The sequence below is a fragment of the Primorskyibacter aestuariivivens genome, from assembly GCF_028023675.1.
Taxonomy (GTDB): domain Bacteria; phylum Pseudomonadota; class Alphaproteobacteria; order Rhodobacterales; family Rhodobacteraceae; genus Marinovum; species Marinovum aestuariivivens.
Window position 1 is genome coordinate 1 of sequence record NZ_JAQIOZ010000002.1, and the last position, 55114, is coordinate 55114.

Annotated in this window: 58 protein-coding genes (1 of these 58 cut by a window edge); 26 read left to right on the top strand and 32 right to left on the bottom strand. The window is 61.9% G+C overall.

The genetic code is table 11. The annotated features are described in order from the left end of the window. Nucleotides 1-312 precede the first annotated feature (312 nt). Together PGB28_RS01690 and PGB28_RS01695 are read left to right on the top strand one after the other, a co-directional pair. Nucleotides 313-1605 carry an O-acetylhomoserine aminocarboxypropyltransferase/cysteine synthase family protein gene (locus PGB28_RS01690; RefSeq protein WP_271419745.1) on the top strand — a complete coding sequence of 431 codons (1293 nt, stop codon included), beginning with the start codon at nt 313-315 and terminating at the stop codon, nt 1603-1605. A 112-nt stretch (nt 1606-1717) separates the two neighbouring features. After that, entirely contained in the window at nt 1718-2203 is a 486-nt protein-coding gene (locus PGB28_RS01695; RefSeq protein WP_271419746.1) for a SixA phosphatase family protein, read from the top strand. Between the two features lie 3 nt (nt 2204-2206). Here PGB28_RS01695 and PGB28_RS01700 read toward each other — a convergent pair whose 3' ends face one another. After that, complete coding sequence (locus PGB28_RS01700) at nt 2207-2911, bottom strand: SIMPL domain-containing protein (protein ID WP_271419747.1); 705 nt, start codon at nt 2909-2911, stop codon at nt 2207-2209. 181 nt (nt 2912-3092) lie between these two features. On the opposite strand from PGB28_RS01700, the gene PGB28_RS01705 reads away from it, so the two are divergent. Further along, the gene (locus PGB28_RS01705; RefSeq protein WP_271419748.1) at nt 3093-6185 is read left to right on the top strand and encodes a hypothetical protein; all 3093 of its coding nucleotides are present in this window, start codon (nt 3093-3095) and stop codon (nt 6183-6185) included. Between the two features lie 114 nt (nt 6186-6299). On the opposite strand, the gene hppD is transcribed toward PGB28_RS01705, so the two are convergent. Next, the gene (gene hppD / locus PGB28_RS01710; RefSeq protein WP_271419749.1) at nt 6300-7394 is read right to left on the bottom strand and encodes a 4-hydroxyphenylpyruvate dioxygenase; all 1095 of its coding nucleotides are present in this window, start codon (nt 7392-7394) and stop codon (nt 6300-6302) included. 140 nt (nt 7395-7534) lie between these two features. On the opposite strand from hppD, the gene PGB28_RS01715 reads away from it, so the two are divergent. Beyond that, a complete protein-coding gene (locus tag PGB28_RS01715; protein WP_271419750.1) occupies nt 7535-7990 on the top strand; it encodes an Lrp/AsnC family transcriptional regulator in 456 nt (151 codons plus the stop codon). A gap of 16 nt (nt 7991-8006) precedes the next feature. Here PGB28_RS01715 and PGB28_RS01720 read toward each other — a convergent pair whose 3' ends face one another. Continuing rightward, on the bottom strand, nt 8007-8558 hold the full coding sequence (locus PGB28_RS01720; RefSeq protein WP_271419751.1) for a hypothetical protein: 552 nt from the start codon (nt 8556-8558) through the stop codon (nt 8007-8009). Between the two features lie 249 nt (nt 8559-8807). On the opposite strand from PGB28_RS01720, the gene PGB28_RS01725 reads away from it, so the two are divergent. After that, nucleotides 8808-10685, top strand: a complete 1878-nt coding sequence (locus tag PGB28_RS01725) for a cation:proton antiporter domain-containing protein (RefSeq protein ID WP_271419752.1) — start codon at nt 8808-8810, stop codon at nt 10683-10685. A gap of 111 nt (nt 10686-10796) precedes the next feature. On the opposite strand, the gene PGB28_RS01730 is transcribed toward PGB28_RS01725, so the two are convergent. The 5 genes from PGB28_RS01730 to PGB28_RS01750 all read right to left on the bottom strand — a co-directional run bounded on the left by PGB28_RS01730 (nt 10797) and on the right by PGB28_RS01750 (nt 15850). Continuing rightward, nucleotides 10797-11306, bottom strand: coding sequence for a CarD family transcriptional regulator (locus PGB28_RS01730; RefSeq protein WP_271419753.1), 510 nt, complete (start codon nt 11304-11306; stop codon nt 10797-10799). A gap of 288 nt (nt 11307-11594) precedes the next feature. After that, complete coding sequence (gene fdxA / locus PGB28_RS01735) at nt 11595-11933, bottom strand: ferredoxin FdxA (RefSeq protein ID WP_271419754.1); 339 nt, start codon at nt 11931-11933, stop codon at nt 11595-11597. A 49-nt stretch (nt 11934-11982) separates the two neighbouring features. Next, complete coding sequence (locus PGB28_RS01740; RefSeq protein ID WP_271419755.1) at nt 11983-12366, bottom strand: RNA-binding S4 domain-containing protein; 384 nt, start codon at nt 12364-12366, stop codon at nt 11983-11985. Nucleotides 12367-12370: 4 nt separating this feature from the next. Next, nucleotides 12371-15244 (bottom strand): helicase-related protein, encoded by a 2874-nt coding sequence (locus PGB28_RS01745; RefSeq protein WP_271419756.1) that lies wholly within the window; start codon nt 15242-15244, stop codon nt 12371-12373. 45 nt (nt 15245-15289) lie between these two features. Then, nucleotides 15290-15850, bottom strand: a complete 561-nt coding sequence (locus PGB28_RS01750) for a tetratricopeptide repeat protein (RefSeq protein ID WP_271419757.1) — start codon at nt 15848-15850, stop codon at nt 15290-15292. A 65-nt stretch (nt 15851-15915) separates the two neighbouring features. Between PGB28_RS01750 and PGB28_RS01755 the strand changes: the two genes are divergently transcribed. From PGB28_RS01755 to PGB28_RS01775, 5 genes are all read left to right on the top strand, one after another. After that, a complete protein-coding gene (locus PGB28_RS01755; RefSeq protein ID WP_271419758.1) occupies nt 15916-16206 on the top strand; it encodes an SCP2 sterol-binding domain-containing protein in 291 nt (96 codons plus the stop codon). Further along, nucleotides 16206-17183, top strand: coding sequence for an alpha/beta fold hydrolase (locus PGB28_RS01760; RefSeq protein WP_271419759.1), 978 nt, complete (start codon nt 16206-16208; stop codon nt 17181-17183). Before PGB28_RS01755 ends, PGB28_RS01760 begins: the two co-directional genes overlap by 1 nt. A 46-nt stretch (nt 17184-17229) precedes the next feature. Beyond that, a complete protein-coding gene (locus tag PGB28_RS01765; protein ID WP_271419760.1) occupies nt 17230-18240 on the top strand; it encodes a ligase-associated DNA damage response exonuclease in 1011 nt (336 codons plus the stop codon). Then, a complete protein-coding gene (locus tag PGB28_RS01770) occupies nt 18237-19826 on the top strand; it encodes an ATP-dependent DNA ligase (protein ID WP_271419761.1) in 1590 nt (529 codons plus the stop codon). Before PGB28_RS01765 ends, PGB28_RS01770 begins: the two co-directional genes overlap by 4 nt. A 144-nt stretch (nt 19827-19970) precedes the next feature. Further along, complete coding sequence (locus PGB28_RS01775) at nt 19971-21791, top strand: M3 family oligoendopeptidase (protein ID WP_271419762.1); 1821 nt, start codon at nt 19971-19973, stop codon at nt 21789-21791. Nucleotides 21792-21874: 83 nt separating this feature from the next. Here the strand turns inward: PGB28_RS01775 and PGB28_RS01780 are convergent, their stop codons facing one another. Further along, entirely contained in the window at nt 21875-22312 is a 438-nt protein-coding gene (locus PGB28_RS01780; RefSeq protein WP_271419763.1) for an EF-hand domain-containing protein, read from the bottom strand. Between the two features lie 221 nt (nt 22313-22533). Here PGB28_RS01780 and PGB28_RS01785 point away from each other — a divergent pair, with 221 nt between their 5' ends. Beyond that, nucleotides 22534-22890 carry a YigZ family protein gene (locus PGB28_RS01785; RefSeq protein ID WP_271419764.1) on the top strand — a complete coding sequence of 119 codons (357 nt, stop codon included), beginning with the start codon at nt 22534-22536 and terminating at the stop codon, nt 22888-22890. Here PGB28_RS01785 and PGB28_RS01790 read toward each other — a convergent pair. Beyond that, on the bottom strand, nt 22883-23152 hold the full coding sequence (locus tag PGB28_RS01790) for a DksA/TraR family C4-type zinc finger protein (RefSeq protein ID WP_271419765.1): 270 nt from the start codon (nt 23150-23152) through the stop codon (nt 22883-22885). The genes PGB28_RS01785 and PGB28_RS01790 overlap by 8 nt on opposite strands. A gap of 110 nt (nt 23153-23262) precedes the next feature. Between PGB28_RS01790 and PGB28_RS01795 the strand changes: the two genes are divergently transcribed. Next, nucleotides 23263-23775, top strand: a complete 513-nt coding sequence (locus PGB28_RS01795; RefSeq protein ID WP_271419766.1) for a glutathione peroxidase — start codon at nt 23263-23265, stop codon at nt 23773-23775. Nucleotides 23776-23784: 9 nt separating this feature from the next. Here the strand turns inward: PGB28_RS01795 and PGB28_RS01800 are convergent, their stop codons facing one another. The 6 genes from PGB28_RS01800 to xseA form a co-directional block, all read right to left on the bottom strand. Further along, nucleotides 23785-24495 (bottom strand): alpha/beta fold hydrolase, encoded by a 711-nt coding sequence (locus PGB28_RS01800; protein WP_271419767.1) that lies wholly within the window; start codon nt 24493-24495, stop codon nt 23785-23787. Between the two features lie 207 nt (nt 24496-24702). Further along, nucleotides 24703-25743, bottom strand: coding sequence for a transporter substrate-binding domain-containing protein (locus PGB28_RS01805; RefSeq protein ID WP_271419768.1), 1041 nt, complete (start codon nt 25741-25743; stop codon nt 24703-24705). Between the two features lies 1 nt (nt 25744). After that, the gene (locus tag PGB28_RS01810) at nt 25745-26833 is read right to left on the bottom strand and encodes a LysM peptidoglycan-binding domain-containing protein (RefSeq protein WP_271419769.1); all 1089 of its coding nucleotides are present in this window, start codon (nt 26831-26833) and stop codon (nt 25745-25747) included. A gap of 158 nt (nt 26834-26991) precedes the next feature. Continuing rightward, nucleotides 26992-27606: a hypothetical protein gene (locus PGB28_RS01815; protein ID WP_271419825.1), complete on the bottom strand. Its 615-nt coding sequence runs from the start codon at nt 27604-27606 to the stop codon at nt 26992-26994. Nucleotides 27607-27663: 57 nt separating this feature from the next. After that, the gene (locus PGB28_RS01820) at nt 27664-28095 is read right to left on the bottom strand and encodes a VOC family protein (protein WP_271419770.1); all 432 of its coding nucleotides are present in this window, start codon (nt 28093-28095) and stop codon (nt 27664-27666) included. A 69-nt stretch (nt 28096-28164) separates the two neighbouring features. Beyond that, nucleotides 28165-29703, bottom strand: a complete 1539-nt coding sequence (xseA, locus tag PGB28_RS01825) for an exodeoxyribonuclease VII large subunit (protein ID WP_271419771.1) — start codon at nt 29701-29703, stop codon at nt 28165-28167. 70 nt (nt 29704-29773) lie between these two features. On the opposite strand from xseA, the gene purD reads away from it, so the two are divergent. After that, nucleotides 29774-31036 (top strand): phosphoribosylamine--glycine ligase, encoded by a 1263-nt coding sequence (purD, locus tag PGB28_RS01830; protein ID WP_271419772.1) that lies wholly within the window; start codon nt 29774-29776, stop codon nt 31034-31036. A gap of 56 nt (nt 31037-31092) precedes the next feature. Here the strand turns inward: purD and PGB28_RS01835 are convergent, their stop codons facing one another. Together PGB28_RS01835 and PGB28_RS01840 are read right to left on the bottom strand one after the other, a co-directional pair. Then, complete coding sequence (locus PGB28_RS01835) at nt 31093-31503, bottom strand: CopD family protein (protein WP_271419773.1); 411 nt, start codon at nt 31501-31503, stop codon at nt 31093-31095. A 17-nt stretch (nt 31504-31520) separates the two neighbouring features. Continuing rightward, nucleotides 31521-31790 (bottom strand): DUF2312 domain-containing protein, encoded by a 270-nt coding sequence (locus tag PGB28_RS01840; protein ID WP_271419774.1) that lies wholly within the window; start codon nt 31788-31790, stop codon nt 31521-31523. Between the two features lie 117 nt (nt 31791-31907). On the opposite strand from PGB28_RS01840, the gene PGB28_RS01845 reads away from it, so the two are divergent. Then, the gene (locus PGB28_RS01845) at nt 31908-32123 is read left to right on the top strand and encodes a hypothetical protein (protein ID WP_271419775.1); all 216 of its coding nucleotides are present in this window, start codon (nt 31908-31910) and stop codon (nt 32121-32123) included. 13 nt (nt 32124-32136) lie between these two features. Here PGB28_RS01845 and PGB28_RS01850 read toward each other — a convergent pair whose 3' ends face one another. Beyond that, nucleotides 32137-32352 carry a hypothetical protein gene (locus PGB28_RS01850; RefSeq protein ID WP_271419776.1) on the bottom strand — a complete coding sequence of 72 codons (216 nt, stop codon included), beginning with the start codon at nt 32350-32352 and terminating at the stop codon, nt 32137-32139. 306 nt (nt 32353-32658) lie between these two features. On the opposite strand from PGB28_RS01850, the gene PGB28_RS01855 reads away from it, so the two are divergent. From PGB28_RS01855 to PGB28_RS01865, 3 genes are read left to right on the top strand one after another with little or no spacing between them, the layout of a single operon-like run. Further along, nucleotides 32659-33084, top strand: a complete 426-nt coding sequence (locus PGB28_RS01855) for a YeeE/YedE family protein (protein ID WP_271419826.1) — start codon at nt 32659-32661, stop codon at nt 33082-33084. Then, nucleotides 33084-33515, top strand: a complete 432-nt coding sequence (locus PGB28_RS01860; protein WP_271419777.1) for a DUF6691 family protein — start codon at nt 33084-33086, stop codon at nt 33513-33515. Before PGB28_RS01855 ends, PGB28_RS01860 begins: the two co-directional genes overlap by 1 nt. Before the next feature lie 9 nt (nt 33516-33524). After that, the gene (locus PGB28_RS01865; RefSeq protein WP_271419778.1) at nt 33525-33956 is read left to right on the top strand and encodes a TIGR01244 family sulfur transferase; all 432 of its coding nucleotides are present in this window, start codon (nt 33525-33527) and stop codon (nt 33954-33956) included. Nucleotides 33957-33976: 20 nt separating this feature from the next. On the opposite strand, the gene PGB28_RS01870 is transcribed toward PGB28_RS01865, so the two are convergent. The 5 genes from PGB28_RS01870 to PGB28_RS01890 form a co-directional block, all read right to left on the bottom strand. Next, nucleotides 33977-35095 carry a FliM/FliN family flagellar motor switch protein gene (locus PGB28_RS01870; protein ID WP_271419779.1) on the bottom strand — a complete coding sequence of 373 codons (1119 nt, stop codon included), beginning with the start codon at nt 35093-35095 and terminating at the stop codon, nt 33977-33979. Between the two features lie 51 nt (nt 35096-35146). Continuing rightward, nucleotides 35147-37876 (bottom strand): ATP-binding protein, encoded by a 2730-nt coding sequence (locus PGB28_RS01875; protein ID WP_271419780.1) that lies wholly within the window; start codon nt 37874-37876, stop codon nt 35147-35149. Further along, complete coding sequence (locus tag PGB28_RS01880; RefSeq protein ID WP_271419781.1) at nt 37876-38145, bottom strand: hypothetical protein; 270 nt, start codon at nt 38143-38145, stop codon at nt 37876-37878. Before PGB28_RS01880 ends, PGB28_RS01875 begins: the two co-directional genes overlap by 1 nt. A gap of 17 nt (nt 38146-38162) precedes the next feature. Next, nucleotides 38163-38531: a response regulator transcription factor gene (locus PGB28_RS01885; RefSeq protein WP_271419782.1), complete on the bottom strand. Its 369-nt coding sequence runs from the start codon at nt 38529-38531 to the stop codon at nt 38163-38165. 79 nt (nt 38532-38610) lie between these two features. Beyond that, a complete protein-coding gene (locus tag PGB28_RS01890; protein WP_271419783.1) occupies nt 38611-39924 on the bottom strand; it encodes a helix-turn-helix domain-containing protein in 1314 nt (437 codons plus the stop codon). Nucleotides 39925-40144: 220 nt separating this feature from the next. Between PGB28_RS01890 and PGB28_RS01895 the strand changes: the two genes are divergently transcribed. The 6 genes from PGB28_RS01895 to PGB28_RS01920 all read left to right on the top strand — a co-directional run bounded on the left by PGB28_RS01895 (nt 40145) and on the right by PGB28_RS01920 (nt 46126). Next, nucleotides 40145-41491 carry a substrate-binding protein gene (locus tag PGB28_RS01895; RefSeq protein WP_271419784.1) on the top strand — a complete coding sequence of 449 codons (1347 nt, stop codon included), beginning with the start codon at nt 40145-40147 and terminating at the stop codon, nt 41489-41491. Between the two features lie 111 nt (nt 41492-41602). Then, on the top strand, nt 41603-42634 hold the full coding sequence (locus PGB28_RS01900) for a branched-chain amino acid ABC transporter permease (protein WP_271419785.1): 1032 nt from the start codon (nt 41603-41605) through the stop codon (nt 42632-42634). A 4-nt stretch (nt 42635-42638) separates the two neighbouring features. Next, nucleotides 42639-43844 (top strand): branched-chain amino acid ABC transporter permease, encoded by a 1206-nt coding sequence (locus tag PGB28_RS01905; protein WP_271419786.1) that lies wholly within the window; start codon nt 42639-42641, stop codon nt 43842-43844. A 12-nt stretch (nt 43845-43856) separates the two neighbouring features. Further along, on the top strand, nt 43857-44612 hold the full coding sequence (locus PGB28_RS01910) for an ABC transporter ATP-binding protein (protein ID WP_271419787.1): 756 nt from the start codon (nt 43857-43859) through the stop codon (nt 44610-44612). Between the two features lie 13 nt (nt 44613-44625). Next, nucleotides 44626-45381 (top strand): ABC transporter ATP-binding protein, encoded by a 756-nt coding sequence (locus PGB28_RS01915; RefSeq protein ID WP_271419788.1) that lies wholly within the window; start codon nt 44626-44628, stop codon nt 45379-45381. A 289-nt stretch (nt 45382-45670) separates the two neighbouring features. Next, nucleotides 45671-46126, top strand: coding sequence for a hypothetical protein (locus tag PGB28_RS01920; protein ID WP_271419789.1), 456 nt, complete (start codon nt 45671-45673; stop codon nt 46124-46126). Here PGB28_RS01920 and PGB28_RS01925 read toward each other — a convergent pair. Then, entirely contained in the window at nt 46092-47600 is a 1509-nt protein-coding gene (locus PGB28_RS01925; RefSeq protein ID WP_271419790.1) for a class I adenylate-forming enzyme family protein, read from the bottom strand. The genes PGB28_RS01920 and PGB28_RS01925 overlap by 35 nt on opposite strands. A gap of 207 nt (nt 47601-47807) precedes the next feature. Here PGB28_RS01925 and accB point away from each other — a divergent pair, with 207 nt between their 5' ends. Genes accB through aat form a run of 3 tightly spaced genes read left to right on the top strand, consistent with a single transcriptional unit; the run spans nt 47808 to nt 50376 of the window. Beyond that, nucleotides 47808-48302, top strand: a complete 495-nt coding sequence (gene accB, locus PGB28_RS01930; RefSeq protein ID WP_271419791.1) for an acetyl-CoA carboxylase biotin carboxyl carrier protein — start codon at nt 47808-47810, stop codon at nt 48300-48302. Between the two features lie 13 nt (nt 48303-48315). After that, on the top strand, nt 48316-49665 hold the full coding sequence (gene accC / locus PGB28_RS01935; protein WP_271419792.1) for an acetyl-CoA carboxylase biotin carboxylase subunit: 1350 nt from the start codon (nt 48316-48318) through the stop codon (nt 49663-49665). A gap of 57 nt (nt 49666-49722) precedes the next feature. Continuing rightward, on the top strand, nt 49723-50376 hold the full coding sequence (gene aat, locus PGB28_RS01940; RefSeq protein WP_271419793.1) for a leucyl/phenylalanyl-tRNA--protein transferase: 654 nt from the start codon (nt 49723-49725) through the stop codon (nt 50374-50376). Here aat and PGB28_RS01945 read toward each other — a convergent pair. The 7 genes from PGB28_RS01945 to PGB28_RS01975 all read right to left on the bottom strand — a co-directional run. Next, entirely contained in the window at nt 50340-50696 is a 357-nt protein-coding gene (locus tag PGB28_RS01945) for a DUF2155 domain-containing protein (RefSeq protein ID WP_271419794.1), read from the bottom strand. The two genes, aat and PGB28_RS01945, sit on opposite strands and share 37 nt — an antisense overlap. Continuing rightward, nucleotides 50693-51145: an outer membrane lipid asymmetry maintenance protein MlaD gene (mlaD, locus tag PGB28_RS01950; RefSeq protein ID WP_271419795.1), complete on the bottom strand. Its 453-nt coding sequence runs from the start codon at nt 51143-51145 to the stop codon at nt 50693-50695. The genes PGB28_RS01945 and mlaD overlap by 4 nt, the downstream gene beginning before the upstream one ends. Nucleotides 51146-51157: 12 nt before the next feature. Next, on the bottom strand, nt 51158-51541 hold the full coding sequence (locus PGB28_RS01955) for an NADH:ubiquinone oxidoreductase subunit NDUFA12 (protein WP_271419796.1): 384 nt from the start codon (nt 51539-51541) through the stop codon (nt 51158-51160). A gap of 106 nt (nt 51542-51647) precedes the next feature. Further along, on the bottom strand, nt 51648-52418 hold the full coding sequence (locus tag PGB28_RS01960) for a CPBP family intramembrane glutamic endopeptidase (protein ID WP_271419797.1): 771 nt from the start codon (nt 52416-52418) through the stop codon (nt 51648-51650). Next, nucleotides 52415-53026 (bottom strand): TetR/AcrR family transcriptional regulator, encoded by a 612-nt coding sequence (locus PGB28_RS01965; protein WP_271419798.1) that lies wholly within the window; start codon nt 53024-53026, stop codon nt 52415-52417. The genes PGB28_RS01960 and PGB28_RS01965 overlap by 4 nt, the downstream gene beginning before the upstream one ends. 236 nt (nt 53027-53262) lie before the next feature. Continuing rightward, nucleotides 53263-54531, bottom strand: a complete 1269-nt coding sequence (clpX, locus tag PGB28_RS01970; protein WP_271419799.1) for an ATP-dependent Clp protease ATP-binding subunit ClpX — start codon at nt 54529-54531, stop codon at nt 53263-53265. Between the two features lie 148 nt (nt 54532-54679). Continuing rightward, a protein-coding gene (locus PGB28_RS01975) for an ATP-dependent Clp protease proteolytic subunit (RefSeq protein WP_271419800.1) crosses the window boundary here: on the bottom strand, nt 54680-55114 show its 3' portion. The gene runs 198 nt beyond the window's last position; 435 of the gene's 633 nt are visible here — the last part of the coding sequence; its start codon lies off the right edge, out of view; its stop codon occupies nt 54680-54682.

Here is a 55114-nt window from a genome sequence, read left to right on the forward strand (position 1 = left end):
CCCGCGGCCCCCCCCCCCCCCGACCGGCTGGAGGGGCTTTGCCCCTCCAGACCTCCCCAGGATATTTTTGAGCCAAAGAAGAACCGGACCGCACCTGCGCCGACCTGATGCGCCGGGATGCCTGGTCCCACTTTCTTAAACCCTCGCAAAAGCGGATAAATCGTTCTCTTTCAACCGGGAAACCGTGGACAAAAACGCACCTTGGCAAAGGGATTCAGAACCCCGTCACGCCGCCAGAAATTCCTTTGCCCCGTCTCGCCAATCCCACCCACACAGTCTACCCTCCGCGCCAAATCAAACACGGAGGATTCCATGACTGACGGCCCAAGCTACGGTTTCGACACGCTGCAGATTCACGCGGGCGCCCGCCCGGACCCCGCCACCGGCGCGCGCCAGGTGCCGATTTATCAGACCACCGCCTATGTGTTCCGCGATGCGGACCACGCCGCGGCGCTCTTCAACCTGCAGGAAGTGGGCTATATCTATTCCCGTCTGACCAACCCCACTGTCGCCGCGCTGCAGGAACGTGTTGCAACGCTTGAAGGCGGCGTTGGCGCGGTCTGCTGCTCCTCGGGTCATGCAGCGCAGATCATGGCGCTGTTCCCGTTGATGGGACCGGGCAAGAACGTGGTGGTGTCCACCCGGCTTTATGGCGGCTCGATCACCCAGTTCAGCCAGACCATCAAGCGCTTTGGATGGTCCGCGAAATTCGTGGATTTCGACGATATGGATGCGGTGGCCGCAGCGATTGACGACGACACCCGCGCCGTGTTCTGCGAATCCATCGCCAACCCGGGCGGCTACATCACCGATCTGGATGCCGCGGCCAAAGTGGCCAGCGATGCGGGTCTGCCGCTGATCGTGGACAACACATCGGCCACGCCATATCTGTGCCGCCCGATCGAACATGGCGCGACGCTGGTGGTGCATTCCATGACCAAATACCTCACCGGCAATGGCACGGTGACCGGCGGCGTCGTGGTGGATTCGGGCAATTTCGACTGGTCGGCGTCGGACAAGTTTCCCTCGCTCTCGGCCCCGGAAGAGGCCTATCACGGGCTCAAGTTCCACGAGACCTTTGGCCCGCTGGCATTTACCTTCCATGGTATCGCCATCGGTCTGCGCGATCTGGGCATGACGCTGAACCCGCAGGCGGCGCATTACACGCTGATGGGGATCGAAACCCTGTCTCTGCGCATGCAACGCCATGTGGAGAACGCCGAAAAGGTTGCCGGTTGGCTGGAAGGCCACGACGCGGTGGATTACGTGACCTATGCCGGTCTGAAATCCTCGCCCTATCATGACCGTGTCGCACGCATCTGTCCCAAGGGTGCGGGCGGGCTGTTCACCGTGGCGCTCAAGGGCGGCTATGACGCCTGTGTCAAATTCGTGGATTCGCTGGAGATTTTCAGCCATGTCGCGAACCTTGGCGATACACGCAGCCTTGTGATCCACTCGGCCTCGACCACCCACCGTCAGCTCACACCCGAGCAACAGGAAGCGGCAGGCGCAGGACCCAATGTGGTGCGCATTTCCATCGGCATTGAGGATGCGGATGACCTGATCGCCGATCTCGATCAGGCGCTGAACAAAGCCTCGGCGTGAGGCATCGGGGGCCGGGCTTTGCCCGGCCCTTTTTAATTCGGCGCGCCGACACGCTTTGCCAGCGGCGGGTTCCGTGTCAATCTAAGGGTCATCTCTGAATGACGGCATGCCCATGAAAACCCTGTTTCTCTCTGCTTTGCTCACCTGCGTCCTTGCCCTGCCCGGCGGCGCACAAGAGGCGGTGTTTCTGATCCGTCACGCGGAAAAGGAGATGGGCGATGACCCGGCCCTGACCGAAGCCGGGCGCATCCGCGCGACGCGTTGGGCGCTGATGCTGGAACAGGCTGGCATCAACGCGGTGATCACGACGGATGCAAGGCGCACGCAGGAAACCGGCGGCATTATCGCCGAGGCGCTCGACCTGCCCATGGGCGAGATCGACCGGCGCGACATTGCCGGGCTGATCGACCTCATGAGCTTTGATCACGAAGAAGACCGCGTGCTGGTCGTGGCGCATCGCGAAACGATCCCGTCGATCCTGTCGGCGCTGGGCCTGTTCGACGCGGTCAGCATTGCAGAAGACGATTTTGCCAATCTGTTTACCGTGACCGGGCTGGCCACCGATGCGCCGGTGCTCGTGCATCAGCGCATGCCCTGAAACTCATTCCGCGATCGCGTAGAGGATGGTGATCTGCGCCGAAAAGGTCAGCTCGCCCCCCGCCACCGGCATCGCGGCCTCGGCCATGATCGGCTCCATCCGGGACATGCGCGGTACAGGTCCGGATGCAGTCCCAGGTTCGCGAATTTCCAGCACTTCGCCCATGCGCACGCCCGCCGCCAATGCGTAAAGCTCGGCCTTGCGCCGGGCGTCGGCCACGGCCCGCCTGCGCGCCTCATCCACCATCGGTTCGGGGCGTTGGACGGCAAAGCTCACACCGGAAAACTGGTTCGCCCCGTCACGCAAGAGCCGGTCCAGCAATTCCCCCAACCGCGCAAAATCCCGCACCCGAATGGAAATATCGTTGCTGGCCACAAAGCCCGAGATTCGCGGCGGTCCCTGGTCGCTTGAGCGGCGGTTCTCCCAGATCGTATCAAGCCGGAGTGATGCGGTCTGAAGATCGCGCGGTTGAATGCCGAATTCCGCAACCGTTTCAAAGAGTTTGCGCACGTCTTCAGAGACCCGGTTCATCGCATCGGCGGCATCTGCGTCCTGATGTGTAACGCCAAGCCGGATCGTCGCCATATCGGGCTGGGCCGTCACCTCACCGGTCCCGGTGACAACGATCATGCGCGGGCTCTCGCCCTCTGCTGCGAAAAGGCCAAGAGGCAGAATGAGCAAAAATACGGTCAAGAAGCGTCTCAACATGTCGGTCCTCCGGGGGTCCTGCACCTATATCTTGGCAAGGATGAACGCCACGCGATGGTTGCACAAGTGACAAAGGTGACAATACCGCGCAAAGCCTTTTTCTCGGCGGGAAGCTGCTATAGATTAAGGAGTCCAAGACCTTGCCTTGCGCGGGTCCAGAAGGAGTGCGAAAGCCAAGCACATGAAACCAGATTTTGCGCTGTCACTATCGTTTGACGGAATCGCGCTGCTCAAACGCGCCTCTGTCTCAGGCGGCCCCGAAGACGGCTGGTTCCGCCTTGGCGAGGTATCGCTGACAGAGGCGGACCTGGGTGCCGCGCTGCAAGCCCTGCGCGCACCGGTCCTGACAGATGCCCAAGGCCCCGGACCCGAGGTCAAATTGCTCCTGCCCGAAGAACAGGTGCGGTTCATGACAGTGGAGGCGGGCGAGGATCGCGCTGCCTGTGTACGGGCCGTGGAACAGGCACTTGATGGCGCAACGCCCTATGCCGTATCGGATCTGGTTTATGACTGGGTGCAGACTGGAGATCAGTTGCATGTGGCAGCGGTGGCACGTGAAACGCTGGCCGAAGCGGAAACATTTGCCAATGATCATGACTTTATACCGCTGTGTTTTGTTACGGTGCCGCCCAAAGGCAATGCTTTCCCGCGCGAGCCGTTTTTCGGGCCGACGCGCACGGCGCTGACCTCCCTCACGCCCGGCGTCACCGTGACGGGCGACGAGTTGCCGATTGCCATTTTGGGCGATGCGCCCACGGAAGATACGCCGCCCGCTGCTCCGGACACCGCACAGGAAACGGACAAACCGGTAGCGGCCAAAGCGCCTCCCAAAGCAGCGGCTGACCCTGAGGACAAAGCAGCCCCGGCGGCCGCCAAGACGGCGCAGGCGCAGGACGCACAGGAGCACGCCTCCAAGCCCGCCGCAGATGACGCCCAGCAGCAACCGCGCAAGACGGCGCAGGCAGACGATGCGAAGGCCCGGCCAGGTGACGAAAAGGCAGCTGACAGCGCAAAGCCCAAGACCAGCCCGGAGCCCGCCAAGGGCCAAAAGGCAGCGGACGTCCCCCCTGCGGGCCAGAACAAGAATGCCGGACAGGACAAAAAAGTCGCCCAGGGCGGAGACCAAGGCAAAGCTGGGCCAGCAGCGCAGAAGGCCGGTCAGGCCAAGACCGGTCAGGCCAAAGCCGGAGGACAAGGCAAGCCGGGCGGACAGGGCAAAGAGACCGCTCAGAAATCGACTGACGCGCCCAAACCGGCCCTCGCCAAGGGCAAGGCTGCAGCGGACAACGCGGCGCAGGACAAAGGCGCGGCCAAAGACCAAGCTGGCAATGCTGAAAAAGCAGCCGCGCAGGCGCCCGGCCCGCTCCGCTCGCCCACGGACGCAGCAGGCGCTGCGAAACCGCTGGCCGGTGCGGACAAAGCCGCCGCGACCGACAAAGCTCCCGCTGTGCCGGGATTTGCCAGTATCCGCGCGCGCCGTGACGATGGTACAGGCAATCCGGCCCCGTCACTGTCCACGAACGCTGCCCCGGCTGGCGCGCGTCCGGCCCCCGATCCGGTCAATACCGCCCTGTCCGAACAGGAACAGCTTGCCGAACAGGCCAAAGCCTCTCTGACCGAGCGCCCCAAAGCCGAAGATCTGGGCAGCGAAACGGACGAAACGGACCAGACCAACAGCACCGGCCAACGCGCTGCCAGCTTTGCCGCAAGCGCCATTGCCCGTGCCTCGACCGGGCTGGGCAAGGGGATCGGGTTTGTCAGCCGTCGCAACACGTCCAGAACAGACCCCGGAACCGACGCCCCCAAACCGGCCCCTGCCCCGGCCAAAGGCGGCCGCCCGCGCTTCCGCCTGCGCCCCAAGGGCGCCGCCACGGCCATGACCGCCGAAGCCATGATGGACGAAAGCGAACGCATGACGGTGTTCGGTGCGCGTGGCCAGGCCAAGGTCGGCGGCAAACCCCGCTTCCTTGGGGTGATCCTGACATCGATCCTGCTTCTTTTCCTTCTCGCGATCGGGGCTTGGGCGTCACTCTTCCTTGACGGCGGATTGGCCAGCCTGTTCCGCCGGGACGACGCACCGGTCGTGGCTTCGGTTACACCGGATGTGCGCGAAAGCGAGATCGAAACACCCGCCCCCGCATCACAGATCCCCGAAACGGCTTTGACCCTGCCGGTGCCCGAGGAAGCCCAGAACGAGGACAGCATCAATGTCGCTTCGCTTAGCGCGGGTGTTCCGGCGCTTAGCGAAGATCTTGTCGATGATCAGCTGAACGGGCTCTCCGTGCCTTTCGAGGCCGAAGCGCTGACCCCGGAACAGGCCGAGGCGCGCTATGCCGCCACAGGAATATGGCAACGCGCGCCTGCACCACCCGATGAGCCACAGCAAGGCATCCTTGCCGATCTTTACGTCGCCTCCATCGACCCCGGCGTCGATCAGGGCGATGCGGTGGCGCTTGCCGCGCTGCGCGAACATTTGTCCGACCTGCCGCCCGAGCCGAAACGCAACCCCCTGCCCTTTGACAGCGGGCTGACCTTTGACGATGACGGGCTGATCGAGCCGACGCCCGAAGGCGTGGTGGTGCCTGGCGGCTACACGCTGATCCTTGGCGCGCCCGAGGTGAAACCGCCGCAGCGCCCCGCTGAAACGCTGGGCGATCTGGCCCCTGCCCCGGCCGCGCCACAGGCCGACGAGGACGCACCGGTGGTTGTGGATGACACGCTGGCCGGGTTTCGCCCGCGTCCGCGCCCGGACAATCTCATCGAACAGAACGAACGCGCCAATCTGGGCGGCATTTCCCTGAGCGAACTGGCCGCCAAACGCCCGCGCGTCCGCCCCGAAGTATCAGAAGAAAAGACCGAGGGTGAAGCGGATGAAACCGCAACGGAATTCGCCGTTGCCACCTCGATCAAACCGAACCGGAGACCGTCGGGCTTTGCCTCGCTGGTCGAGCGCGCACGCGAGAACGAGGAAAACGAGGTCGTGCGCACCGCCGCCGTGGCCCCGCGCACGGTACAGCCTTCGATCCCGTCCAGCGCCAATGTCGCGCGCGAAGCCACGATCCGCAACGCCATCAACCTGCGCAAGGTCAACCTTATCGGGGTCTATGGCAAACCGTCGGCGCGGCGTGCATTGGTCCGGCTGTCCAATGGCCGTTACAAGAAGGTCAAGGTCGGTGACCGTATTGACGGCGGCCGTGTCGCCGCCATTGGCGACGACAGGCTGAGCTATACCAAGGGCGGCCGCCAGATCGTGCTGCGCATGCCCAGCGGGTGATCTCACCCCGGGTCACGTTATCGCTGCCCCCTTCCCAAAAACAAAAAGGAGAGCGCCCTCCCCCGGCGCTCTCCCGAAAAAGGCGGACCGCAGCCCGCCCATGTGTTTTGCGCGTTAGGCCGCCTCGATCTCACCGTTTTCGATCTGCTCGCGCTCGATGGACTCGAACAACGCTTTGAAGTTGCCTTCGCCGAACCCGTCATCGCCTTTGCGCTGGATGAACTCGAAGAAAATCGGCCCGATCACCGTCTTGGAAAAGATCTGCAACAGGATCCTGGTCTCGCCGCCATCGACAACGCCCTCGCCGTCGATCAGGATGCCGTGCTTCTTCATCCGGTCGACGGGTTCGTCATGGCCTGACACGCGGTCAAAGCTGAGATCATAATAAGTGTCCGGCGGTACGGGCATGAATTTCAGCCCGTTCCCGGCAATCGCATCGGTTGCGTCATAGAGCGCATCAGTGCCGACCGCGATATGCTGGATGCCCTCGCCTTTGTATTTCTTGAGATAGGACACGATTTGCCCGGTCTCGCCCCGGTCCTCGTTGATCGGGATGCGGATACGGCCACAGGGCGAGGTCAGCGCGCGGGACAACAGTCCGGTATACTTGCCCTCAATGTCGAAAAACCGGATTTCCCGAAAGTTGAACAGCTCGCCATAGAAGCCGAACCATTTGTCCATGTTTCCCTTGAACACATTGTGGGTCAGGTGATCGAGGTAATAGAACCCGACGCCGCGCGGCTTGCTTTGCGCGATCCAGTCGAATTCCGCGTTATAGGGCGAGGTGTCGTAATACTGGTCGATGAAATAGATCAGGCTACCGCCGATGCCCTTGATCGCGGGCACATCCATGGTCTTGTCATCGCCCTCATAGGGTTCCGCCCCCTTGGACACCGCATGATCAAACGCATGCTGCGCATCCACCACGCGCCATGCCATCGACGGCGCGCAAGGCCCGTGTTCCTCTACAAAACGCGCGGCGAAACTGCCCGGCTCGGCATTGAGCACATAGGTGATGTCGCCCTGCTGCCAAAGCTCGATGGATTTGGACTTGTGATTGGCCACATGGGCATAGCCCATTTTGGTGAAAAGATCGCGCAACTCCTGCGGGTCGGGATGGGCAAACTCAACGAATTCAAACCCATCCGTGCCGGCGGGGTTTTCCGAAGAAATCTTCGATTTCGGAGCGTCGTGCGGGAAAGGTCCCATGGGGTGCCTCCTGTATTACCTGTTCGCTAGCGACACAATAACGGGGATACAGGGATGGATTTGCGCATTCTTCAGGGGTATCATCGCTTGGATCGCGACGAATGCGCAGACAAATCAAAAAATACGCGGAAATCACGCATATGCTCGATTCCACAGATCGCCGTCTCTTGCAGCTGATCCAGCAAGATGCCCATCTCACCGCACAGGAACTGGGCGAGGCGCTGAACCTGTCCCCGTCGCAGGCCGGTCGCCGCCGCCAGCGGCTTGAGGCCGAGGGGTTCATCCGACACTACACCGCGCGGCTGGATGCGGAGAAACTGGGCCTGGGCGTGCAGGCCTTTGTGCAGGTTCAGATGGCATCGCAACGCCCCGAGGACGCCCGCGCCTTTGCCCGGCTGATCGAGACCCAGCCCGAGATTGTCAGCACCTGGACCCTGACCGGCGAGGCCGATTACCTGCTCCGGGTCTATTGCGCCGATCTGGCCGCGCTGAACCGGCTGATCCACGAACGGCTTTTGCCACAACACTTCGTCGCCCGCATACAAAGCCAGATCGTCATGCACCAGTTGAAACAGGATGCGCCGCTGCCGCTTTGACGGGGCGCTGAGTACGTCACTTGCCGCCGAGCGCCTCAACGGTGGTAAAGCCGAACCCCTTGTCCATATCGGCAATGGCAGAGAGGATTTCCGCCACCCGGTCCTCGTCCAGAGGTGCCGCAAAAATGATCTCGCGCATCAGATTTTCGGCAACCACCTGATTGCCCTTGTAATGGGCGTAGAAGGCAAAAGAGAGCGCCGCCAGCGCGGCAACCGTGGTCTGGATTGCCGCCGTGGTGGCCGAACGCTGGCTCCAATGGGTTGATGGCGCGTCCTTGCCTTCGGCTTCGGCTTTCGCCTTGGCGTTCTCGGCCCTGCCCGCCTTGATCGCCACATAGGACGGCCAGACCAGCACCGTGAGCGCCAGGGCAACCGCCACCCAGAATGTCAGCTTGTTCAGCCAGTTATAGGCGGTCGCCTTGATGTGGATATCCTGCACCAGCGCGATACGCCGTGCATCCGGGGTTTGGGCCTCGGCCCCGTGCAGACATTCCGCCACGCTGGGCAGATATCCCGTGCTGCTCATCCAGCGGCGCTCAGGCTTCGGACAGGCGGTTTGCACAGCCACGCTTTACGCTGCGGGTTCTGCCTCTTGCCGGGCAAGGCTCGCATCCGCGGCTGTTTCACCAAGAGCCATCAAGGACAGCCACAGCCACACCGCGATCCATCCAAGGCACTGTTTAATTGACGCCTCCCATTTGATCACCCTCAGGTAGCATTCCACAGAACAGCGCTCTTATCCAAATGAAAACCAAAGCGATGACTTGTGCCGCCTCGCGACAAGCACCATCATGAAACGGCGCAACGGGTGATGATCATGGAAAGCTTTCTCTTTCAGGCCTCTGTCTTTCTTGCTGCCGCGGTAATCGCCGTGCCCATCGCGGCGCGGCTGGGGCTGGGCTCGGTCTTGGGCTATCTGGCGGCGGGCATCCTGATTGGCCCGGTCTTTGGATTTGTCGGCGGGCACGAGACGCAGGAATTGCAGCATTTCGCCGAATTCGGCGTGGTCATGATGCTGTTTCTCATCGGGCTTGAGCTTGAACCCCGTGCGCTGTGGGATATGCGCCACCGGCTGATCGGGTTGGGCGGCTTGCAGATCGGGTTGACCACCGGCGCGGTCATGGCGGGTGGCTTGCTTCTGGGGCTCTACTGGTCTGTGGCGCTGGCCGTGGGCATGATCTTTGCCCTGTCCTCCACGGCCATTGTGCTACAAACACTCAGCGAAAAAGGTCTCATGCAGACCGGCGGGGGACGCGCGACCTTTTCCGTGCTCTTGACCCAGGACATCGCCGTTATCCCCATGCTGGCACTCCTGCCGTTGCTGGCGCTGCGCCCGATGGCCGAATTGCAGCCCGACGGCTCGATCAAACGCGCCACGGACGCCGCCAAGGACGAAGCGCATCACGCGATTTCGCTGGTCGAGGGGCTGCCGGGCTGGGGTGTCACGCTTGTTACCATCGGGGTCGTGGCGGCGATCATCCTTGCCGGGATCTACCTGACCCGGCCGATCTTTCGCTTTATCCACGCCGCCAATCTGCGCGAGATGTATACCGCGCTGGCCTTGCTGATCGTCGTGGGCATCGGCTCTCTCATGATGGCGGTGGGCCTGTCCCCTGCGCTTGGCACCTTCCTTGCCGGCGTGGTGCTGGCCAACTCCGAATTCCGCCATGAGCTGGAAAGCGATATTGAACCGTTCAAGGGTTTGCTTCTGGGCCTGTTCTTCATCACCGTGGGCGCGGGGATCGACTTTGGTACGCTTTTCGGCGCTCCGCTGACAATCCTTGGCCTGACGCTGGCGGTGATTGGCATCAAGGCGGTCATCCTGTATCTTCTGTCCCGCGCCTTCAATATCAAAGGCCGCGATCAGGTGCTCTTCACCCTCGGGTTGGCGCAGGCAGGTGAATTCGGCTTTGTGCTGATCTCCTTCTCCGATCAGACCCGCGTGCTGCCGCCGGGCCTGTCGGAAACGCTTCTGCTGGTGGTGGCACTGTCGATGCTGATCACGCCGCTGCTGTTCATCCTCTACGAGGTCCTGTCGAAGCGCATGGCCGAGCATGGCGATGAACACGAAGCCGACGAAATCGACGAGACGGGGCCGGTGATCATCGCGGGCATCGGCCGCTTTGGGCAGATCGTGAACCGGCTCGTGCAATCGGCAGGGCACAAGACGGTGGTTCTGGACCACAATATCAAGACCATCGAGCTGATGCGCCGCTTCGGCTTCAAGGGCTTCTTTGGCGATCCCACCCGCCCGGAACTGCTGCACGCCGCCGGGCTGGCCGAGGCGCGGGTGATGGTTGTGGCGCTGGACAATGCTGACGCCGCCACGCGGTTGGTCACCTATGTCCGCCGCGAACGCCCTGATATTCACATCGTCGCCCGCGCCCGCGACCGCACCCACGTGTTCAAGCTGTACCAGGCTGGGGCTGATGACATCGTGCGGGAGCTGTTCGACAGCTCGCTGCGCGCGGGGCGCTACGTGCTGGAAAATATCGGCATGACCGAATACGAGGCCGCAGAGGCCGAGAAAGTGTTCTACCAGCATGACCGGCATTCGGTGCGGGAACTGGCCAAGCTCTGGCGTGATGACATCCCGTCGGCGGAAAACGCCCCCTATATCGAACGGGCCAAAGAACTGGAGCGCGACCTCGAAGCGTTGCTTCTGGCTCAATTGCAGAAAGACGATGCGGCGTAGGACCAAATTTCATCCATGAAATTTGCAAATTCTGTCGACAGAATTTGTCACGCCAAGAAAAACCCCGCGCGATTCACATCGCACGGGGTCAAATCTGTCGATGTCAGACGCTTATGCCGCGCGCGACACCAGCACCTCGTCCACCTGCTTGGCGGCAGCCACTTCGTCTCCACCAGAGACAGCGGCCACTTCGCGGGTCAGACGTTCCAGCGCGGCTTCATAAAGCTGGCGCTCGGAGTAGCTCTGTTCGCGCTGGTCATCGTTGCGGTGCAGGTCGCGCACCACTTCGGCGATGGAAATCAGATCACCCGAGTTGATCTTTTGTTCATATTCCTGTGCGCGACGCGACCACATGGCGCGCTTCACCTTGGCCTTGCCCTTGAGCGTGGCCAGCGCCTTGGAAATCACATCGGGCGAGCTCAGCGACCGCATTCCGATCTCGGTTGCCTTGTTCGTCGGCACGCGCAGGGTCATCTTGTCCTTCTCGAACGAGATGACAAACAGCTCCAGCGGGATCCCGGCGATTTCCTGTTTCTCGATGGAAACGATCTGCCCCACGCCGTGGGCGGGGTAGACAACGTAATCGTTCGGGCGGAACTCGTTCTTTTTGGCTTTGGTCATGCAGTCCTTCCTCGCATGTCACTCTCTGCATATTGTAGGCGACAAAAAAACCGGACGGGGATCGCAATCTCCGCTTCCGGGTTCAACAGATTGTCTAGGTCAAGATGCCAGTGGAGTGCTCCACGGACTTATGCAGATCGAATAACTCATGTGAGCAATAACATATCATAAAAACGATACGATTGCCACACAAGAACAGCAGCACACATGATTCTCGAACTATGGTCAACAAGTTAAAAGCAAAACCTCATGCAGAACATGAGTTTTTTCACAGCGCTTTAAAGCGAATCAGCCGCCTTCGCCGGGCGCTTCGGAGAAGTATTTCTCAAGCTTGCCCTCTTCGCCATCACGCTCTTCAGCCTCGGGCAGCGGGTCTTTCTTGGTGATGATCACCGGCCAGAGCTCGGAGTATTTGCGGTTGAACTCCACCCATTTCTCCGCCTCCGGCTCAGTGTCCGGGCGGATCGCATCGGCGGGGCATTCCGGTTCGCAGACGCCGCAATCGATGCATTCATCCGGGTGGATCACCAGCATGTTCTCGCCCTCGTAGAAACAATCCACCGGGCATACCTCGACACAGTCGGTGTATTTGCAGGCGATGCATTTGTCGTTGACGATATAGGTCATGGGGCGCCTCTTACATGCTGTCGGGCGATAGCTAGTCCAGAGTGAGGGATCATTCAAGCGTCCGGTTGGCGTAAAGATCAGCCTTGCGACGATCTCGCTTGGTCGGACGCCCCTTTCCTTCATAAGCCGGATTCGCGGACTGCCTGTTCTCTTTCGGCGGCTCAGGCGGGGACAGGTCTTCGTAAAGCGCCTGCGCCTCAGGGGCCGGGCCGCGCCGGGTGCCAAGCGCCGCGATCTTGATCACCCGCACGCGTTCGGCCTGCACGAAGGTCAGCACATCATCCACGGACACCATGCGCCCGGGCTTGGACACTTTCGTGCTGTTCACCCGCACACCATCGGTCGACACAACCTTTGCTGCCAGCGAGCGCGTCTTGAAAAAACGCGCCTGCCAGAGCCATTTGTCGAGCCGCAGCTTTTCGCCGTCGGACAAGGGGTCAGCCCTTGTCCTTCAGCCCCATCAGCGCTGCGGCAAAGGGATTATCCGGGTCGATGCGGTCTTTCTTCTCGGGACGCGACTGGAAGGTCTTGGGCCCCTGCTCGCGGCGCGGACCTTTGCCCTTGCCGCCCTTGGGACCACCCCGGCCCTTGCCTTTGGGGGCACCCCCGCCACGGGCATTGCGCTCACCACGCGGCTTGCCACCGCCCTGACGCGGGGCACGTCCCCAGGTGAAGGTGTAGTAAACCTCGATTTCCGGCGCGGCCTTTTCCTCATCCGGCGCGTCCCCGGGGGCCACCTCACCGGCGGCTTCGTCCACACCGGCCTCGGCCTCGCGGGTCGCGATCTCGGCCTCAGACGCAGTATCGGCCTTGGTTTCCGCCTCGGGCTCTGCCGGAGCTGCAGCCGCTTCGCCGGTCTCGGCGGGTTGGGCCGTATCCATCACCGGCGTGTCGCCCTCGGGCGCTTTACCCTCGACCGCCTGATCCACCGGCTTGACCTTTTCACGTTCGCCGCGCTCGGCCTTGTAGCCCAGCCCCTGCATCAGATCCGCGAACTGCTCCAGCGTCATGCCAGTGATCGACAGCATGTCGGGTTTGGCCTCAAAGCCCGCCCGCGTATCCTCGGCCCGGACCATGTCGGCCAGCCGTTCCAGCATATCGATGCGGATCGCCCGCGCGCCCGCCTTGCGATAGCCCGACATGATATCAGCACCCTCGGGCGCGCCCTCATCCGACGGGACCGTGACCAGACCCGGCGGCGGCGCTTCGGGGAACACATCCAGCCCCTGCGCCAGCGACCACAGCACCAGACGCAGGCGCGTCGGCGCAGGTTTCAGCAGGAGCGGCATGAAAATCGTGAACTGGCCAAAGCGGATTCCATGCTTGCGCAACGCGCCGCGCGCGTCCTGATCCAGCGCCTTGACCTCGTCGGCGACCTGCGCACGCGGCAACACGCCCAGCGCCTCGACCATCTGAAACGCAAAGCCGCGCGCCAGCCCGGTCAGGGTTTCATCCTTTTGAAGCCCGATCAGCGGCTCGAACGCCGTCGCGATCTTGCGGTCGATGAAATGCTGCAACCGGCGCTGCACCTTCTGCGCCACATCCGGTCCGGCCTCGTCGTCGACAAAGGCCTTGATCTCGGGCTTGAGCGGCTCGGATCCCTTGACCAGCTTGCCCACCGCCTGATCGCCCCACATGAGGCCACCCTGTTCGGTGAAATCAATCTCGGTATCCGGCGCATTATAGAACCGGTCGGCCCGCAGGTGGAAATGCGGGGCCAAAGCCTGCAGCGACGCTGCCTTGAGCGTCTTGGCCTCCTGCCCGCTTGCATCCTTGTCCTGCCGGAAGCGGAACCCCTCAAGACGGCCGACGAATTCGCCCTCGACCGTCACTTCACCATTGTCGTTCACTTCGGCCAAGAGGGCCTCCTTCTGCTTCAACCGGCGCATCAATACGGATGTGCGCCGATCAACAAATCTCTGGGTCAGCCGCGCATGCAGCGCATCTGACAGTCGGTCTTCTACAGCGCGCGTTTCCCCGCGCCAATGGCTTTCGTCGCCAACCCAGCCTTTCCGCTGCGCGACATAGGTCCATGTGCGGATATATGCCAATCTCTTCGACAATGTGTCGATATCTCCGTCGATCCGGTCAATCCGCCGCACCTGACGGGCCAGCCAGTCGTCGGGAACCCGGCCACTCTGGTGCAAAAAGCCGAAAATCGTGCCCAAAAGCCCCGCATGTTCCGCATGGCTGATGCCGCGGAAGTCCGGAATCCGACAGACATCCCACAAAAGCTGCACCGCCTGAGGCCCGGTGGCGCGGGCAAAGACCTCGTCATCCTGCGCCAGCGTCCGCAACGCGCGCAGGTCGTCGGCCTCGCGGGCGCGCAGCAAGAGCTCATCATCGGGCGGCTGTTCCAGCGCGGCGATCAGCCGGTCGATCGAGCCGAATTCCAGCCGCGCATTGCGCCATTGCAGCTTCTTGATCGGCGTGAACCGGTGGTTGGTGATGGCCTCCGCCAGTTCTTCATGCAGAGGTGGGGCTTCGCCTGTCACGCCAAAGGTGCCGTCGCGCATGCCCCGCCCGGCCCGGCCAGCGATCTGCGCCAACTCGTTGGGGGCCAGCGGCCGCATGCGCCGCCCGTCAAACTTGGTCAGGCTGGAAAAGGCCACGTGGTTCACATCAAGGTTCAACCCCATCCCGATGGCATCGGTCGCCACAAGGAAATCCACATCACCGTTCTGATAAAGTTCGACCTGCGCATTGCGTGTGCGGGGGCTCAAAGCGCCCATAACCACCGCTGCACCGCCCTTTTGACGGCGCAGAAGTTCAGCAATTGCATAGACATTCTCAACGGAAAATCCGACGATAGCGCTGCGCGCCTGCAGGCGGCTTATCTTTTTCGAACCAATATAGCTCAATTGGCTCATCCGCTCGCGGCGCAGGAATTCCACCCCCGGCACCAGCGCCCTGATCGGCCCGCTCATCGTTTCAGAGCCCAGAAACAACGTCTCATGCGTGCCGCGCATCCGCAGCAGGCGGTCGGTGAAAACGTGACCGCGCTCAGGATCTGCGCAGAGCTGAATTTCGTCGATGGCGACGAAATCCGCCCCCATGCCTTCGGGCATCGCCTCGACCGTGCAGACCCAATATTGCGCGCGTGGCGGCACGATGCGCTCTTCGCCGGTGACCAGCGCCACCACAGATGGCCCGCGCGCCGCGACGATCCGATCATAGACCTCGCGCGCCAAAAGCCGGAGCGGCAACCCGATGATGCCGGAACGATAGCCCAGCATCCGTTCGATGGCATAATGGGTCTTGCCCGTATTCGTGGGTCCAAGGACCGCAACGATCCGCGATTCCATCGCCATGATGCCCCCTGATGCCTGGAAGATACGGTGCTGCGACCAATCGCGTTAGAGTTCCTGGCCTTGCACCCCCGTGCGCAGCCGCTCAACGCCCTTTTGGGCCTCTTCATCATGGGGATGCAAGCGCAACACCATTTCATACGCCTCATAGGCGCGCGTTTCGTCGCCAAGCGTCTCAAACACCACAGCAAGTCCGCGTATGGCCCCGAAATGCTGCGGATTCAACTCCAGCACCCTTTCAAGATCGCCCAGCGCCGGTCCGATCAGATCGGCCTTGAAATAAGCCATGGCGCGGGTGTGAAACCCTTCGGCAAACTCCGGCGCATGGTCGGTCAAAGCGGTCAGATGCTCGATCGCGGCCTCAAGATTGTCGATATCAAGCGCGTCGCGCCCGCGCTTGAGCAGCAGGTCCATCGCCGCAGAGCCGCTTTTCGACCAGCTGCGCGCAATCTCACGCTCGATCCGCGCGGCCTCGGCCGCATCGGCCTGTTGCAATTGTTGCAACAAATCGCCGGTCTCATCCGCCCGTACACCAAAAGGTAGGGAAAACGTGACTATCAGCGAAACTGCCGCGACGCTATGTTTGAAGTGATGTCTGATCGTGCCCATAGTGCAATCAATGTAGCGCAGTGGGTTGGAATTACTACCCGCGATCAGACATAGGGAGAACGCAAATGAGTGAAGTCGTGACCGAAGCGGTCAAGGCCCTGAATGGCAAGCTTGACGGCGGCCAGTTCGACGGTTGTGCCAAATTCGTCATCGAGGACGAAGGCGCGATTGTCGTTGATGGTGACGGTGCGCGCGCCTCAGATGACGAGGCCGATGTCACCCTGACCGCCGATGCCGACACGTTCCGCGCAATCCTTGACGGAGACATAGACCCCACCTCGGCCTTCATGAGCGGCAAGCTTTCGGTCGATGGTGACATGGGTCTGGCCATGCAACTGGGATCGGTACTGAGTTAATGAGCTTACAACCTGCGCCTTATTTCCAAGACATCGCGGCGGATGTGCCCGGCGCAACCGCCTATTGGGTCAAGGCGCAGGATGGTCCGCGCCTGCGCATCGGTCATTGGCCGACGCAAGGCACGCCCCGCGGCACGGTTCTGATTTTCCCGGGCCGCACGGAATATATCGAGAAATATGCGCATGTTGCGGCGGATTTCTCGGCGCAGGGGTATGCCTCGGTGGCCATTGACTGGCGCGGTCAGGGGCTGGGGGAACGGCTGGTGCCCGATACCCGCGTGGGCCATGTGAACGCCTTCGCCGATTATCAGCATGATGTCCGGGCCGCGACCGATCTGGCCGCTGCGCTCGATCTGCCCAAGCCGTGGTTTCTTCTGGCGCATTCCATGGGCGGTTGCATCGGCCTGCGCGCCCTGCACGAGGGGTTGCCGGTGGCGGCCTCGGTCTTTACCGGGCCGATGTGGGGCATCCGTATCGCCAGCGCGGTGCGCCCAGCGGCCTGGGCCGTGGGCTGGACCTCCAAGCTGATCGGGCTCAGCCATCTCTACGCGCCCTCCACCGGGGCCGAAAGCTATGTCGCGACAGCGGCTTTCGAGGATAATGTGCTGACCCGCGACAGGCTCATGTTCGATCTGATGCGTGATCAGGTCCTGAAACGCCCCGAGCTGCAACTGGGCGGGCCCTCTTTGCGCTGGCTGCATGAAGCGCTGGTCGAGACACGGCAGCTTGCCGCGCGCCCCGCGCCGAATGTGCCCTGCCTGACCATCGTGGGGGATAACGAACGCATCGTCTCCGTGCCCCGGATCGAAGATCGCATGACAAGCTGGCCCAATGGGCGGCTTGAGGTGATCAAGGATGGCGAACACGAGGTGCTGATGGAAAGCGATGCGGTGCGCGCGCCCATCCTGCGACAGATCCTTGAGCATTTCGACACCCACGCCAAGGCCCCCTCCGCGGCTCTGGCCGAACAGGTCTGACCCCGGACGCGCTTGCCACGCCGGGCCGGACCCCTATCCTCCCCTCATGGTTCTGAGCTTTACCGAACGTGGCATCTATTGCCCCGCGGGCGATTTCTACGTCGATCCGTGGAAACCCGTGCCGCGCGCCCTGATCACCCATGGCCACGCGGATCATGCCCGCCCCGGTCATGGCGCATATCTTTGCACTCATGGCGCGGCACCCGTCATGCGTCACCGTCTTGGGGACATCCGGCTGGACACCATTGCCTATGCCGAGACGCGCCAGATCGGCAGTGCCCGGGTAAGCTTTCACCCGGCTGGCCATGTGCCGGGATCGGCCCAGATCAGGATCGAAGTCGGCGGCGAGGTCTGGGTTGTCTCCGGCGACTACAAGACCACGCCGGACGGTCTGTCCGAAGCTTTTGAGCCGGTGCGCTGCCACAGCTTCATCTCCGAATGCACCTTTGGTCTGCCGGTGTTCACATGGGAGCCGCAGGACATCGTAATCAACCAAATCAACCAATGGTGGGCCGCCAATGCTTCCGCCGGGATCACTACGATGCTGGGGGCCTATTCCTTGGGCAAGGCGCAACGCCTGCTGGCCGCGATCGACCCGTCGATTGGTCCGATCCTGACCCATGGCGCGGTTGAGGCCACCAATGCGGTGCTGCGTGGTCAGGGCTACGCGCTGCCCGAGACCGTACCCGTCATGCCCGACACGGATCACAAGGCATATCCCGGCGCGCTGGTCCTTGCCCCGCCATCGGCGCTGGGATCGGCCTGGGCGCGCAAATTCGGGCCTCAATCCACCGGCTTTGCCTCGGGATGGATGCGGTTGCGCGGTGTGCGGCGGCGCCGCGCGGGCGATCGGGGTTTTGTCATCTCCGACCATGCGGACTGGCCCGGGCTTTTGGATGCCATAAGGACAACGGAAGCAGAAAATATATATGTCACGCATGGTTACACGGATATCTTCGCACGATATCTGCGCGAGACAGGGTATAATGCACAGATCGTTGCGACGGATTACACCGGGGAAGTGCTGGATCCGGCACCGGATGAGGATGGCGCATGAAGGAGTTTGCCGCGCTGTTCACCCGCATTGATCAAACCACGAAAACCAGCATAAAAATCAATGCATTGTCCGACTATCTTCAATTCGCCCCCAAGGAGGATCGGCTCTGGTGCATTGCGCTCTTCACCGGGCGCAGACCACGCCGCGCCGTGACCACCACGCAGCTGCGCGAATGGGCCGCCGAAGCCGCCGGAATTCCCCTTTGGCTGCTGGAAGAAAGCTATCCGGTTGTCGGCGATCTGGCCGAGACCATCGCACTGATCCTGCCCCCGAACGGGCAATACACAAATCACGGATTATCACATTGGATCAATGAATTACGCGACCTTCATGATGTTGAAAACGAGGCACGCATGCCGCGCATCCTCGCCGCCTGGGATCAGCTGGCCCCGACCGAACGCTTTTTGTTCAACAAGCTGATCACCGGCGGCTTCCGCATCGGCATCAGCCAGAAACTCATGACCCGCGCGCTGGCCCGCGCGCTGGACCGGGACGAGGCGGAAATGGCGCATCGGCTCATGGGCAACTGGTCGCCCGAGACCACGACATGGGACGCACTGATCGAGGCCGAAGACCCTGCCACCGATCTCAGCCGCCCCTATCCGTTTTACCTCGCCTACCAGCTTGACGATGCGCCCGAGACGCTGGGCGATCCGTCCGACTGGTCCGCCGAATGGAAATGGGACGGCATTCGCGGTCAGGTGATCCTGCGCGGCGGAGAGCATTTCGTCTGGTCGCGCGGCGAAGAGCTGATGACCGACCGGTTCCCTGAACTTGCCCGGCTGCGCGATTTCCTACCCGATGGCACGGTGCTGGATGGTGAAATCCTCGCGTGGCGGGACGGGCCGCTGCCCTTTAACGCGTTACAGAAACGGATCGGGCGCAAAACGGTGCCGAAAAAGCTGCTGACGGAGGCCCCGGTTGCCATGGCCGCCTATGACCTACTGGAAACAGGGGGCGTGGATCTGCGTGCGCAGCCCTATGCAACCCGCCGCGCGCAGCTTGAAACGCTTTGCCGGGACCTGCCCGCAGATGCGCCGCTGCATCTGCCCCCACACGTGACCTTTGACACGTGGGACGCGCTGGCCCAAACGCGCGCCACGGCCCGTAACCACAGTTCCGAGGGCGTCATGCTCAAACGCCGCGCCTCGCCCTATCTGGCGGGCCGCAAGAAAGGCGACTGGTGGAAATGGAAACTGGACCCGCTCACCGTGGATGCTGTGATGATCTACGCCCAGTCCGGTCACGGGCGGCGCGCCAATCTCTTTACCGATTTCACCTTTGCGGTGCGCGACGGCAATGAGCTTGTTCCCTTTACCAAGGCCTATTCCGGCCTGACCGACGCCGAGTTCCGCGAAATCAGCGCCTGGGTTCGCAAGAACACCCTGCAACGCTTTGGCCCGGTCCGGCAGGTCACGCCGCATCACGTCTTTGAAATCGCCTTTGAAGGCATTTTTGAGTCCCCGCGCCACAAATCCGGGCTGGCGCTGCGCTTTCCGCGCATGTCGCGGTGGCGGCGGGACAAGCCGCTGGATGAGGCCAATACGCTGGACGACCTGCGTGCGCTTCTCAAGGCATATGACTAGCAATGTTCCGTGAGCCGAGACAGGCCCGGCCCGCAGATGGACAAGGCCAGCGTTCCTGATCTGCCCCCGCCGGCGTAACGCGACCTTGAACCTTGGGGGGCCGGACGCTTAAGTGTCGCTAAGACCAAAACCAAAGGATATTCCATGCTCAATCTCCCCTTCCCCGTCCGCGATGCCAATGCCGCCGGTGGCAGCGACAATCTCGGCAATCTTCCCGAATGGGACCTGAGCGATCTGTATGCCGGCGATGACGCGCCAGAACTGGAGCGTGACCTCAAATGGCTGGAAAAAGAATGCGCCAGCTTTGCCGACGATTATGAGGGCAAGCTGGACACGCTTGATGCCGAAGGGCTGCTGAATTGCGTGCTGCGCAATGAAAAGATCAGCGGTATTGCCGGGCGCATCATGTCCTATGCGGGTCTGCGTTATTACCAGCTGACCACCGATGGCGCACGCGCCAAGTTCATGTCGGATATGCAGGAAAAGATCACCAATTTCACCACGCCGCTGGTGTTCTTCACGCTGGAGCTGAACCGGCTTTCGGATGACCATCTGGACGGGCTTCTGGCCTCCAACGCCGATCTGGCGAGGTATCAGCCGGTTTTCCGCCGCATTCGCGCGATGAAACCTTACCAGCTCTCGGACGAGCTGGAGAAATTCCTGCATGACCTCGGCGTTGTGGGCGATGCCTGGGAGCGGCTGTTTGACGAGACCATAGCCGGGCTCACCTTTACCGTCGATGGGGAAGAGCTCAATATCGAGGGCACGCTCAACTTCCTCACCGACCAGAACCGCGACAAGCGCGAAGCCGCCGCCCGCGAACTGGCCCGGGTGTTCTCCGACAACATCCGCACCTTTTCTCGCGTGCACAACACCGCCGCCAAGGAAAAGGAAGTGATCGACCGCTGGCGCAAGATGCCCACTGCCCAGACCGGGCGGCACCTGTCCAACGATGTGGAGCCCGAAGTGGTCGAGGCGCTGCGCAATGCCGTGGTCGCCGCCTATCCGCGCCTGTCGCATCGCTATTACGAGCTGAAGCGCAAATGGCTGGGGCTGGACCGGATGCAGGTCTGGGACCGCAACGCGCCCCTGCCCATGGAAGAGACCCGCACCGTCGGCTGGGACGAGGCGCGTGACATCGTGCAGGAGGCTTATGGCGAGTTCGATCCCAAAATGGCCGAACTGTCCGAACCGTTCTTTACCAAAGGCTGGATCGACGCGGGCGTCAAACCGGGCAAGGCCCCAGGTGCGTTTGCCCATCCCACAGTCACCGATGTGCACCCTTATGTGATGCTGAACTACCTGGGCAAACCGCGCGACGTGATGACATTGGCGCATGAGCTGGGCCACGGCGTGCATCAGCGGCTGGCGGCCGATCAGGGCGAAATGCTGTCCTCCACGCCTTTGACGCTGGCCGAAACCGCATCGGTCTTTGGCGAAATGCTGACCTTCCGCAAGATGCTGGACAAGGCGAAGCCCCAAGCCGAGCGCAAGGTGCTGCTTGCAGGCAAGGTCGAGGACATGATCAACACGGTCGTGCGCCAGATCGCGTTTTACGATTTCGAATGCAAATTGCACGCGGCCCGCCGCGAGGGCGAGCTAACCCCGGATGACATCAACGCGCTGTGGATGTCGGTTCAGGCGGAATCTCTGGGCGATGCCTTTGACTTCATGGAAGGCTACGAGACCTTCTGGGCCTATATCCCGCACTTCGTGCACACGCCGTTTTACGTCTATGCCTATGCCTTTGGTGATGGCCTCGTAAACGCGCTCTACGCGGTCTACGAGGAAAACCCCGAGGGCTTTCAGGAGAAATATTTCGACATGCTGCGCGCGGGCGGCTCGAAACACCACAAAGAGCTCCTCGCCCCCTTCGGCCTTGACGCCTCGGACCCGGCCTTCTGGGACAAGGGGCTGAGCATGATCGAAGGTATGATCGACGAGTTGGAGGCGATGGAGCGCTGACACCAGCCAAAGGTGGCGCACGTCAGGAACGGACATAGCCCCGGCCTGTGAGCCGGGGCTTTATGCTTGGTCCACACGGGGCCTTAACGGTTGGGGTTACCACCCCCCTGGCCACCGCCGCGACCGCCACCCTGGCCACCACCGCGATTGCCGCCGCCACCACTGGCGCTGGCACTACCACGGTTGCCATTGCTTTGCGCAGCCTGCCGGCGCTGCTGGGCCGCCATCTTGTTTGCGCCGGCCTTGGCCATGCCAAATGCCGAATGCATGAAACCGGTCTGATTGGATTTGCCATCAATTTCCGCCAGCGAGATCGAACCCGAAGCATCCATGTCGTATTTCGTAAGCATGACGCTCGCCATCGGCCCGAAATACGCGTCCAGTTCCGCCTGATCCAACACGCCATCGCCATTGGTGTCGATATCAGAGAAATTCACCGTGCCGGCCTCGGCGGTTTCGCCGGTGCTGAAAACAAGCGCCGCTGCCAGCGCCAGGGTTGTCCATGTCGCTCCATGTGCCATGCTGCTCTCCTTATTTTGTGTCGCCCGATCCAGTACTTCAGGACCCGAGCCCTACATTTCCATCGCCGAACGCCTACACAAGAAAACGGTCGAAATTATGGCCTTTCAGGCGCGAATTGACCGCTTTACCGGCGTTCTGTGCGGGTCTTTGCCGATATCGCAATGCGTGGAATCCGGGCCAGGCACTGGACAGAGCCGCGCAAACCCCGCAGAACCTCCCCATGCTGACGCTGGACAATATCCTGACCGATCGCGGGTCGAAATACGCCGTATCCGGCGCGCCCTGCGGCTCGGAACAGGAGGCCAAGGAGCTTCTCAAATCCCTCAAGAAACAAAAGAAATTCGCCAAGGCCACACATAACACCTGGGCGCTTCTGCTTGACGATACTCCGATCAAGAACGATGACGGCGAAAGCGGCGCGGGCAATGTGATCCTGCGCATGCTGGAGCGCGACGATATCCGCAATCACCTGATCATCGTGACCCGCTGGTATGGCGGCAAGCATCTGGGGGGCGACCGGTTCCGCCATGTGCAGACGGCGGTGCGTGCCTATCTCGACGCGGCCGGACTCATTTGAGCTGACTGTCCTTGGAGCCGCGCCGGTTGATACCGCTGCGCGCCTGAAACGCCCCGTCGCGTTCCTGTTGGCAGTCGATACACAGCTTCACACCCGGGATCGCCTTGCGCCGCGCCTCCGGAATATCCTCCTCGCATTCCGCGCAATGGGTCAGGCTCTCGCCCACGGGCCGCTTCTGCGCCCGCATGCGTGCCAGCTCATCATTCACCGACGCTTCGATTTGCTCATTCACCGCGCCGTCGCGCGCCCATCCACCGGCCATGGCATCCTCCCTCCGATCCGATCACGCTAAGCCGCCGCCCATCGCCTCGCAAGCCTGCACCTCTTGACCCGCGTGGAAATCGCCTATCTCAAGATCAAAGGAGATGCCCCATGCGCCTGTTCGTCGCCACGCTCGTCATGTTTGTCCTGACCCTGCCCGCCGCCGCGCTGGAGCGGTTCACCTTCCCCTCTATCGACGGCGGCACACTCGATCTGGGCGATTGGCGCGGTCAACCGGTTCTGGTGGTCAATACAGCGTCACAATGCGGCTTTACCCCGCAATATGACGGGTTGCAGGCGCTCTACGATCGCTACGCGGATCAGGGCCTTGTGGTCCTGGCGGTACCCTCCGACGATTTCAATCAGGAACTGGCTACCGCGAATGAGGTCAAGGCCTTCTGCGAGATCAACTTCAACCTCACCCTGCCCATGACCGACATCACCCATGTGCGCGGGCCGCAGGCGCACCCGTTCTATAAATGGCTCCGGCAAGAGACGGGGTTCACGCCGAAATGGAATTTCAACAAGGTGCTGATCGGGCCGGATGGAACGGTGATTGAAACCTATGGCTCGGCCACGCGTCCCATGTCCCGCCCGGTCGAAGCCGCGCTTGCCGCGCCGTAGGCACCCCGCCTATTGCAGAACAAAGGGCTGCTTCTGCCAGGCGCGTAGCACGTTGATGACCGCCTCGGGCTGTTCCAGCGACGGCAGATACCCCGCCCCTTCGATCACCTCCAGCCGCGCATGGGGGATCAGTTCGGCCATAAAAGCATGACGTTTCACCGGCAGCGCCGCGTTCTCGGCCCCGCACATGACGAGCGCGGGCACCTTGCACCGACGCATGATGCTTTGCTGGTCCTTGCGCCGCATGATGGCACGGCTCTGCGCGACAAACACCTCACCACCGAGATGATGCGCCATGTCCTGCACGAGCGCCATGACATCATTGCGATAAGGAGACACAGCAAGCCCGTTGCGACGGATCTCTTCATCCATCATTTCCCGTAGCCGCCCCGTGCGCGCCGCGATGATCCGCGTCTCGCGCGCCGCCGCGTCGGTCGGCGTTTCCGACAGTGGCGTCGTATCCATCAGCGCGATCCGCGTCACCCGATCCGGCGCACGGCGCAGCACTTCCATCGCGATGATGCCGCCGAACCCCATTCCGGCCAGCGCAAATTTCCCCGGTGTCGCGCTAACGATGGCCGAGGCGATTTCCTCGACCCGTTCACCAGCGATGGCGGGCATAACCATGACCGGCGTATCAACGCTCAGCGCCGCCACCTGTGGTCCAAAGACCCGCGCGTCACACATGAAACCCGGCAACAATACAATCGGTTCGCGCATCTGAAACTGGCCTGCTCTTCCTCGCCCGGCCCTCATGTGAGCCTGGAAAAGGGACTGATTTTGGGCACTCTATCAAAGCGCTACGCAATGACCAGTCGGGAAATGCCGCTCGGCCGGCGGGCGCTGCAATTTACAGCCGCAGAACGAAAAAGGGCGGCGCAACCTGCACCGCCCCTCGAAATTCACGGTCCTCCAATCCGCTTGGGATCAGTTCGTGCCCTTCTTCATCTGGTCCCAAAACACCGCGAGATGGCGGGAGACGATCTCGTTATACCGGTCGCTTTTCTTGAGCGCCGCGATACCCGCGTTGATCCGGTACATATGAGTCGTGCCTCGCCAATGGGTCTTGGAAATCACCACATGCAGCCCCTCTGAACTGAGCGGGCGCTCCAGCGGCACGACCTGACCGCGCAGGCCCATCTCGTCAATGGTGTTGGCGCCAAGAAAGACATTGACCGTCACCGCGTCCACCTCGCCGCGCTGCAGCGCCTCGAAGCAGGCCTGTGGCGTGTCTGCCTGAACGAAGTCGATCAGCCCCTCGCTCAGCCAACGCCGCCCGGCGCGGTCCAGATCGTGGGTGAAATACCCCTTGGGCCGGCACAGGCTCTTGCCCAGCACATCCGCATCGCTCTCGAACGCAAAGCCGTCCCCCTGGCGCACGAAGAGCATGATCAGCACCTCGACCAGCGGATCGGAGAAATGGAAATTGGCGCAGCGTTCATTCTCGGGCGTCGTGGCGCAATCCGGTTTGTACCACGGAAAGCCCATATCGGCCTGTTTCTCGCTCAGGATCGGGAACAGATGACGCGACCAGTCATCCTCCCAGACAATCGCATAAGGCACCGGCGCGGGCGTGCTCTCCAGAGCCGCATTTACAACCTCGGTCACCATGCCCTTGCCGGGCCACTCAGTATCGGTGAACGGAGCGAAATTCGATCCAGTGACGAGCACCAGTTCCGCATCCGGGCGCTGCAAAGGCGTGGCGTCTGCCTGCTTCACGGCCTGTCCCGGAGCACAAGGCAGCACCAGCGCATCGCCCGGCGATACGTTGAACCCGCGCGATTGCAGCAGATCCTGGTTGGCGTAATAGATCAGCGTCCATTTCTCCGCATCACCATAACGCGCCTCGGCAATGGTCAGAATCGTATCCTCGGCCCCGACCAGATACTCCTCGGGCGCACAGTCCTGCGCCGCAGCCAGCCCCGGCAAAAGCGCAACAAGCGCGGCGATCCAGGCAAAGCGCCCCATCTCAGAACTCCGCCCAGATGCGGGTCATGTGCGCGTCGACAATCGACTGATAAGAGCCATCCGCCTTGATCTTGGCCAAACCCTCCTCAAAAACCGCCAGAAATTCGCGGCCATGCGGGTGCGATTTGTGCACAACCATGTGGTTGCCATCCACCGAGATCGGTTGCCCCGAGGCGACCAGCACCTTGCCCTGCAGCCCCAGTTCCTTGATCTTCTCGCGGCCGAGGAATTCGTTGAGCACGACCCCGTCCACCTTGCCTTCGGTCAGCATCCGCATGCAATCGCCCGGCGTGCCCGGCGTCTCTAGCGAAATCACCCCGTCGCGCAGCCAGTTGCGCCTTTGCTGATCGAAAATATAGGTCGAATAGCCAGCGGGCCGGCACAGAACCTTGCCGCGCATGTCCTCGCTGCTGTTATAAGCAAAGGGGCGCTCCGCATCGACAAAGAGCAGCATCAGCACTTCGAACATGGAGTCCGAGAACATCAGGTTGGCGCAGCGATAGGTCGTCGGGTCCGCTTCGCAATCGGGCTTGTACCAGGGAAAGCCGATATCGAGCAGCGCGTTGGACAAAAGCGGTTCGTGATGCGCCGCCCAATCGTTGACCCAGTGGATGGCGAAGCCCTGTTTGGGTGCCGCCGCCTCCATCGCCGCCTGCACTACCTCGGTCAGGATGCCGCCGCCGGGCAGGTCCTTGTCGGTGAAGGGGGCAAAATCGCTGCCCGTCAGCACGTTGATTTTCTGGCGCGTCGCGGCGTTACCCGGCGCAATCTGCACCGGGGCCGAAGCCCGCGCCTCCGTCACCGCGCGTCCGCCCGGCAGGCCATTGGGCAATCCGTTGATACAGCCAAGATTGAGTTGCATGCCAACGCGGATATTGTTCGGGCTCTGACCGATCGCGTCGATATTGTTGGTGTGGATCGAAGACCACATACCCGCGTTTTGATACAGACGGTCGGCAATCCCCGAGAGGCTGTCACCCGCCTTCACCGTATAGACCCCGCCACAAGTCTCCTGGGCCTTGGCGGCCCCAGCGAGCGAAAGCGCCATCAGCGCGACGGTGCCCAGCGCGCCCAATCGTTTTCTACCCATCACGGCAACCCCCTAAATCTGGTAGAAATTTCCATGATCTGGTGGCCTCGGTCAACGCGCTTACTATGGATTGACGCAAACCCTTCTTCCTTAACGGGTTTTTTCACCCAGCCCATACAGCCATTCCGAGTTATCCACAGAATCGTCGGTCGTCGCCGTCAATCACCCGGCAGAGACAAGCCGCGAAACCGCGGAAAATCGCCATATCGCGCACGCCGCTGGCGGCCGCGTTCCTCCGGTTCCGCTCCTTTGGCCAGCAAGGTTCCGCGCGGGGCGATATAGCTCGATATCATCCGCCAAGGCACAGGCCGCCACGTGATGTTGAAAGCGCAGAGCTTTGGAAAGAAACACAATTCCGAATAGGGCAGGTGATCGTGGATCCACCAAGCCAGGTCACGCCAGTCCCGGCCCGCATCATATTTATCGGCAAACCAAGGGATAACAATGCTGGCCCCGGCAACCGGCCGCTCCGGTTGGTCCCAGATATGGCATTCCTGCGGATAGTCATTACGTGCACAGTTTAGCTTGTGGCGATTGCCGAAACCGTTGAGCGCCGCCGACCTATAGCCAGAGCGCACCGCGACACGGCCAAAGGTCTCTTCCATCGGGTCCAGCAACGCCGTGCAAAACGCGCGTCCCCGTTCAATGGCAATTTCGGGACGGTCGGGAATATTCGGGATGCCGTGAATATTGCCAATTTCGGAGTAGAGAAATTCCCGCATGTAGAAATACTTGCCCAACCGCACACGACCCAGTGCCTCAAGGCTCCACATGGACCGGGGTTTACGCATTTGCCAAACCCAAGGCCCCGGCGCACGCGCTGGTCATCGTCACTCCGGATACCCGTTCCAGCGAAACGCACCATCTTCGGCCAGGGGCGAAAACGGATTATGCGCCACCTCCCAGATATGACCGTCCGGGTCGGCGAAATAGCCGTGATACCCGCCCCAAAACACATCCTGCGCCGGTTTCAGGATCGTTCCGCCCGCCGCTTCGACGCGCGACAGAAGCGCGCACACTTCTTCCTTGCTACGCAGGTTATGCGCCAACGTAATGGCCCCGCAACCAAGCCGGTCCTCGGTCACGCCCAGTTCCTCCGCCAATGCCGCCAGCGGATAGAGTCCCAGCGTCTGCCCGATCAGGTCAAAGGCCACGACGCCATCCTGCGCCTCGACCCGCTGCCAGCCCAACCGCTCATAAAAATCCGCCGATGCCGCCATATCGCGGACCCCAAGCGTGATGAGACTGACGCGCTGTTCCATGATGCCCTCCAAAGCTTGCCAAAAAATGAACATAAGGCGAACATTTTCGCAAGCCCTTTCCGGCGCAGGTCAGAAAAGGCTGCCCTGTTCGGGCGGTTTGGGCTTGGAGGGAGCGTTTTTGCGACCAGCCCCGATCTTCATCCGCCCATCGGCAAATTCGATCTCCAGCCCCGTTGCGCTGGCCGCTTCGGCCTTGGTCGTCACCACGCCCGCGTCGCCACGCACCACCGCATAGCCGCGCGCCAAAGTCGCCTTGTAGCTCAGCGTTTCGCGCAACCGGTCGGTCGCCTCAAGCCGCTTTTCCAGTTCCAAAATCTGCCGCGCCCCGGCCTCGGATAACCGTCGGAACATGTCCGCAACACGCTGTTTTTTATCCGTAATGTCGCGCTCGATCATACGCGGGGACAGTTTAACCGCCGCCACGCGCTCCGCTTTCCACCCGACGCCGCGCAACAGGGCGGGGCTAAGCCGCGCGCCCATCTGCTCAACGCGCATCTTTTCATTGCGCAGGCTGCGCCGCAGCCCCGAAATCTGCAGCCCACTAGACACCTCGGACAGCGCCACGCGCCGCCGCTGTACGCCCCGTTCCAGCGCAACGGGCAGCCGGTCGCCCCAGGTGTCCAGCCTTTGGCGCGGCCCTTCCACCAGCGCCTCGGCGCGCGGCAAGGCCCGGGACAGATCACGCAGCCGCTGACCCCGTTGCGAAATCCCGCCCGCAAGCGATTGCACCAAACGTCCGCCCTGCCCGTCCAGCCAGGCAAGCAGTTCCAGCCGCACCGGCACCGCCATTTCCGCCGCCGCCGTGGGCGTGGGCGCGCGCCGGTCCGAGACATAGTCGATCAGCGTGGTGTCGGTCTCATGCCCGACCGCTGAAATCAGCGGGATGTCCGACTCCGCCGCCGCCCGCGCGACGACCTCTTCGTTGAACCCCCACAGATCTTCGATCGACCCGCCGCCCCGCGCCACGATCAACAGATCGGGTCGCGGCAGCGCCCCGCCCGGCGTCAATGCGTTGAAGCCTCGGATCGCCGCCGCCACCTCGGGCGCGCAACGCTCGCCCTGCACCGCCACCGGCCAGATCAGCACCTTGCGCGGGAACCGGTCACGCAACCGGTGCAGGATATCGCGGATCACCGCGCCGCTGGGCGAGGTCACAACCCCAATGATTTCCGGTAGATAGGGGATGGGCCGCTTGTGCTCCGGCGCAAAAAGCCCCTCGGCCTCCAGCATTTTCTTGCGCTTTTCCAGCATCGCCATAAGCGCACCAACGCCCGCCGGTTTGATATCCTCGATGACGATCTGGTACTTGGACTGCCCCGGAAAGGTGGTGAGCCGTCCGGTCGCGACCACTTCCATGCCTTCCTCGGGCTGGGTGGCCAGACGTGCCGACACACCTTTCCAGATCACGCCGGAAATCACCGCGCGGTCGTCCTTGAGATCAAGGTAGATATGTCCCGAACGCGGCCGGGACACGCGCCCAACCTCGCCCTTGATCCGCACATGGGAAAACTCACCTTCGATCATGCGTTTGATCGCACCGGAAATCTCGGTGACGCTGAATTCCGGGGCGTTCATGCCGGGTGCGGCATCGTCGATCAGGTCGGACATCTGGCCTCGCTTGTATCTGCTCGGGGCAAACCCTAAAACGCGAGCGACAAAAACCCAAGCGGAGAGCGCCATGAATATCCTGATCCTCGGCAGCGGCGGACGTGAACACAGCCTCGCTTGGGCGGTGATGCAAAACCCGAAATGCGACAAGCTGATCGTGGCACCGGGCAATGCCGGGATTGCCCAGATCGCCACCTGCGCCAGCGTGGATATCGAGGATGCGGGCGAAGTCCTCGCGCTCTGCGAGGCGGAAACCATTGATTTCGTGATCATTGGCCCCGAGGCCCCGCTGGCCGCGGGCGTCGCCGACCGGCTGCGCGACGCGGGGCTTTTGGTCTTTGGCCCGTCCAAAGAGGCCGCGCGGCTGGAAGCCTCCAAAAGCTTTACCAAGGAGATTTGCGACGCGGCCAAGGCCCCCACTGCAGCCTATGCGCATTTCACCGACGCCGATGCCGCCCGCGCCTATATCCGCGAAAACGGCGCACCGATCGTGATCAAGGCCGACGGGCTGGCCGCGGGCAAGGGCGTGATCGTGGCCATGGACGAACAAACCGCTTTGGACGCCATTGACGACATGTTCGGCGGCGCGTTTGGCAGCGCCGGGGCCGAGGTGGTGATCGAGGAATTCATGGAGGGTGAGGAAGCCTCCTTTTTCGTTCTCTGCGACGGCAAAACCGCGCTTCCCATCGGCACCGCGCAGGACCACAAGCGCGTGGGCGAAGGTGACACCGGGCTGAATACCGGCGGAATGGGCGCCTATTCCCCGGCACCGGTTCTGACCGAGGCGCTGCAAAAACAGGCGCTTGACCAGATCATCGAGCCGACATTGGCGGAAATGGCGCGACGCGGCACACCCTATCACGGGGTTCTTTATGCCGGGTTAATGATCAAGGACGGGCAAGCCCGTCTGGTCGAATACAACGTGCGTTTCGGCGATCCCGAATGCCAGGTGCTGATGCTGCGGCTGGGTGCGCAGGCGTTGGACCTGATGCATGCGGCGGCCGAGGAACGGCTGGCGGAGGCGCGGGTCAACTGGGCCGATGACCATGCGATAACGGTCGTCATGGCCGCGAACGGCTATCCGGGATCTTATGAAAAAGGCAGTGTGATCAAGGGGCTGGACAGTTGCTCTGAAGACAGCAGCCACATGGTATTCCATGCGGGAACCACGGCAAAGGACGGGCAGATCACGGCCACCGGTGGCCGGGTGCTCAACGTGACGGCCCGCGGCGCGACCCTGCAAGAGGCACGCGACCAAGCCTACGCAATGATCGACGGGATCGACTGGCCGCAAGGATTCTACCGCCGCGATATCGGCTGGCGGGCGCTGTAACCTGGTGCCGAAATCTTCAAAAGATTTCGGACCGATTTCTTGTGAAGACATCGGACTCAAAAAGGTTTGACCACCACCACCCACAGCACGGCAATCACGCCGAAGACGCTGATTTCATTGAAAACCCGCAGGTAGAAATCACTTTCGCGGAATTCACCGCGCTTGGCTCGGGCCACCATGAACCCGGTCATGACGTAATGCGCCGTCAAAAGCGCCACGAGCCCAAGCTTGACCCAGACCCAGGGCGCAAAATCCCAGTACCAGCCCAACCAAAGCCCGGTGATCAAAGCGATCACCCCCAGCCCGGCGGAAAAGCGATAGAGCCGGAAGGTCAGGTCCCCGGTCGGACCGAACTCCCCGATCCGGGCCCATTCGCGTTTCCAGTAAATCAGCGCGCGCGGCACGGCAAAGATGGAGGTCATCCATCCCATGACGCAGAGCAGATGTATGATTTTCACCCAATCCATCGCGCGCTCCGCCCGGCTCAGCTCATGCCAAGCGCCTCCTTGTACATCTCCAACACCGCTTCTTCTTCGGCGATGTCGTCCTTGTCACGCTTGCGCAGCGCAATGACCTTGCGCATGACCTTGGTGTCATAGCCGCGCGCCTTGGCCTCGGCCATCACCTCTTTCTGCTGGTCGGCGATGTCTTTCTTTTCCTGATCCAACCGCTCGAACCGTTCGATGAACTGGCGCAGCTCGCCCGCGGTTACCTTGTAGCTGTCAGGAATTCCGTTGTCGGTCACATCATCCATGTCACTCTCCTGCCTTTTGGCTCTTGCTAGCCGCGTGCCGCGCGCCCCGCAAGGGCTTGAAGCCCGGAGCGGCATGAATTACCGACGGGCGCAGATTTGGACAACAGGAGCAGACCCATGGAATGGCTGATCTGGATCGGGGCCGCACTTTCGGTTCTTGGCCTATTGGGGCTAGGCTGGTGTATCACGACCGTTGCACGCGCCAAGCGCGCGCAGCTGGATGACGAGGCCATGCGCGCCACATTGAAAACGGTTCTGCCGCGCAACCTCGCGGCATTGTTTCTGTCCGTCATCGGGCTGATGATGGTGATCATGGGGATTTCGCTGGGCTGATCCCCAATTCCTCTCAGATCGGGAAGTTGTCAAACTGGGCTTCGATGTCCTCGTCGATCCGGTCCAGTTCCGGGCGGGTGCCGGGGCGGTCAATGCGGATGCCTCTGGACAGAGCCTCCTGATGAAGCTCCTGAAGATGCGCGATCAGCCGTTCGCGTTCAGCCATACCGCTTACGGCAATCTGCGCTCGGAGCTGGTGGAACAATTCTCTGTACTGTGCTTCGGACATGCCTCACTCCTCCCAAGGTTCCAAGTTTCTACCATAACGCCGGTGGTCTGTTTAGCCCCACAATTCCGAAACTTTTGTGACGCCTGAAATATCGCCGCTGCTGCATGGCTATGCGCAGTCTGTCATCGCTTTGAGAACGCCGCTTTGAACGGGACCAAACCGGCCACCGCCGGGCCGCGATCTCCTTCCCGAGATGATGTCACAACAGGGCTTGAAACATATTCTATTTTCGATATATGAATTTCACGCGAACAGGTGCGCCAGCCTCGTGCGGCAGGTGCGACCGTGAATGACAAAGGAAACGTTATGGAACAGGACTGGATTTGGGGACTGGTCGGCGGGTTGCTGATCGGAACCGGAGGTGCCGTATACCTGCTGGGCAACGGACGGATCATGGGGGCCAGCGGCATCATCGGCGGGCTTGTCGATGGCAGCGGGCGCAGCACGGCGGTGGAGCGGATCGTCTTTCTCGTGGGCGTGGCGCTTTTGCCCATTTTGCTGATGCCCATCTACCGCGAGGTCGACACCCATCTCACCACCAACCCCGCCGTGTTGGTCGCAGCCGGGCTGCTGGTGGGGATCGGGACGCGCATTGCCAATGGCTGCACTTCCGGGCACGGGGTCTGCGGCATCTCGCGGCTGTCGCTGCGCGGCATCGTGGCCACGGCATTCTATATCGGGGCCGGCGGTCTGACCGTCGTGATTTTCCGGCATCTTCTGGGGGTGATCTGATGCGTAACTTTCTTGCATTCATCGCGGGCGGTCTGTTTGGCGCGGGCCTGTTTGTTTCCGGCATGACGGACACCACCAAGGTGCAGGGTTGGCTGGATATTTTCGGCAACTGGGACCCGACGCTGGCCTTTGTCATGGGCGGGGCCATCATTCCAATGGCTATCGCATGGCGGCTGACCCAAAACCGCACGCCCATCGCAGGCGGCAGCTTTCCGACCCCGCCTGAGCCGAAACTGGGCCGCAACCTCGTGTTGGGCTCGGTGCTCTTTGGCATGGGATGGGGGCTTGCCGGGCTTTGCCCAGGTCCGTCCATCGCAGCGCTGAGCTATGGCGGCTGGGGCAACATCCTGTTCGTGGCGGCGATGCTGGTCGGCATGTTGGGAGCGCCTGCAGTGCGGACGCAACTGGACAGGCTCTCCGCTCCCGCGTAATCAGAGCACATGGAGATCAGACATATCAGCGAGACCTACCACGTCTCGCCGCAAATCACCGCTGAAGACGTGGCAGAGCTTGCCAAGGCAGGCTTTACCACGATCATCTGCAACCGGCCCGATGCCGAAGTTCCCCCCATGCTTCGGGCCGATATGATTGGAACCGCTGCGGAGGCGGCCGGGCTGGACTTTCACGTTCTGCCAATCACACATCAGAGCATGACGCCGGACGCGATCCGCGCACAAGCCGGGATCGTCGAGGCCGCGCCCGGTAACGTGCTGGCCTATTGCGCATCGGGAACGCGCTCTACGGTGTTGTGGTCCCTTGATCAGGCGATGTCGCGCAAGCAACCGGTGGACGACATTCTGAACGCCGCGCAACAGGCCGGGTATGACCTTGGTGGGCTGCGCCAACAGCTTGAAATGCTGTCCGCCGGCTGAGCCACCCAACGCGGATTGGCTCATTCGAAATTGATGTTTTCGGCAGCCTGCGGCTCCGGCAGATCCTCGGGCCAGCCCGGCGCTTGCAGCTCCCCCCCCAACGGCGCAGGCTTTGGTACGGTTGGTAACGAGGCCCCTGCCCTGTTGTCGGCCAACGGGTTGGGCATGTTGGCAAGCGACCGATCACCCGGCGCATCAGACTGCACCTGCGGAGCTTCGATCATCTGTTGAGCGCCGCTGTCGGTCTGCTCCCCATCGCCCAGCCGAATCGCCCATTTGCCGTCCAGCTTGCCCAGCCGCGCAGTCCCGTGGCACCCGCCATCCGCGGTGCGCAGCTCTGCCCGCGCGAATAAAAGCTCCTCAACAGGCAGGCAGTCACCGGGTTTGAGCGCCGTAGCCTGCGCCAGCGTTATCGAAAGACGCCCGGCCACCACCTGCAATTCGGCCGGGATGGTTCCCATCGCCTCGCGGAGCTTGTCCGAGTCAACCTCTGGTCTGCCCTGCTCAGATGATGGTTTGGGCGGTGCCTTGGGCATCAGAAGGCGAAACCCCCCGCTACGCATCCCCACCCCGACATCAAGCTCAAACCCGAGGCAATGCAGATCGGGTGCATCCAACGTCAGCGAAAGCGCGCGCAGATTCTCCGCCATCGCGCCAAAGCGATAGCCGATCATCCAGTCATGGGCGGGGTCCGCCGCAGACCCGGCCTCATCGTCGCCCCCGCACAGCGTGACATCCGCCCGTTCCAGCGCCCCGTCCAGCCAGGGCGCGATCAGCGCGGCATCGGTGGGTGTCGGCTCCCGTTCGGGCGGTTCCTTGGGAGAGATCGTGCCGATGGTCTGCACCTCGACCATCGCGGCCACGATCTTGCGGTCGATCGCCGCCGCGCCACGTGCGCCATCCGGGCCGTCCAGCAACAAGAGCATCATGTCATCCGACATATGGTCGCCCAGATCCTCCAGCCCGATCACCGCCTGGTCGATCCCGCGCACATCAAGCGGAAGCTCCCACAGCGCTCCGGCGGTCCGGGCCAGCGCAAGACGCAAAGCGCGTGCCGGGGTCATCTCCCGCGACTCGCGCTCCTTGCGCGCCGTGCTGGCTTTCTGCCGCAGCAGGTTTTGGGCTTGTGTTGCCGCCATCCCGTCCAATGGCCCTCAGGTCCACGTAATTCCGTTACATGATCTATGGCGTCAATTGGTTACCAACGGCTTACTCTCGGCAAGATGTTCTGGTGCAACCATTGGAAGCGTCACGCGGAAATGCGCGCCGCGCGTGTCCGGGAGAAACCCGATGGACCCGCCCAGCCGCTCCATGATCTGCCGACAGATCGACAGCCCCAACCCGGCGCCGCCGGCGCGCTGGGGGCTCACCCGCGCGAATTTTTCAAAGATGAGGTCCTGCGCATCGCTTGGGATGCCGCTGCCATTATCGATGAAATCAACCTGTACGCCCAGATCGTTGTGCTCCACCAACACGGTCAGCTCCGGCTGCTCCGCATCGCAATATTTGCGCGCATTGGCGATCAGGTTGATAAAGACCTGCCCAAGGCGGTCGAAATCCGTGTGCAGCGTGATGCTCTCCTGTTCCGGATCGCGCAGGATGGTGATGGCCGGGCTCTCGTCCCCGGTCGCCGCGGCAGAGGCCGCCTTGTCCAGTGCCTCGCGCAGCGTGCCGTCGCGCAGGTTGAGATTCACCTGACCGTTTTCCAGAACGCTGAGATCCAGAAGATCATCCAACAGCCGCGTCAACCGTACAGATTCGTCATGGATGATCGACGAATATTTCTGCTTTTCCTCGCGTGAGACATCGGCTGTGTCGCGCAGGATTTCGGAAAACGCCCGGATAGACGTCATTGGCGTGCGCAGCTCGTGGCTGATCTGGGACAGGAACGCGTCCTTCTGCACCGACAGGCTGGTCAGCTTTTCATTCGCCGCCCGCAACTGTTCGGCGGTGCGCGACAATTCCAGCGACTGCGCCTTGAGCCGGTCGGAATATTCGATCATCTGGGCGGTTTCATCGGCCACGGCCAACAGCTCGCGCACCGAGACCGAGGCACCGCCGACGATCTGTGCCACCATCGCATGGGCCGTGGCGGCGCCCACCGAGCCGGACAATTCCCGTTCAAGCCGCTGAAGAAAATCCGGCGTCGGATCGGGCAATTTCCCGGGTCGCGCATTGCCCCCGGCCTGGCGCGCGGCTTCACGCCGGAAAAATTGAAGCGCCTCTGACGCGCCCAGAATACGCTGCGCCATGACCATCAGGTCTTCGGTCTGCGCGGTGCCCGCCGACCAGCTGCGCGCGCTGCCGGTCTGTTGCAGCGCGTTGACAAACTGCGCGCCCTGCAACCGCTCCAGCGGTGACGGGAAGCTGGCCAGCGACACGGTGACAAAGGTGATCGCGTTCAGCAGCAGGCTCCAGAACACCGCGTGGATCAGCGGATCGATCCCCTCGATGCCGAACAACGCCTGAGGCCGCAGCCATGCAAAGCCCAGCAAGCCGTTCTCCAGCACCGTGCGGGGCATGAACGCGCCCTCACCGAAGCTGGGCAGGAACAGCGTATAGCCCCAAAGCCCGAACCCCACGGTCAAACCGGCCAACGCCCCCACCCGCGTGGCCCCGCGCCAGAACAGCCCACCCATCAGAACCGGCAGAACCTGCGCCATGCCCGCAAAGGCAATCAGCCCAATGGCGGCAAGCGCCGTGCCACCGCCCGACATGCGGTAGTAGAGATAGCCCAGAAACACGACCCCCGCGATGGACACGCGCCGCGCCACCAGAACCACATGGCGCACATCGCCGGAAAAGCTGGCCCGCCCGACATTGGCGCGCAGCCAGAGCGGCATGACGATATGGTTCGAGACCATCGTCGAAAGCGCCAGCGCCGCGACAATCACCATGGAGGTGGCCGAGGAAAAACCACCGATAAAGGAAAAGATCGCCAGCGCGTTCTGCCCTTCGGATAGCGGCAGAGTCAGAACGAAAAGATCCGGATTGGACGAAGCCGGAAGCCGCTCAAGCCCCATCACCGCGATGGGTACCACAAATAGACTCATCAGCAGGAGATAACCGGGAAAGGCCCAGGAGGCGGTGCGTAGATGCTGTTCGTCGGAGTTCTCGACCACCATCACCTGAAACATGCGCGGCAGGCACAGGAAGGCCGCCGCCGACAGGAATGTCAGCGTCGCCCAACGCCCGCCATCCACCTGCCATTTGCCGATCTCAGAGGCGTCGATGCGCGCCAGCGTGTCGCCCACCCCGCCAGACAGCCCCCAAACCACAAAGATCCCAACCGCCAGCAGTGCCATGAGCTTGACCACCGCCTCCACGGCAATGGCCATAACCACCCCGTGGTGGCGTTCGTTCGCGTCGAGATTGCGGGTGCCGAACAAGACCGTGAAGAGCGCGAGCCCCATCGCCACCCATAGCGCAGTGCTCTCGGACACATTGGCCGCCTCACCCTGTTGGTTCAGGGAGTCGGCAAAGGCTTCGAAAGAAAGAGTAACCGACTGCAATTGCAGCGCGATATAAGGCGTCGTGCCAACCACGGCGAGGATCGTGACCCCAACGGCCAGAAGGTTGGATTTGCCGAACCGCGAGGACACCAGGTCCGCAATCGAGGTGATCCGTTGCGTTCGTCCCACCCGCACCAGCTTGCGCAAAAGCCACCACCAGCCGATCATGACCAGCGTTGGCCCCAGATAGATCGTCACATATTCAAACCCGGACCGGGCCGCATACCCCACCGCGCCGTAGAACGTCCAGGCGGTGCAATAGATCGACAGCGACAGCGTGTAGACCACGGATGACCGCAACCACTTGCCACGCCCGCGCATGGCGGCACGTTCGGCGACAAAAGCCACAAAGAACAGGAAAAGCGCATACGCGGTGCAGACGAAAATCAGCACATTGAGCGTCTGCATCAGTCGTTCCTGCCCCGTGGCGGTTCGGGCGCGCCGCCATCCTCAAGCGCAGGTTCTTCCTTGATGAGGAATGATAGCACGAGGGCACCCGCTACCAGCGCGATCCAGACCGCAAAGATATATTCAATCGCCACCGACATTGCGATGCCGTCTTCGGGGCCGCGCGGCCAGAACAGCGGCAACAGGAACAGCACCAGCCCGATAACAGGCAGGAACCGCGCCGCGTCCTGCATCCGCCGCTTACGATAGGTCTGTCTCTCGACAAACATCTTGCGGGGACTGCCGTTCATACAGGGGCCAATTCCCGGACTGCCTCCAGGATGTCCGAGTTTGAGAATGGTTTGGTCATGAACCGGCTGGCTCCTGCCTCGGCCGCCATCTCCCGGTCCTTGGCCTGACCGCGCGCGGTCAGCATGAGCACCGGCAATTCCGTCCATTCCGGTTGTTCGCGCAGATCGCGCAGGATTTCATAACCGCTGCGCCCCGGTAACATCACATCCAGGATCAGCAGATCGGGCTTGCGATGTGCGATAACCTCCAGCGCATCATGTCCCTTGGAATGCGCGAAGACCTCCCAACCGTCGCGCGACAGGAAGAACCGGATCGCCTCGGTGATGTTCGGTTCATCCTCAATGACGAGGACACGTTTCCCCATACGGTTTCCTCCGCTCCCGCGCATCTGGCGCGGGTCCGACAGTTATCCGCAGTTTGGCGGGGGATGTCAAAACGCTTTGCTACATTTTATCGGTCAAAACCGAAGGTTCACGCCGGGCGTCACAACTGGCCCGCGCGCAGATCCGGCAGGTCACGCCAACCGGCACCGGCGGATGCACATCCAGCGTATCGCCATCCCCGCGGTCCAGGGGGCGCACCAGCATGGTGGCCTCGATCCGCACGATCCCGCCGAACCGCATGGGCCCTGCGGCTTCGGCAATGGCATAGGCTTCGAACCGGCGCGCTTCGCGGGCCGAGGATTCGATGATCCGGTAGAGCGGCTGGGACGGCCGTGACAGGGCCCCATAGAGCGGCCACAGCGCACAGCCCGCCCCGAACCGTGGCAGTGGAAACTCGTCCAGTGGCTTGCGAAACACCGGCGTGCCCGAGGCATCACATTTCACCAGCCCCAGCGGCCCAAGCCCCGCCGAGGCGGGCAATGTGGCCAGCCGGTGAAGAATGACGCTGACCGGTGCTTCGAAGTTCCGCGCCACGACCGTCGGGTCGCATCCGACGCGACCCACGATCTCCATCAAGGGGTCCAGCGGGACAAGCGCCGCATCATGCGCGTAGCGCCGCAAATAGCGCCGCATGATATCGCGCGATGCGGTCAGGGTCAGTTCCGGTGCCGCATCCACAAGCTCATCGACTGTGGCCTCGCCCGTTTCCAGCGGCAGAAAATGATAGGCGTTGGCAGCCAGAAAGCGTTCCACCTCTTCCTCGGGGGACGCAATGGCCCGGGCCGCGTCCGAGGCGTCCAGATGGCGCACCAGCGCCGTGCTGGTTTCCGCCAGACGCCGCGCGTCTTCGTTGATGTTGCGATGGAACCGCGTCTGCCATTCCGGCTCGATCTCGTCACCTTCGGCCAGAATACCAGCAGTGGACCGGATCGAGGTCACGGTGGAAATCATGTCATGCAGGGACGCCGCCAGATGCGGATCATGGGTCAGCCGGTCGGTCAGCGCCTCGACGGTGCGCTCCAGCGTGTCGATGCGCGCGCGGCTATCCGCCAAAAGCGCGGCCCAGCCCGGAAACCGCCCGGCGAATTCGTCCAGCCTGTCCAGTTCGGCCCTGGCCTCCGGGCGTGCGGCGGCAGCTTCGCGCAGCGTGGTGATCAGCCCCACCTCAGCCCCTTCGACCAGCACCGAGGGCTCCACCTCCAGCACGCGCGAGATGGCCAGCAGCAATTTTCCGCCGATTCTCCGGCGGTTATGCTCGATTAAGTTGAGATAGGACGCAGAGATTCCCGCGAGCTCCGCCAACTCAGCCTGCTTGAGGCCGACCGCATGCCGTCTTTCGCGAATTCTTGTCCCGGTCAATGTGTCGCGGCCCATCGTCTTTTCTCCGCTTTTTTCAAGCCCATTCTGCGCTGCAGAATAATTTCTTTACAAATGCTACGATCGCACAGTCCATTTCTTTACAAGAAAAATGTTTCTTTAAAAGCCTTTGTTGCGAAATTTTCGGCACCGGCGCGATAATGACACTGCACATTTGTGCCCGTGTTTCGCACGTTGAGGAGCGTGCCAGACACATCTCACAAAACGGGAGGATTATATGTCCAAATCGAATCTGACGCGCCGTGGCGTTCTGAAAACCGGTGCCCTTGGCGGCGCTGGCCTGGCAGTACCCACCATCTTCACCGCGTCCTCCGTGGCCGCGCACACCAACGAGCCCACCGGCTCCACCGTGACGCTGGGCTTCAACGTTCCGCAAACCGGCCCCTACGCGGACGAGGGCGCAGACGAGCTGCGCGCCTATGAGCTGGCTGTCGAGCACCTGAACGGTGGCGGCGACGGCGGCATGATGAGCACCTTCTCGTCGAAGGCGCTGCAGGGCAACGGTATCCTCGGCAAGAAAGTCGAGTATGTGACTGGTGACACGCAGACCAAGTCCGACGCCGCCCGCGCATCGGCCAAGTCGATGATCGAAAAAGACGGCGCGGTGATGATCACCGGCGGCTCGTCCTCTGGCGTGGCCGTGGCCGTGCAGGCGCTCTGCCAGGAAGCCGGCATTATCTTCATGGCGGGTCTGACCCACTCCAACGACACCACCGGTAAGGACAAGCGCGCCAACGGTTTCCGCCACTTCTTCAACTCCTACATGTCCGGTGCGGCGCTCGCGCCCGTTCTGGAGAAAATGTATGGCAGCGACCGTAAGGCCTATCACCTGACCGCTGACTACAACTGGGGCTACACCACGGAAGAAGCGGTGAAATCCTCGACCGAGGCACTGGGCTGGGAAACCGTGAACACGGTGAAAACCCCGCTGACCCAGACCGACTTCTCGTCCTATATTGCACCGGTTCTGCAGTCCGGCGCCGACGTTCTGGTTCTGAACCACTATGGCGGCAACATGGTGAACTCGCTGACCAACGCGGTTCAGTTCGGTCTGCGCGAAAAGCAGGTGAACGGAAAGAACTTCGAAATCGTCGTTCCGCTCTACTCGCGCCTGATGGCCAAGGGTGCCGGTGCCAACGTGAAGGGCATCTTCGGCTCCACCAACTGGCACTGGTCGCTGCAGGACGCAGGCTCCAAGGCCTTTGTGAACTCCTTCGGCACCAAATACGGCTTCCCGCCGTCGCAGGCCGCACATACCTGCTATGTGCAGACCCTGCTCTATGCTGACGCGGTTGAGCGCGCGGGTTCCTTCGCACCCTGTGCGGTTGCCGAAGCGCTCGAAGGTTTCGAATTCGACGGTCTGGGCAACGGCAAAACGCTGTACCGTGCCGAAGACCACCAGTGCTTCAAGGACGTGCTGGTCGTGAAAGGGAAAGAGAACCCGACCTCCGAGTTCGACCTTCTCGAAATCGTCGAAGTCACACCGGCCGCTCAGGTCACCTACGCGCCCGACCACCCGCAATTCTCGGGCGGCGCGCTGGGCACCTGCAACAACGGCGCCTGATCATCCGATCAAGCCAGGGGTGGGCAGCTTTTGCCCACCCTCCCCCTTTTGCCACGGCAGTTCCCCGTCCGTGGCTTCTCCACCATCTAGATTCCGCAAAGGGTGGGACCCATGGACGCAATCATTCTTCAAATTCTAAACGGCCTGGACAAGGGCTCGGCCTATGCGCTTATCGCGCTCGGCCTGACGCTCATCTTCGGCACGCTGGGCGTTGTGAACTTCGCCCACGGCGCGCTTTTCATGATCGGTGCCTTCTGCGCCGTGACGCTCTCGCGCCTGTTCAATCTGAGCCACAAGGTCGCCGTGCCCGGCGAGACCGACTTCCTCGGCAATCCCCTGATGCGGGATCAGCCCTATCTCTACGATATCTTCGGCGAGGCCACCGGTGCCGCGCTCATTGACTGGGCCGTGCCGCTGGCGATCCTGTTCTCCATTCCGATCATGCTCTTCGTGGGCTGGGCGATGGAGCGCGGTCTGATCAAGCATTTCTACAAGCGTCCGCACGCCGACCAGATCCTCGTGACCTTTGGCCTGGCCATCGTCATGCAGGAAATCATCAAGTATTACTACGGCGCAAACCCGATCCCGACGCCGGCTCCGGCGGCCTTTACCGGCTCGTTCGACTTTGGCGCGATGCTGGGCCTTGATCCGAACCAGATCATCTATCCGTACTGGCGTCTGGTCTATTTCGCCTTTGCAACAGTGATCATCGGTGCGGTCTTTGCCTTCCTGCAATTCACCACCTTCGGGATGGTTGTCCGCGCAGGCATGGCGGATCGTGAAACCGTGGGCCTGCTGGGCATCAATATCGACAAGCGTTTCACCATCATGTTCGGCATCGCCGCCGCCGTCGCGGGGCTTGCCGGTGTGATGTACGCGCCGATCAACTCACCCAACTATCACATGGGCATGGACTTTCTCGTCCTGAGCTTCGTGGTTGTGGTTGTGGGCGGCATGGGCTCGCTTCCGGGTGCGGTGCTGGCAGGCTTCCTGCTGGGTATCCTCGAAAGCTTTGCCTCCATGTCGGCCGTGATCGACCTCATCCCCGGTATCAACCAGATCATCATCTATCTGGTCGCCATCATCATTCTGCTGACACGTCCCCGTGGCCTTATGGGTCGCAAAGGCGTGATGGAGGACTAAGACAATGTTTGGACTGGAAAAGAAAGACGCCAAACTCCTGCTGATCGTTGCGGCGCTCGTGTTCTTCGCCCCCTTCCTGCTTAACCCGTTCCCGTCTGACAGCGGCATGGCGCAGTTCAACGCGGGCTACCCCGACCTGATGCAGCGTTTCGTGATCTTCGGCATCTTCGCCATCGGCTTCAACATCCTGTTCGGCCTCACGGGCTACCTCTCCTTTGGTCATGCGGCCTTTCTCGGTGTGGGGTCCTACTCAGCGGTGTGGATGTTCAAGCTGCTCAGCATGAACGTTGTCCCGGCCATTATCCTTGCGGTGATCGTTTCGGGGCTCTTCGCCATCGTGATCGGCTATGTGTCCCTGCGTCGCTCGGGTATCTATTTCTCGATCCTGACGCTGGCCTTTGCGCAGATGTCCTTTGCCCTTGCCTATTCGGTGCTGACACCGATCACCGGCGGTGAAACCGGCCTGCAACTGGCGCTGAACGATCCGCGCATTCTTGGCGCGGCACAGACCGCAGATGGCAACATCCCGGTGCCGGGCATCTTCGGGCTGGAAATGCGCTCAACCGCTGAACTGGCCGTGGGTCCGTGGGAATTCGTGTTTAACGTGGGCTACTATTTCTCGGGCATCCTGATGCTGGCCTCCTTCTACCTTGCGATCCGCATCTTCCGCTCGCCCTTTGGCATGATGCTGCGGGCGGTGAAATCGAACCAGCAACGCATGAGCTACACGGGCCTGAATCCCAAGCCCTACACGCTGGCCGCTTTCGTGATCTCGGGCATGTATGCCGGTCTGGCCGGTGGCCTGATGGCTGCGATGGACCCGCTGGCTGGTGCCGAGCGGATGTTCTGGACCGCATCGGGTGAAGTTGTCCTGATGACCATCCTGGGTGGTGTCGGCACGCTGATCGGCCCGGTGCTGGGCGCGGGTGCGATCAAATACATGGAAAACATCATTTCCAAGATCAACTCGGACATCCTGCACGGCTGGTTTGCCTTCCTGCCTGACGGGCTCGAGGATTTCGTGGTCGCCATCATCTACCCGTTCATCGGCAAGGGCTGGCACCTGACGCTGGGCATCATCTTCATGCTGGTGGTGATCTTCCTGCCCGGTGGTCTGGTCGAAGGCGGTCAACGCATCGCCAAGTTGTTCGGCAAGAAGAAAACCAACGACGCCAAGGATGGCGCCGAAGCGAAAACCCCTGCGGAATAAGGAGACGGAGAGATGGGTATTCTTGAAGTCAAAGACGTTGGCAAACGCTTCGGTGGCCTGCAGGCGCTGAGCGACGTGCAACTCAACGTGGCAGAAAACACCTGCCACGCCATCATCGGCCCCAATGGCGCGGGCAAATCCACCCTGCTCAACTGCCTCATCGGCAAGCTGATCCCCGATAGCGGATCGGTCATGTTCGACGGGCAATCAGTGCTGGGCCGGACCCCGTTCGAGATCTGTCAGATGGGCATTTCCCGCGTGTTCCAGACGCCCGAGATCTTCGGCGACCTGACCGTGCTGGAAAACATGATGATCCCGATCTTTGCCAAGCGCGACGGCTCGTTCGAAATGAACGGGATTTCCAGCGTGTTCAGCCAGAAGGATGTGCTGGAAGACGCGGAAAAGATGCTGGAAGACATGAACATGGCCGACAAGCGCCACATGCATGCAGCTTCCATGTCCCGCGGTGACAAGCGGCGGCTTGAGATCGGCATGTGCCTGTCCCAGAACCCCCGCCTGCTCCTGCTCGACGAGCCGACAGCGGGTATGGCGCGCGCCGATACCAACAACACCATTGATCTTCTCAAGGAGATCAAGGCCGAGCGCGACATCACCATCGCCATCATCGAACACGACATGCATGTGGTGTTCAGCCTCGCAGACCGGATCACCGTTCTGGCCCAGGGCACGCCCCTGGTCGAGGACAGCCCGGAAAACATCAAAGGCCATCCGAAGGTGCGCGAAGCGTATCTCGGTGAGTCGGCGTAAGGAGTTTTAAAAGATGAACGTCAAACCCGACTTTACCAAGAACGCCAATATGGCCGAAACGGCCCCGGCCTTTCTCTCGGTCTGGGACATGCATGCCTATTACGGTGAAAGCTACATTGTTCAGGGCGTGTCCTTTAACGTGCACGAGGGCGAGATCCTTGCCCTTCTGGGCCGCAACGGCGCGGGCAAGACCTCGACCCTGCGATCCATCGCGCGGATCGGTGATCCCCAGGTCACCCATGGCGAGATCTGGCTGGATCACCAGCCGCTGCACAAGATGACCTCCTATGAGGCAGCCACGGTCGGTCTGGGTCTCGTGCCCGAAGACCGCCGCATAATCCCCGGCCTGACCGTGGAAGAGAACCTTGAACTGGCGCAAATTGCCCCGCCCATCGGCTGGTCGATCGAGCGGCTCTACGACCTCTTCCCGCGTCTCGGCGAACGCCGCAAGCAAGAGGGCACGACCCTGTCGGGCGGTGAACAGCAGATGCTGGCCATCGCCCGGGCGCTGGCGCGTGACATCAAGGTGCTGCTCCTGGACGAACCCTATGAGGGCCTTGCCCCGGTGATCGTGGACGAAATCGAGAAAACCCTCATCCACATCAAGGAACAGGGCATGACCACGATCCTCGTCGAACAGAACGCCGTGCGTGCGTTGGAACTCGCGGACCGTGCAGTCATTCTGGATACCGGCGGGATCGTCTTTGACGGGACAGCAGCCGAGGTTCTTGAGAACGAAGAGCTGCGGGCCGAGTATCTGGCAATCTGATCTGGTATACCAAATGACGCTACGTCATTAACCACCCCTGATCCCGTGTAAGCTCTGACATTTTTAAGCGCTTTGGGTATTCTCGGCTCACTCCCGGATTGGTCTGACTGATCCGGGGCCAGAGCGCCCGCATCCGCCGCTGCTTGCATTGGATGCGGGCGCTTCCTCGTTCTGAGGACAGGTTTTAATCAATCCTTATGAATGTCCTGCCTGCCGCTTAACCCGCTGTTAAGGCGCCTTGCCCAGACTTTAATTCGGGTTGGGGCTCCCAATGGAACGGGAGTGAGAGATGACATTTACAGGTCTGCCGCCTCTTCAGGCACCGATGACAACCGGGCACCCGGCGTCGCTTCCTGCCGTGTCGCTGCGCAAGGAACCGTCCCTGAGGGTCGAGCCCAGCACCAAAGGCGGCGAAACCGCGGGCACGGCCTTGCGACAGGGACAAACCCCGCCGCAAGCGCAGGCTGCCCGTCGCGAGGATCGGGAAAACGCCTCGGCCCCGCCGACAATCCTGCAGATCAAGATCGGCGAAATGCTGCGCGAACAGGCCGAAGCGATCAAGGAGCCAGAGACTGACGGTGAAGCGCGCGCCACCGAATCCGATGCAACGACGAAAGAACCGGCGCAGGTCGCAACCAAGCCGGACGATGCCGCGCCGCGCATGGCGGTCGCGCCTGACCCGGATGCGCCAGAGGATCGGGAGCCGCCCGCTACTGCGCCAGACGATCCCGAAGCGCGGTCTTGAGCACCTTGCCGTAATTGTTCTTGGGCAACTCGGCCACGAATTCATAGGCCTTGGGCCGCTTGAACCGCGCGATGCGGTCCAGACAATGGCGGTCAAGCTCTGCCGGGTCCGCCCCTGCCCCCTGCTCCAAAACCACAAAGGCCACCACCTCTTCGCCCCAATCGTCGTGATGCCGCCCAACCACCGCGACCTCGGTTATCGCCGGATGTTCCAGCAACACCTCCTCGACCTCGCGCGGATAGATATTGGACCCGCCGGAAATGATCATGTCCTTGGACCTGTCCACCATTGTGACATAGCCGTCTTCGTCCATGCGCCCCATATCCCCGGTCCAGAGCCAACCGTCGCGCAGCGTCTCGGCGCTGGCCGTGGGGTTCTGCCAGTAACCCGGCATCACCGCCGCGCCGCGCACCACGATCTCGCCGGTCTCCCCCGGCGGCAGCAATGCGCCATCCGTTCCGGCAATCTCCACCTCGACCATGGATTGCGCCCGACCGACCGAGGCCAGCCGCTCGCGCCAGCGCGGATGCGTCCGGTCCGCCACGTCCTGCCGCGTCAGCGCGGTGATCGCCATCGGGCATTCCCCCTGCCCGTAGATTTGCAGGAAGACCGGCCCGAACTGCGCCACCGCCGCCTCGATATCGGCAAGGTACATCGGCCCGCCCGCATAGACGATACTGCGCACCCCCGTGCCGTTCTGCCCGGTCTCGCGCGCATGCGCGGTCAGCCGATGCACCATGGTCGGCGCGGCGAACATGTGTATCCGGTCATGATGCGCGGCCAGATCAAGGATTTCCTGCGGGTCAAAGCCCCGGGACGGCGGCAGCACATGCCGCGCGCCCTTGAGCACATGCATCACGTTGTAGATGCCCGCCCCGTGGCTCATCGGCGCGGCATACAGCGTGGCGTCCTCGGGGCTCACCTCATCGGCATCGGTGAAATAGCTCAGCGCCATCGCCTCAAGCATGCCATGGGTGATCATCACCCCCTTGGGCCGCCCGGTCGTGCCCGAGGTATGAAACAGCCAGGCCAGGTCCTCGCGGTCCCGATGCACCGGGCGATCCACCGGCACCTCGGTACCGGGCGCGCAGGCCGCTTCGATCTCCAACACCGTGCCGTCATAGCCCGCTTCCGCAAGCGCCTGCGCCTCGTCTGGCGTGGCATAGCACAGCCCGCATTGGGCGTTGTCCAGAATCCACGCCGCTTCGCGCCCATGGAGCTTGGCATTGATCGGAATGACCGCCGCCCCCGCATACCAGATGCCATAAAACGCAATCAGGTAGTCCGGCACATTCGCGGAAAAAATCGCCACCCGGTCCCCCGGCCCGATCCCCCGCGCACCTAGACGTGCCGCGACCTGACCTGCACGCCAATGGAAGCCGCCATAATCGGCAACCCTATCGCGGCCCAGAAAAATCGCCGGGCGTCTGGCGTCATGCAACGCCGCCCGTCGCAACCAGTGTGCAAGATTCATCCTGTCACCTCCCCGTTTCGGCAAGATTATGTCCCCACCATTGACCTGCGCGTCAAGTGATGTCTGAAATGCTGGTATTCTTGCGAAGTTCCCCCCATATTTCGTGCCAAAGCCCGCTTTTCACGCAATCCGGCGTGGCCTATAAGGCACGCTGAACGTGATAACGCTACGACAGGCGGGCACCCCCCAGAACGAGGTGAGGACAGTATGACAAAGAACACGCATGATGCAGACGTGGCCTTTATCGAGGCACTCGCAAAGCTGCTTCGCGACAATGATCTGACCGAGCTTCAGGTCAAGCGCGACTATGCCGAGGATGACAGCCTCAACGTGCGTGTGAGCCGCGCGGCCCCAGCGGCCGCTCCGGTTCAGGCAACTGTTGCCGCGGCCCCTGCCCTTGCGCCCGCCCCTGCTGCCGCACCCGCGGCCCCGGCAGCCGCCGATCATGGCGGCGACCCTGCCCAGCATCCCGGCGCTGTCCCCTCGCCGATGGTGGGCACTGTCTACATGCAGGCCGAACCCGGCGCGCCGTCTTTCATCAGCGTTGGCGACACGGTGAGCGAGGGCGACACGCTGCTCATCGTCGAAGCGATGAAAACCATGAACCACATCCCCGCCCCGCGCGCAGGCAAAGTGTCCCGCATCCTGGTGACCGATGGCGACCCGGTGGAATTCGGCACGCCGCTTGTGATCCTCGAATAAGCGGGGCCAGTACATGTTTGACAAAATCCTGATTGCCAACCGAGGCGAAATTGCCCTCCGGGTGATCCGCGCCTGCCGCGAGATGGGCATTGCCTCGGTCGCCGTGCATTCCACCGCCGACAGCGACGCGATGCATGTGCGCATGGCGGATGAAACCATCTGCATCGGCCCGCCGCCGTCGCCGCAAAGCTACCTGTCGATCCCCGCGATCATTGCCGCCTGCGAAGTCACCGGCGCACAGGCCATCCACCCCGGCTATGGCTTCCTGTCGGAAAACGCCAATTTCGTGCAGGTCGTCGAAGATCACGGTCTGACCTTCATCGGGCCCACCGCCGAACATATCCGCATCATGGGCGACAAGATCACCGCCAAGGAAACCATGATCAAGCTGGGTGTGCCCTGCGTGCCCGGCTCGGATGGCGGCGTGCCGGATCTGGAAACCGCCAAGCGTCTGGGCGAAGAGATGGGCTATCCGGTCATCATCAAGGCCACCGCCGGTGGCGGCGGTAAGGGCATGAAAGTTGCCGAGTCCGCCGCAGACATGGAAAAGGCCTTCATGACCGCGCGCGCCGAGGGCAAGGCCAATTTCGGCAATGACGAAGTCTATATCGAGAAATACCTGCAAAAGCCGCGCCACATCGAGATTCAGGTCTTTGGCGATGGCAAGGGCAACGCGGTACATCTGGCCGAGCGGGACTGTTCGCTTCAGCGCCGCCACCAGAAAGTGTTCGAAGAGGCCCCCGGCCCCGCGATCACGCCCGAGGAACGCGCGCGGATCGGCAAGATCTGCGCCGAGGCCATGGCCAATATCAACTATATCGGCGCGGGCACGGTCGAATTCCTCTATGAAGACGGCGAGTTCTATTTCATCGAGATGAACACCCGCCTTCAGGTCGAACACCCCGTGACCGAGAGCATCTTTGGCGTCGACCTTGTGCGTGAACAGATCCGCGTGGCCGAAGGGCTGCCCATGTCCTTTACGCAGGACGACCTTGAGATCAACGGCCATTCCATCGAGGTGCGGATCAACGCCGAGAAGCTGCCGAATTTCTCGCCCTGCCCCGGGCGCATCACGCAATACCACGCCCCCGGCGGTCTGGGCGTTCGGATGGATTCGGCGCTTTATGACGGCTATTCCATTCCACCCTATTACGACAGCCTGATTGGCAAGCTGATCGTGCATGGCCGGGACCGGAACGAGGCGCTGGCGCGGCTCAACCGTGCCTTGGGCGAATTGATCGTGGACGGGATCGACACCACCGTTCCGCTGTTCCGCGCGCTTCTGGAAGAGCAGGATATCCATACCGGGGAATACAACATTCACTGGCTGGAAAAATGGCTCGACCGGACGTTTGAAGCCTGAGGCATTTCGGCGGGCCGCGCCCTTGCTGCCCGCCGCATTTGATTGCACCTTGCGATCATGAGTGACACCCCGACAGAGCCTGACCTGTCCCCGGATCTGGTGCTGCACGCCTATGCGTCGGGCATCTTTCCCATGGCAGAACATCGCGACGACGCGAATGTGTTCTGGGTCGATCCGCGCAGGCGCGGCATCATCCCTCTGGACGGGTTTCACTTGTCGCGTTCGCTGGCCCGCCGCATGCGGCGCATGCCGCATCAGATGCGCATCAACACCGCTTTCGCGCAAGTGATGAAGGCCTGCGGAGATCGTTCAGAGACCTGGATCAATCCGCTTATTACAAATATTTTCAACGCTTTGCATGATGAAGGCCACGCGCATTCTCTGGAGGTCTGGGCCGAGGGGGAGTTGATCGGCGGGATTTATGGTCTGGCTCTGGGTGGAGTTTTCTGTGGCGAATCGATGTTTTCCCGCCGCACGGACGCGTCCAAGATGGCGCTGGCCTATCTGGTGGACCGGTTGAACATGGCGGGTTTCACGCTGTTGGATACCCAGTTCCTGACCCCGCATCTCGCCTCACTTGGCGGGATCGAGATCACGCGGGCCGCGTATCACCGACGGTTGCGCGCGGCTCTGGAGATCACGGCAGATTTCACCGCCCCGCCGCTGGCCAGCGCTCAGGAGGTCTTGCAGCGCAGCACCCAGACGTCATAGCGCGAATGGTCCAGCGCGTTGAGCGCAGGCGAGGACGCAATCATCCAGCCCGAGAACACTGGCGTCGTATCGCCGGTTTCCCAGATATTGAGAAAAGCGTAAGCGTCCCCTGCCGGGTTACCCTCGGGGTAGCGGCATTCGGTCATGTCGATGCGCAGGCGCCCGAATTCCAGGGTCTGCCCGTTGCCGAGTTCCAGATCCGTGGCATCGCCCGACACCTTGTCGAGTCCGCGCAGCACCGCGCCCGTGCCGATGCTGACCGCTTCCTGCGCCATGGCAGGCGCGCTCAGGACCACCGCCACGACAAGCGCGCGGATCATTCCTCGTCCCCACTGCCCGAGACGAATTTCAGCAGGAGCGAAATCAGGCTGACCGCGCCCTGTGTGTCTTCCATTTCCTGCCCCGGCTCGAAATAAAACGGCGATCCGCCGGGGACGATCTCAACGAAATTGCCGCCCAACAGCCCCTCGGAGCTGATGGCGATGGCACTGTCATCGGGGATCTGGATGCCGTCGCGCACGGTAAACACCGTATCCGCGCGATAGGTCTCCACGTTCAAATCTACCTCGGTCACGGTGCCGATCTTGACGCCCGCGAGCCGCACATCGGTGCCCACCTGCACACCTTCCAGCGACCGGAAGGATGCGGTCAGCGGATAGCCCGCATCGCTTTTCGACAGGCCCGTGGCCTGCCCGGCATAGACGACAAATCCAATTGCCGCGGCGAGAACAACGCCGCCAACCAGAACTTCTGTGGTGTTTTCCGCCATGGGTGGGGCGCCTTATTCGGGGGTCCAGGCCTCGTAATCCTGCCGGTCGGCAGGCTCGGGGCGGCGCAGCGATCCGGCCGGCGCATAGGCCAACGGCGTGCCGGTCAGGTTCTCCTGATGCGGTTTTTCCCAGGCCTTGTGCTTGATGGGTTTCTCGGTCGGCGGTTGCTTGACCGTGTGATGCAGCCAGCCATGCCAGTCGGGGCTGACGCGGCTTGCCTCGACCTCACCGTTGAACATCACCCAACGGCGCTTGCCGTCACGGGTCTCGTAAAACAGGTTTCCCTGATCGTCCTCGCCCACTTTGACACCCTTGCGTGACGTGTAAAGCGCCGTTCCCAGCGTCGAGCCGTTCCACCAGGTGACCGCGCGCAGCAAAGTTTTCAGGATACCCATAGAAGCCTCCGATCATCGTCAGCCACTCTATGACGGATGCAGCCCGGAAGGTCCAGTGACAAGCGCGACAACGCATTGCCGCATGGCCATGAAACCGGCGCCTTGTTCATGACCCCAACCATCCTGCCCCGGCTTGCCCGGTCCGATGAACGACCAAGCCAATGGCAAGAAGGGACAAGACGGCATAAAACCAAAGGCTTGTACCGAACCAGCTGTTTGGATCGCGAAACCCGGCGAAAATGGCGAGCCCCGACGCCACATTCACACTCAGGTGGATCAGGACCGCAGGCAGGATAGAGCCCCCTGACAGCGTATGCCCAGCCCCGATGATGACAGCGTAGCATAGGACATGTCCGGCAAAGAGAGGCAGGGCAATCTGCGCATGCGGCGAGTCGATGGTCCAGAGCGGCAGGTGCCAGACCAACCAGATGCCCCCCACAACCAGCGAGGCCACCAGCCAGCCCAGTTCCGGGGCAAGACGGTCTTGCAAATAGCCGCGCCATCCAAGCTCTTCGCCCAATGGTCCGAGAACCAGGTTGAACGCCACGAGGCCCAGCACCAGCCCCGGGCTCAAAGCGGTCGTGGCTTCGGGTGCAAAGGGCAGCAGCACCAGCAAAAGAGCGACCGGTGCGGCCACCAGCGCCCAAACCGGCCACGGAACGGAGGACAGCTGCACGACCCGCCCCAACAGCTCTGCCAACTGACCTTCCCGCGCGCTCAGGACCATCGCCGCAAGAGAGGGTCCCCAAACCATGATCAACCAGAACGGCAAACCAAAGGCGCTTTCGGGGGACCGCGCCGCTGGCAGGGCCGTGATACAGGCGAAGGCGACAAGAGAAATGCCGAAACTCAGAGCAAGAAATGCCAGGATATTCATGTCACCACCGCCTTTTCTTTCAACTCGGCAATGATCGGGTCGAGACCGGACGGTGATTTGAGCAGCGGCTCCAATGCCATGAGCGCCGTTGCCGCGAACCGCGCCGCATCCTCTTGGCGCCATGTCCCAAGAATTTCGCGGCGGTTGATATGGGCATTCACGGTCAGAAACAGCTCGGCAACATGCGCCGAAGCAATCCCCGGCCGGACGTCACCACGCAACCGCGCCGCAAGCGGGTCGCGCAAGACCGTGTCAAACGCCTCATCCAGCGCCGCGAGGTAATCCAGCTTGTCTTCCTTGCTGAGCAATCCCTTCAAAATGCCCCGGTCATGGCCCAGAGCCGCCGATCCGGCGCGTAGCAGAGCCGGGATCGGCGCGGTCGCGTGATCCGTCAAGACCCCGGCGATCTTGCGAATGTCGTCCTCGATCAGTCCATGCAGGATGGCACGTTTGTTGGCAAAATGATGATACAACCCGCCGCGAGACAATCCGCAGGCAAGGCGGATATCCTCCATCTCGGTGCCGGAGAACCCGCGTCCGGCAATGAGCTCCCGCGCCTTTTCAAGGATGTCCGCGCGGCGTTCCGATTTGTTGAGTCTGCGGTTCATACATCCAACGTACCGACACATGTCGGTAAGATCAAGACTCGGTCGGACCGGCTCGCGCAACAGGCGGCAAAGCACCGGAAACCGCCCCGGTCGCAGATCGCGGTCGCGGTCGCGGTCGGAAAGCTTTGATTAAAAAGAAAAAAGCGGCGCAACCCCAAGGCCATCGCACCGCTCTGTTTCCGTGGCTTTTCCTGCTTCAGAGCCGGCCAAATGCTCGGCAAGACGACCACATGTCGTTACCCCGCCGTGGCGTTCGCCTTTTCCTCATTGTCCGAATAGATCATGAGCGGAGCCGCGTCCGAGGTCGCGGCCTCTTCATTTACCACAACCTCATCGACATTATCCATGCCCGGAAGCTCGAACATCGTGTCCAGCAGGATGTCTTCCAGGATCGAGCGCAACCCGCGCGCACCGGTCTTGCGCTCAATGGCACGCTTGGCAATCGCGGTCAGCGCCTCGTCAGTAAAGCTCAGCTTGGCATCTTCCAACTCAAACAGCCGCTGGTATTGCTTGACCAGCGCATTCTTGGGCTGGGTCAGGATGGTGACAAGCGCATCCTCGTCCAGATCCTCCAGCGTTGCCAGAACCGGCAGACGGCCAACGAATTCCGGGATCAGCCCGAATTTCAACAGATCCTCGGGTTCAAGGTCTTTGAACACCTCGCCCACACCGCGATCGTCATTGTCGCGCACATCGGCGCCAAAGCCCATGGCGCTGCCCTTGCCGCGCTGCGCGATGATCTTGTCGAGCCCGGCAAAGGCCCCGCCGCAGATGAACAGGATATTGGTGGTGTCCACCTGCAGGAATTCCTGCTGCGGATGCTTGCGTCCACCCTGCGGCGGCACAGAAGCCACGGTGCCTTCCATCAGTTTCAGAAGCGCCTGCTGCACCCCCTCGCCCGACACGTCGCGTGTGATGGACGGGTTTTCCGACTTGCGGGTGATCTTGTCGACCTCGTCGATATAGACGATGCCGCGCTGCGCACGCTCCACGTTGTATTCGGAGGATTGCAGCAACTTGAGAATGATGTTCTCCACATCCTCGCCCACATACCCGGCCTCGGTCAGCGTGGTGGCGTCCGCCATGGTAAACGGCACATCCAGAATACGCGCCAGCGTCTGCGCCAAAAGCGTCTTGCCGCAGCCCGTGGGGCCGATCAGCAGGATATTGGATTTCTGCAGCTCGATATCGCCGGATTTCGCCGCGTGGTTCAGCCGCTTGTAGTGGTTATGCACCGCCACCGACAGCACCCGCTTGGCCACCGCCTGACCGATCACGTAATCGTCCAGCACCTGGCAAATCTCTTTCGGCGTCGGCACGCCTTCGGAAGATTTGAAACCCGCGCTCTTGGTCTCTTCGCGGATGATATCCATGCACAGCTCGACACATTCATCGCAGATGAACACCGTCGGACCTGCAATCAGCTTGCGTACCTCGTGCTGGCTCTTTCCGCAAAAGCTGCAATAGAGGGTATTCTTGCTGTCGCCGCCGGTCGTCGTCGCCATAAATAACCTTTCCAAGCCCGAACAATAGGGCTTCGTCTTTCTGCCCCCGAGTCAGATCCCGACGATCCGACCCGAAATTTCACCCAGCTTAGGACAGGCGGCAGGGGTCCACAATTGCAAAAATGGACCCGGTCCTGCCGCCGCGAAATCAGCTTTCGCCGTCTTCCACCTTGGCCCGGTTTTCTACGATTTCGTCGATCAGGCCCCAGTCCTTCGCCTCTTCGGGGGACATGAAATTGTCGCGCTCCAAGGCCGCCTCGACCTTTTTCAGGGTCTGCCCGGTATGGTGCACGTAAATCTCGTTCAGCCGCCGCTTGAGCTTCAGAGTCTCTTCGGCGTGGATCATGATATCCGTGGCCTGCCCCTGATAGCCGCCCGAGGGCTGATGCACCATGATGCGGCTGTTGGGCAGCGAAAACCGCATGCCCGGCGCCCCCGCGGTGAGCAGGAGCGAGCCCATCGAAGCCGCCTGACCGATCACCAGGGTCGAGACCTTGGGCCGGATATATTGCATCGTGTCATAGATCGAGAGGCCCGATGTCACCACGCCACCGGGCGAGTTGATATACATCGAGATGTCTTT

Bases quoted from the DNA above. Each gene is read 5' to 3' on its own strand.
- PGB28_RS01945 (WP_271419794.1), bottom strand. From the start codon at position 50,696: ATGATCCGCGCGCTTGTCGTGGCGGTGGTCCTGAGCGCGCCTGCCATG.
- purD (WP_271419772.1), top strand. From the start codon at position 29,774: ATGAATATCCTGATCCTCGGCAGCGGCGGACGTGAACACAGCCTCGCT.
- PGB28_RS01820 (WP_271419770.1), bottom strand. From the start codon at position 28,095: ATGGAACAGCGCGTCAGTCTCATCACGCTTGGGGTCCGCGATATGGCG.
- PGB28_RS01715 (WP_271419750.1), top strand. From the start codon at position 7,535: ATGCTCGATTCCACAGATCGCCGTCTCTTGCAGCTGATCCAGCAAGAT.
- PGB28_RS01695 (WP_271419746.1), top strand. From the start codon at position 1,718: ATGAAAACCCTGTTTCTCTCTGCTTTGCTCACCTGCGTCCTTGCCCTG.
- aat (WP_271419793.1), top strand. From the start codon at position 49,723: ATGAGTGACACCCCGACAGAGCCTGACCTGTCCCCGGATCTGGTGCTG.
- PGB28_RS01845 (WP_271419775.1), top strand. From the start codon at position 31,908: ATGGAATGGCTGATCTGGATCGGGGCCGCACTTTCGGTTCTTGGCCTA.
- PGB28_RS01835 (WP_271419773.1), bottom strand. From the start codon at position 31,503: ATGGATTGGGTGAAAATCATACATCTGCTCTGCGTCATGGGATGGATG.
- PGB28_RS01795 (WP_271419766.1), top strand. From the start codon at position 23,263: ATGCGCCTGTTCGTCGCCACGCTCGTCATGTTTGTCCTGACCCTGCCC.
- PGB28_RS01960 (WP_271419797.1), bottom strand. From the start codon at position 52,418: ATGAATATCCTGGCATTTCTTGCTCTGAGTTTCGGCATTTCTCTTGTC.
- PGB28_RS01875 (WP_271419780.1), bottom strand. From the start codon at position 37,876: ATGCAGACGCTCAATGTGCTGATTTTCGTCTGCACCGCGTATGCGCTT.
- PGB28_RS01900 (WP_271419785.1), top strand. From the start codon at position 41,603: ATGGACGCAATCATTCTTCAAATTCTAAACGGCCTGGACAAGGGCTCG.
- PGB28_RS01745 (WP_271419756.1), bottom strand. From the start codon at position 15,244: ATGGCGATGGAATCGCGGATCGTTGCGGTCCTTGGACCCACGAATACG.
- PGB28_RS01775 (WP_271419762.1), top strand. From the start codon at position 19,971: ATGCTCAATCTCCCCTTCCCCGTCCGCGATGCCAATGCCGCCGGTGGC.
- PGB28_RS01750 (WP_271419757.1), bottom strand. From the start codon at position 15,850: ATGGGCACGATCAGACATCACTTCAAACATAGCGTCGCGGCAGTTTCG.
- PGB28_RS01780 (WP_271419763.1), bottom strand. From the start codon at position 22,312: ATGGCACATGGAGCGACATGGACAACCCTGGCGCTGGCAGCGGCGCTT.
- xseA (WP_271419771.1), bottom strand. From the start codon at position 29,703: ATGTCCGACCTGATCGACGATGCCGCACCCGGCATGAACGCCCCGGAA.
- PGB28_RS01840 (WP_271419774.1), bottom strand. From the start codon at position 31,790: ATGGATGATGTGACCGACAACGGAATTCCTGACAGCTACAAGGTAACC.
- clpX (WP_271419799.1), bottom strand. From the start codon at position 54,531: ATGGCGACGACGACCGGCGGCGACAGCAAGAATACCCTCTATTGCAGC.
- PGB28_RS01810 (WP_271419769.1), bottom strand. From the start codon at position 26,833: ATGGGTAGAAAACGATTGGGCGCGCTGGGCACCGTCGCGCTGATGGCG.
- PGB28_RS01800 (WP_271419767.1), bottom strand. From the start codon at position 24,495: ATGCGCGAACCGATTGTATTGTTGCCGGGTTTCATGTGTGACGCGCGG.
- PGB28_RS01905 (WP_271419786.1), top strand. From the start codon at position 42,639: ATGTTTGGACTGGAAAAGAAAGACGCCAAACTCCTGCTGATCGTTGCG.
- PGB28_RS01765 (WP_271419760.1), top strand. From the start codon at position 17,230: ATGGTTCTGAGCTTTACCGAACGTGGCATCTATTGCCCCGCGGGCGAT.
- PGB28_RS01855 (WP_271419826.1), top strand. From the start codon at position 32,659: ATGGAACAGGACTGGATTTGGGGACTGGTCGGCGGGTTGCTGATCGGA.
- PGB28_RS01770 (WP_271419761.1), top strand. From the start codon at position 18,237: ATGAAGGAGTTTGCCGCGCTGTTCACCCGCATTGATCAAACCACGAAA.
- hppD (WP_271419749.1), bottom strand. From the start codon at position 7,394: ATGGGACCTTTCCCGCACGACGCTCCGAAATCGAAGATTTCTTCGGAA.
- PGB28_RS01850 (WP_271419776.1), bottom strand. From the start codon at position 32,352: ATGTCCGAAGCACAGTACAGAGAATTGTTCCACCAGCTCCGAGCGCAG.
- PGB28_RS01785 (WP_271419764.1), top strand. From the start codon at position 22,534: ATGCTGACGCTGGACAATATCCTGACCGATCGCGGGTCGAAATACGCC.
- accB (WP_271419791.1), top strand. From the start codon at position 47,808: ATGACAAAGAACACGCATGATGCAGACGTGGCCTTTATCGAGGCACTC.
- PGB28_RS01925 (WP_271419790.1), bottom strand. From the start codon at position 47,600: ATGAATCTTGCACACTGGTTGCGACGGGCGGCGTTGCATGACGCCAGA.
- mlaD (WP_271419795.1), bottom strand. From the start codon at position 51,145: ATGGCGGAAAACACCACAGAAGTTCTGGTTGGCGGCGTTGTTCTCGCC.
- PGB28_RS01760 (WP_271419759.1), top strand. From the start codon at position 16,206: ATGAGCTTACAACCTGCGCCTTATTTCCAAGACATCGCGGCGGATGTG.
- PGB28_RS01880 (WP_271419781.1), bottom strand. From the start codon at position 38,145: ATGTTTGTCGAGAGACAGACCTATCGTAAGCGGCGGATGCAGGACGCG.
- PGB28_RS01700 (WP_271419747.1), bottom strand. From the start codon at position 2,911: ATGTTGAGACGCTTCTTGACCGTATTTTTGCTCATTCTGCCTCTTGGC.
- PGB28_RS01705 (WP_271419748.1), top strand. From the start codon at position 3,093: ATGAAACCAGATTTTGCGCTGTCACTATCGTTTGACGGAATCGCGCTG.
- PGB28_RS01815 (WP_271419825.1), bottom strand. From the start codon at position 27,606: ATGTGGAGCCTTGAGGCACTGGGTCGTGTGCGGTTGGGCAAGTATTTC.
- PGB28_RS01920 (WP_271419789.1), top strand. From the start codon at position 45,671: ATGACATTTACAGGTCTGCCGCCTCTTCAGGCACCGATGACAACCGGG.
- PGB28_RS01725 (WP_271419752.1), top strand. From the start codon at position 8,808: ATGGAAAGCTTTCTCTTTCAGGCCTCTGTCTTTCTTGCTGCCGCGGTA.
- PGB28_RS01885 (WP_271419782.1), bottom strand. From the start codon at position 38,531: ATGGGGAAACGTGTCCTCGTCATTGAGGATGAACCGAACATCACCGAG.
- PGB28_RS01915 (WP_271419788.1), top strand. From the start codon at position 44,626: ATGAACGTCAAACCCGACTTTACCAAGAACGCCAATATGGCCGAAACG.
- PGB28_RS01865 (WP_271419778.1), top strand. From the start codon at position 33,525: ATGGAGATCAGACATATCAGCGAGACCTACCACGTCTCGCCGCAAATC.
- PGB28_RS01890 (WP_271419783.1), bottom strand. From the start codon at position 39,924: ATGGGCCGCGACACATTGACCGGGACAAGAATTCGCGAAAGACGGCAT.
- PGB28_RS01730 (WP_271419753.1), bottom strand. From the start codon at position 11,306: ATGACCAAAGCCAAAAAGAACGAGTTCCGCCCGAACGATTACGTTGTC.
- PGB28_RS01870 (WP_271419779.1), bottom strand. From the start codon at position 35,095: ATGGCGGCAACACAAGCCCAAAACCTGCTGCGGCAGAAAGCCAGCACG.
- PGB28_RS01690 (WP_271419745.1), top strand. From the start codon at position 313: ATGACTGACGGCCCAAGCTACGGTTTCGACACGCTGCAGATTCACGCG.
- PGB28_RS01860 (WP_271419777.1), top strand. From the start codon at position 33,084: ATGCGTAACTTTCTTGCATTCATCGCGGGCGGTCTGTTTGGCGCGGGC.
- PGB28_RS01955 (WP_271419796.1), bottom strand. From the start codon at position 51,541: ATGGGTATCCTGAAAACTTTGCTGCGCGCGGTCACCTGGTGGAACGGC.
- PGB28_RS01805 (WP_271419768.1), bottom strand. From the start codon at position 25,743: ATGGGGCGCTTTGCCTGGATCGCCGCGCTTGTTGCGCTTTTGCCGGGG.
- accC (WP_271419792.1), top strand. From the start codon at position 48,316: ATGTTTGACAAAATCCTGATTGCCAACCGAGGCGAAATTGCCCTCCGG.
- PGB28_RS01755 (WP_271419758.1), top strand. From the start codon at position 15,916: ATGAGTGAAGTCGTGACCGAAGCGGTCAAGGCCCTGAATGGCAAGCTT.
- PGB28_RS01910 (WP_271419787.1), top strand. From the start codon at position 43,857: ATGGGTATTCTTGAAGTCAAAGACGTTGGCAAACGCTTCGGTGGCCTG.
- PGB28_RS01790 (WP_271419765.1), bottom strand. From the start codon at position 23,152: ATGGCCGGTGGATGGGCGCGCGACGGCGCGGTGAATGAGCAAATCGAA.
- PGB28_RS01965 (WP_271419798.1), bottom strand. From the start codon at position 53,026: ATGAACCGCAGACTCAACAAATCGGAACGCCGCGCGGACATCCTTGAA.
- fdxA (WP_271419754.1), bottom strand. From the start codon at position 11,933: ATGACCTATATCGTCAACGACAAATGCATCGCCTGCAAATACACCGAC.
- PGB28_RS01895 (WP_271419784.1), top strand. From the start codon at position 40,145: ATGTCCAAATCGAATCTGACGCGCCGTGGCGTTCTGAAAACCGGTGCC.